At 71.0% G+C, this 57671-nt stretch carries 50 protein-coding genes and 3 pseudogenes (1 of these 53 running past the window's edge); 37 read left to right on the top strand and 16 right to left on the bottom strand.

The annotated features are described in order from the left end of the window. The 3 genes from recN to AC5P1C_RS35595 form a co-directional block, all read left to right on the top strand. Positions 1-1279 carry the 3' portion of a DNA repair protein RecN gene (gene recN / locus AC5P1C_RS35605; protein WP_493870142.1) on the top strand. Its footprint begins 449 nt before the window's first position, so the window shows 1279 of its 1728 coding nt (coding positions 450-1728); the start codon falls outside the window, past its left edge; its stop codon occupies positions 1277-1279. A 169-nt stretch (positions 1280-1448) separates the two neighbouring features. Then, positions 1449-2297: a hypothetical protein gene (locus AC5P1C_RS35600; protein ID WP_493870125.1), complete on the top strand. Its 849-nt coding sequence runs from the start codon at positions 1449-1451 to the stop codon at positions 2295-2297. Between the two features lie 267 nt (positions 2298-2564). Further along, entirely contained in the window at positions 2565-3704 is a 1140-nt protein-coding gene (locus AC5P1C_RS35595; RefSeq protein WP_493870124.1) for a glycosyltransferase family 4 protein, read from the top strand. Between the two features lie 21 nt (positions 3705-3725). On the opposite strand, the gene AC5P1C_RS35590 is transcribed toward AC5P1C_RS35595, so the two are convergent. Continuing rightward, positions 3726-5369, bottom strand: a complete 1644-nt coding sequence (locus tag AC5P1C_RS35590) for a PucR family transcriptional regulator (RefSeq protein ID WP_493870123.1) — start codon at positions 5367-5369, stop codon at positions 3726-3728. A 159-nt stretch (positions 5370-5528) separates the two neighbouring features. On the opposite strand from AC5P1C_RS35590, the gene AC5P1C_RS35585 reads away from it, so the two are divergent. Together AC5P1C_RS35585 and AC5P1C_RS35580 are read left to right on the top strand one after the other, a co-directional pair. Then, positions 5529-7049 (top strand): APC family permease, encoded by a 1521-nt coding sequence (locus tag AC5P1C_RS35585; protein WP_493870122.1) that lies wholly within the window; start codon positions 5529-5531, stop codon positions 7047-7049. Between the two features lie 11 nt (positions 7050-7060). Next, positions 7061-8701 (top strand): flavin monoamine oxidase family protein, encoded by a 1641-nt coding sequence (locus AC5P1C_RS35580; RefSeq protein ID WP_493870121.1) that lies wholly within the window; start codon positions 7061-7063, stop codon positions 8699-8701. On the opposite strand, the gene AC5P1C_RS35575 is transcribed toward AC5P1C_RS35580, so the two are convergent. After that, complete coding sequence (locus AC5P1C_RS35575) at positions 8698-10509, bottom strand: glycoside hydrolase family 15 protein (protein ID WP_493870120.1); 1812 nt, start codon at positions 10507-10509, stop codon at positions 8698-8700. The two genes, AC5P1C_RS35580 and AC5P1C_RS35575, sit on opposite strands and share 4 nt — an antisense overlap. 412 nt (positions 10510-10921) lie before the next feature. Between AC5P1C_RS35575 and pyrG the strand changes: the two genes are divergently transcribed. The 11 genes from pyrG (at position 10922) to AC5P1C_RS35520 (ending at position 23678) form a co-directional block, all read left to right on the top strand. After that, positions 10922-12571, top strand: coding sequence for a CTP synthase (pyrG, locus tag AC5P1C_RS35570; protein WP_493870119.1), 1650 nt, complete (start codon positions 10922-10924; stop codon positions 12569-12571). Between the two features lie 86 nt (positions 12572-12657). Further along, the gene (locus tag AC5P1C_RS35565) at positions 12658-13284 is read left to right on the top strand and encodes an NUDIX domain-containing protein (RefSeq protein ID WP_493870118.1); all 627 of its coding nucleotides are present in this window, start codon (positions 12658-12660) and stop codon (positions 13282-13284) included. 171 nt (positions 13285-13455) lie between these two features. Continuing rightward, positions 13456-15546 carry a tetratricopeptide repeat protein gene (locus AC5P1C_RS35560; RefSeq protein ID WP_493870117.1) on the top strand — a complete coding sequence of 697 codons (2091 nt, stop codon included), beginning with the start codon at positions 13456-13458 and terminating at the stop codon, positions 15544-15546. 144 nt (positions 15547-15690) lie between these two features. Beyond that, entirely contained in the window at positions 15691-16806 is a 1116-nt protein-coding gene (ald, locus tag AC5P1C_RS35555) for an alanine dehydrogenase (protein WP_493870141.1), read from the top strand. A gap of 324 nt (positions 16807-17130) precedes the next feature. Then, positions 17131-18306: a ParA family protein gene (locus tag AC5P1C_RS35550; RefSeq protein ID WP_493870116.1), complete on the top strand. Its 1176-nt coding sequence runs from the start codon at positions 17131-17133 to the stop codon at positions 18304-18306. Next, on the top strand, positions 18291-18890 hold the full coding sequence (locus AC5P1C_RS35545; protein WP_493870115.1) for a hypothetical protein: 600 nt from the start codon (positions 18291-18293) through the stop codon (positions 18888-18890). Before AC5P1C_RS35550 ends, AC5P1C_RS35545 begins: the two co-directional genes overlap by 16 nt. Before the next feature lie 18 nt (positions 18891-18908). Further along, complete coding sequence (locus AC5P1C_RS35540) at positions 18909-19910, top strand: segregation and condensation protein A (protein WP_493870114.1); 1002 nt, start codon at positions 18909-18911, stop codon at positions 19908-19910. Beyond that, positions 19907-20572 (top strand): SMC-Scp complex subunit ScpB, encoded by a 666-nt coding sequence (gene scpB / locus AC5P1C_RS35535; protein WP_493870113.1) that lies wholly within the window; start codon positions 19907-19909, stop codon positions 20570-20572. Before AC5P1C_RS35540 ends, scpB begins: the two co-directional genes overlap by 4 nt. Before the next feature lie 10 nt (positions 20573-20582). Beyond that, a complete protein-coding gene (locus tag AC5P1C_RS35530; protein WP_493870112.1) occupies positions 20583-21806 on the top strand; it encodes a pseudouridine synthase in 1224 nt (407 codons plus the stop codon). Between the two features lie 142 nt (positions 21807-21948). Further along, a complete protein-coding gene (locus tag AC5P1C_RS35525; RefSeq protein ID WP_493870111.1) occupies positions 21949-22677 on the top strand; it encodes an NUDIX hydrolase in 729 nt (242 codons plus the stop codon). After that, positions 22674-23678 carry an ADP-ribosylglycohydrolase family protein gene (locus AC5P1C_RS35520; RefSeq protein ID WP_493870110.1) on the top strand — a complete coding sequence of 335 codons (1005 nt, stop codon included), beginning with the start codon at positions 22674-22676 and terminating at the stop codon, positions 23676-23678. The genes AC5P1C_RS35525 and AC5P1C_RS35520 overlap by 4 nt, the downstream gene beginning before the upstream one ends. A 29-nt stretch (positions 23679-23707) precedes the next feature. On the opposite strand, the gene AC5P1C_RS35515 is transcribed toward AC5P1C_RS35520, so the two are convergent. From AC5P1C_RS35515 to AC5P1C_RS35500, 4 genes are read right to left on the bottom strand one after another with little or no spacing between them, the layout of a single operon-like run. After that, positions 23708-24502, bottom strand: coding sequence for a nucleotidyltransferase domain-containing protein (locus AC5P1C_RS35515; protein WP_493870109.1), 795 nt, complete (start codon positions 24500-24502; stop codon positions 23708-23710). Positions 24503-24524: 22 nt separating this feature from the next. Further along, complete coding sequence (locus tag AC5P1C_RS35510) at positions 24525-24992, bottom strand: Rieske (2Fe-2S) protein (protein WP_493870108.1); 468 nt, start codon at positions 24990-24992, stop codon at positions 24525-24527. Then, complete coding sequence (locus AC5P1C_RS35505) at positions 24989-25582, bottom strand: DUF6529 family protein (RefSeq protein WP_493870107.1); 594 nt, start codon at positions 25580-25582, stop codon at positions 24989-24991. The genes AC5P1C_RS35510 and AC5P1C_RS35505 overlap by 4 nt, the downstream gene beginning before the upstream one ends. A 28-nt stretch (positions 25583-25610) precedes the next feature. Then, the gene (locus AC5P1C_RS35500; protein WP_493870106.1) at positions 25611-26300 is read right to left on the bottom strand and encodes a hypothetical protein; all 690 of its coding nucleotides are present in this window, start codon (positions 26298-26300) and stop codon (positions 25611-25613) included. Positions 26301-26490: 190 nt separating this feature from the next. On the opposite strand from AC5P1C_RS35500, the gene AC5P1C_RS35495 reads away from it, so the two are divergent. The 6 genes from AC5P1C_RS35495 to der all read left to right on the top strand — a co-directional run bounded on the left by AC5P1C_RS35495 (position 26491) and on the right by der (position 31564). Beyond that, complete coding sequence (locus AC5P1C_RS35495) at positions 26491-26994, top strand: YidB family protein (RefSeq protein ID WP_493870105.1); 504 nt, start codon at positions 26491-26493, stop codon at positions 26992-26994. A gap of 133 nt (positions 26995-27127) precedes the next feature. Further along, positions 27128-27490: a chorismate mutase gene (aroH, locus tag AC5P1C_RS35490; protein WP_493870104.1), complete on the top strand. Its 363-nt coding sequence runs from the start codon at positions 27128-27130 to the stop codon at positions 27488-27490. Beyond that, positions 27487-28572, top strand: coding sequence for a prephenate dehydrogenase (locus AC5P1C_RS35485; protein WP_493870103.1), 1086 nt, complete (start codon positions 27487-27489; stop codon positions 28570-28572). The genes aroH and AC5P1C_RS35485 overlap by 4 nt, the downstream gene beginning before the upstream one ends. A 121-nt stretch (positions 28573-28693) precedes the next feature. Further along, positions 28694-29377 (top strand): (d)CMP kinase, encoded by a 684-nt coding sequence (cmk, locus tag AC5P1C_RS35480; RefSeq protein ID WP_493870140.1) that lies wholly within the window; start codon positions 28694-28696, stop codon positions 29375-29377. Further along, positions 29335-30021, top strand: a complete 687-nt coding sequence (locus AC5P1C_RS35475; protein ID WP_493870102.1) for a lysophospholipid acyltransferase family protein — start codon at positions 29335-29337, stop codon at positions 30019-30021. The genes cmk and AC5P1C_RS35475 overlap by 43 nt, the downstream gene beginning before the upstream one ends. A gap of 70 nt (positions 30022-30091) precedes the next feature. After that, a complete protein-coding gene (gene der, locus AC5P1C_RS35470; RefSeq protein ID WP_493870101.1) occupies positions 30092-31564 on the top strand; it encodes a ribosome biogenesis GTPase Der in 1473 nt (490 codons plus the stop codon). 72 nt (positions 31565-31636) lie between these two features. Here der and AC5P1C_RS35465 read toward each other — a convergent pair whose 3' ends face one another. Both AC5P1C_RS35465 and AC5P1C_RS35460 read right to left on the bottom strand, forming a co-directional pair. Further along, entirely contained in the window at positions 31637-31912 is a 276-nt protein-coding gene (locus tag AC5P1C_RS35465) for a hypothetical protein (protein ID WP_493870100.1), read from the bottom strand. 124 nt (positions 31913-32036) lie between these two features. Further along, a complete protein-coding gene (locus AC5P1C_RS35460) occupies positions 32037-32843 on the bottom strand; it encodes a DUF8842 C-terminal domain-containing protein (RefSeq protein WP_493870099.1) in 807 nt (268 codons plus the stop codon). 528 nt (positions 32844-33371) lie between these two features. Here AC5P1C_RS35460 and AC5P1C_RS35455 point away from each other — a divergent pair. After that, a complete protein-coding gene (locus AC5P1C_RS35455; protein WP_493870098.1) occupies positions 33372-33992 on the top strand; it encodes a transglycosylase family protein in 621 nt (206 codons plus the stop codon). Positions 33993-34131: 139 nt separating this feature from the next. Then, positions 34132-34773 carry a LysM peptidoglycan-binding domain-containing protein gene (locus AC5P1C_RS35450; RefSeq protein ID WP_493870097.1) on the top strand — a complete coding sequence of 214 codons (642 nt, stop codon included), beginning with the start codon at positions 34132-34134 and terminating at the stop codon, positions 34771-34773. On the opposite strand, the gene AC5P1C_RS35445 is transcribed toward AC5P1C_RS35450, so the two are convergent. From AC5P1C_RS35445 to AC5P1C_RS35435, 3 genes are read right to left on the bottom strand one after another with little or no spacing between them, the layout of a single operon-like run. After that, entirely contained in the window at positions 34706-35458 is a 753-nt protein-coding gene (locus tag AC5P1C_RS35445; protein ID WP_493870096.1) for an ABC transporter ATP-binding protein, read from the bottom strand. The genes AC5P1C_RS35450 and AC5P1C_RS35445 overlap by 68 nt on opposite strands. Then, the gene (locus AC5P1C_RS35440; protein WP_493870095.1) at positions 35455-38445 is read right to left on the bottom strand and encodes an ABC transporter permease subunit; all 2991 of its coding nucleotides are present in this window, start codon (positions 38443-38445) and stop codon (positions 35455-35457) included. The genes AC5P1C_RS35445 and AC5P1C_RS35440 overlap by 4 nt, the downstream gene beginning before the upstream one ends. Positions 38446-38449: 4 nt before the next feature. Continuing rightward, positions 38450-38959, bottom strand: a complete 510-nt coding sequence (locus AC5P1C_RS35435; protein ID WP_493870139.1) for a hypothetical protein — start codon at positions 38957-38959, stop codon at positions 38450-38452. Between the two features lie 135 nt (positions 38960-39094). Between AC5P1C_RS35435 and AC5P1C_RS35430 the strand changes: the two genes are divergently transcribed. The 5 genes from AC5P1C_RS35430 to AC5P1C_RS35410 all read left to right on the top strand — a co-directional run bounded on the left by AC5P1C_RS35430 (position 39095) and on the right by AC5P1C_RS35410 (position 44406). Next, on the top strand, positions 39095-39667 hold the full coding sequence (locus AC5P1C_RS35430) for an MTB12 C-terminal domain-containing protein (protein WP_493870094.1): 573 nt from the start codon (positions 39095-39097) through the stop codon (positions 39665-39667). After that, entirely contained in the window at positions 39642-40919 is a 1278-nt protein-coding gene (locus tag AC5P1C_RS35425) for an ABC transporter substrate-binding protein (RefSeq protein WP_493870093.1), read from the top strand. The genes AC5P1C_RS35430 and AC5P1C_RS35425 overlap by 26 nt, the downstream gene beginning before the upstream one ends. Positions 40920-41083: 164 nt before the next feature. Continuing rightward, a complete protein-coding gene (locus AC5P1C_RS35420) occupies positions 41084-42364 on the top strand; it encodes a glycosyltransferase family 4 protein (protein ID WP_493870092.1) in 1281 nt (426 codons plus the stop codon). Continuing rightward, entirely contained in the window at positions 42361-43236 is an 876-nt protein-coding gene (locus AC5P1C_RS35415) for a hypothetical protein (RefSeq protein WP_493870091.1), read from the top strand. The genes AC5P1C_RS35420 and AC5P1C_RS35415 overlap by 4 nt, the downstream gene beginning before the upstream one ends. Positions 43237-43335: 99 nt before the next feature. After that, complete coding sequence (locus AC5P1C_RS35410; RefSeq protein WP_493870090.1) at positions 43336-44406, top strand: helix-turn-helix transcriptional regulator; 1071 nt, start codon at positions 43336-43338, stop codon at positions 44404-44406. 1 nt (position 44407) lies between these two features. On the opposite strand, the pseudogene ctaD reads toward AC5P1C_RS35410, so the two are convergent. Next, positions 44408-45979 (bottom strand): annotated as a pseudogene (gene ctaD / locus AC5P1C_RS35405) (aa3-type cytochrome oxidase subunit I); the annotation flags it as partial. Positions 45980-46427: 448 nt separating this feature from the next. Here ctaD and AC5P1C_RS35400 point away from each other — a divergent pair. Beyond that, the gene (locus tag AC5P1C_RS35400; RefSeq protein ID WP_493870089.1) at positions 46428-46652 is read left to right on the top strand and encodes an I78 family peptidase inhibitor; all 225 of its coding nucleotides are present in this window, start codon (positions 46428-46430) and stop codon (positions 46650-46652) included. Positions 46653-46802: 150 nt separating this feature from the next. Here AC5P1C_RS35400 and AC5P1C_RS35395 read toward each other — a convergent pair whose 3' ends face one another. Together AC5P1C_RS35395 and AC5P1C_RS35390 are read right to left on the bottom strand one after the other, a co-directional pair. After that, positions 46803-47819, bottom strand: coding sequence for a phosphatase PAP2 family protein (locus tag AC5P1C_RS35395; protein ID WP_493870088.1), 1017 nt, complete (start codon positions 47817-47819; stop codon positions 46803-46805). Positions 47820-48055: 236 nt separating this feature from the next. Then, complete coding sequence (locus AC5P1C_RS35390; RefSeq protein ID WP_493870087.1) at positions 48056-49216, bottom strand: glycosyltransferase family 39 protein; 1161 nt, start codon at positions 49214-49216, stop codon at positions 48056-48058. Positions 49217-49457: 241 nt separating this feature from the next. Between AC5P1C_RS35390 and AC5P1C_RS35385 the strand changes: the two genes are divergently transcribed. After that, entirely contained in the window at positions 49458-51083 is a 1626-nt protein-coding gene (locus AC5P1C_RS35385; protein ID WP_493870086.1) for an MFS transporter, read from the top strand. A 131-nt stretch (positions 51084-51214) separates the two neighbouring features. Beyond that, positions 51215-52411, top strand: coding sequence for an acyl-CoA dehydrogenase family protein (locus AC5P1C_RS35380; RefSeq protein WP_493870085.1), 1197 nt, complete (start codon positions 51215-51217; stop codon positions 52409-52411). Between the two features lie 13 nt (positions 52412-52424). On the opposite strand, the gene AC5P1C_RS35375 is transcribed toward AC5P1C_RS35380, so the two are convergent. Next, the gene (locus tag AC5P1C_RS35375) at positions 52425-52871 is read right to left on the bottom strand and encodes a cell division protein SepF (protein ID WP_493870084.1); all 447 of its coding nucleotides are present in this window, start codon (positions 52869-52871) and stop codon (positions 52425-52427) included. Between the two features lie 290 nt (positions 52872-53161). Here AC5P1C_RS35375 and AC5P1C_RS35370 point away from each other — a divergent pair, with 290 nt between their 5' ends. Then, on the top strand, positions 53162-54433 hold the full coding sequence (locus tag AC5P1C_RS35370) for a DUF5685 family protein (protein ID WP_493870083.1): 1272 nt from the start codon (positions 53162-53164) through the stop codon (positions 54431-54433). Positions 54434-54514: 81 nt separating this feature from the next. Here the strand turns inward: AC5P1C_RS35370 and AC5P1C_RS35365 are convergent. Continuing rightward, positions 54515-54622: pseudogene (locus AC5P1C_RS35365) on the bottom strand (ABC transporter substrate-binding protein); the annotation flags it as partial. Between the two features lie 5 nt (positions 54623-54627). Between AC5P1C_RS35365 and AC5P1C_RS35360 the strand changes: the two are divergent. From AC5P1C_RS35360 to AC5P1C_RS35345, 4 genes and pseudogenes are all read left to right on the top strand, one after another. Further along, a pseudogene (locus AC5P1C_RS35360) lies at positions 54628-55059 on the top strand (type 2 periplasmic-binding domain-containing protein); the annotation flags it as partial. A gap of 48 nt (positions 55060-55107) precedes the next feature. Further along, complete coding sequence (locus tag AC5P1C_RS35355; RefSeq protein ID WP_493870082.1) at positions 55108-55926, top strand: DUF1684 domain-containing protein; 819 nt, start codon at positions 55108-55110, stop codon at positions 55924-55926. Positions 55927-56181: 255 nt separating this feature from the next. Further along, positions 56182-57081 carry a S1 family peptidase gene (locus AC5P1C_RS35350; protein ID WP_493870081.1) on the top strand — a complete coding sequence of 300 codons (900 nt, stop codon included), beginning with the start codon at positions 56182-56184 and terminating at the stop codon, positions 57079-57081. Positions 57082-57237: 156 nt separating this feature from the next. Then, positions 57238-57671: SPFH domain-containing protein (locus tag AC5P1C_RS35345; protein ID WP_493870080.1), on the top strand; the 434-nt coding region annotated here is incomplete at its 3' end.

Raw genomic sequence — 57671 nt, 5'->3', positions numbered from 1 at the left:
GGTCACGGTGCCGCTGGCCAAGTACACGGCGGCGTACCGCAGGCTGCGGGCCGTGACGACCGAGGTCGACGAGATCACCACGCGTGCGCGTGAGCGGGCCCAGGAGGCCGATCTGCTGCGCTTCGGCCTCGAGGAGGTCGCGGGCGTGGAGCCGCGTGAGGGCGAGGACACCGAACTGGCCGCCGAGGCCGAGCGGCTCGGCCACGCGGAGGCCCTCGCATCCGCCGCCACGGCCGCGCACGCCGCGCTCGCGGGCAACCCCGAGGACCCGGAGGGGGTCGACGCCACGACGCTGGTGGCGGGCGCCCACAGGGCTCTCGAAGCGGTGCGTTCGCACGACCCCGCCCTGGCCGCCCTCGCCGAGCGGATCGGCGAGATCGGCATCCTGCTGGGCGACGTGGCGGGGGAGCTCGCCGGATACGCCGACGACCTCGACGCCGATCCCCTGCGCCTCGCGGCGGTGGAGGAGCGGCGGGCCGCGCTCACCCAGCTGACCCGGAAGTACGGCTCCGACATCGACACCGTGCTCGCCTGGGCCGAGGAGGGGGCCGCGCGGCTCACCGAACTCGAGGGCGACGACGACCGTCTGGAGGAGCTGACCGCCGAGCGGGACGCGCTCCGGGGTGAACTGGCCGGGCTCGCGCAGGCGTTGACCGACGCACGCCAGGAGGCGGCTTCGCGGTTCGCGGCGGCCGTCACCGAGGAGCTGTCCTCGCTTGCCATGCCGCACGCGCGCGTGACGATCGACATCACCGCCACGGAGGTTCCGGACGACGCGGACGGTGTGCCGGTCGACGGACGCCTCGTCGCGTACGGCCCGGCGGGCGTCGACGAGGTGGAACTCCTCCTCGCCCCGCACCCGGGCGCACCGCCGCGGCCGATCGCCAAGGGCGCGTCTGGCGGTGAGCTGTCGCGCGTGATGCTTGCGGTCGAGGTCGTCTTCGCGGGCACGGACCCCGTTCCGACGTACCTCTTCGACGAGGTCGACGCGGGTGTCGGCGGCAAGGCCGCCGTCGAGATCGGCCGCAGGCTCGCCAAGCTCGCCAAGTCCGCGCAGGTCGTGGTCGTGACGCATCTGCCTCAGGTGGCGGCGTTCGCCGATCGGCAGCTGCTGGTCGAGAAGACCAATGACGGGTCCGTCACTCGGTCCGGGGTCCTCGTGCTCGAAGGGGAGGACCGCGTACGGGAGTTGTCGCGGATGCTGGCCGGGCAGGAGGACTCGGAGACGGCGCGGGCGCATGCGGAAGAGTTGTTGGCGACGGCTCGGGGGGACGGTTAGCGGGCGGGGTCGCCTTGATCGGGGGGCGCCTTCTGCGGGCGGGGGCGCCTTCTGCGGGTACGCCTTGTGTACCGCAGATCACCGGCTCCGCCGAGTTCGTCCTCAAACGCCGGACGGGCTGAGATGCCGGCCCCCGGCTGAAATCCCAGGCCCCCGTACCCTGATTCGCATGATCAAGTGCACGCCTGCCCGACGTATCCCTGCCCTTCTCACCGCAGCCTCCGTCACCCGCGCGGTCACCGCCGCGCTGCGCTCACGTGCCCCCGGCGGCACCGACCGCTGGCGGCGGAAGAACTACGCGGGGCGGACAGTGGAGTTGTACGCCGGGCCCGCCGCCGCCCTCGGTGCGGCGGCCGGAGCCGTGGCGCTGCCTGCGGGGTCCCGTGCCGCCGCCGGGCTCGCGGTGCTCGTGGCGGGGGCGTGCGGGGCGTACGACGACGTGGCGGGGGACGGCGATCCGCGCCGGGGTTTCCGCGCGCACCTGGGCGCCCTGCGGGACGGCGAAGTGACCAGCGGGGCGGTCAAGTTGTTCGGGATCTCCGCGGCGGGTCTCGCCGCCGGGGCGCTGCTCAAGGAGCGCCCGGTGGACAAGCTCCTTGCCGGCGTCGTGATCGCGGGTACGGCCCACTTCGTCAACCTCGTGGACGTACGCCCGGGGAGGGCCGCCGGGGCGGTGATCGCTTTGGGGGCACCGGGTCTGCTGCGCGGCGGCACCTCCGGGGTCCTCTCCGCGGCCGCTGTGGGAGCCGCGGCGGCGGTGCTCCCGGAGGACTTCGGAGAGCAGGCCATGATCGGCGACGCGGGAGCGCACGCCTTGGGCGCGGCAATGGGCGCGGCCATCGCCACGGGCAACGGCCGCGCGGGGCTTGCGGCCCACGCGGCGGCCCTCGTGGCTGCAGCGGCGTACGGCGAACGGGTCAGCGCGGCGGCAGGATCCGGCGAGCGGGTCAGTGTGACTGCGGAGACGGGATCCGGCGAGCGGGTCAGTGTGGCTGCGGAGACGGGATCCGAGGGCTAGTGGCTCCCCCCCCCGGGGGGTGCCCCCGGCCCTCGCCCCACACCTCCCCCCTGAAAGCCTTCCCTCCGGCATATCCCCGCTGCAAAGATGCGGGGGCCGCAGATCGCTCGCGGTGCTGTGATCCCGTTGTCCTCACCCGTGTGGGTGATCCGGGTCAGGGAGTTGCCCGTCGCGACACGGAAGGGACCTTTCGGCGGTGCCGGAACGTCCGTGCGGACTGGCATCCTTGGCGCAGCCCCCCGACGCCGATCCAGGAGCCCCGGCTACGTGAGCCACGTGAGCAGCCACTCACCGCACGGTCAGACCCCCCTGCACACGGTGCAAGTACTGGGCGGTGGCAGCGCGGGCAGCAGTGCCCACGTCAGGTCGCTCGCCGCGGGCCTCGCGGCGCGGGGCGTGCGGGTCACGGTGTGTGCCCCCTCCGCGGCGGCCACCGCCTACGACCTGACGGGCACCGGAGCCCGGCACGTCCACGTGCCGCGCAGCGGTGACCCCGCGTCCGTCGCCTCCCTCCGCCTGGCCTGCGCCGACGCCGACCTCGTGCACGCGCACGGACTGCATGCCGCGCTCCGCGCCGCCCTCGCGCTCACCGGACGCCGCATCCCCCTCGTCGTCACCTGGCACACCCGCGCGCACGCGGAAGGAGCGCGCGCCCGCGTCCTGCACCTCCTGGAGCGGCGCGTGGCCAAGGCCGCCGCCGTGGTCCTCGGCACCTCGTCCGACCTCGTCGACCGAGCTCGCAGCAGAGGGGCGCGGGACGCCCGCCTGGCACCCGTCACCTTCCCCCCGCCGCGTCCGGACGGTGCCGGGGCAGCCGAGGACGCCGAGGGGGTGCGCCACAAGGCCCTCGCCGAACTCGGAGCCATCGGGCGGCCGTTGATCGTCACGGTCGGCACGCTCGAACGGCAGCGGGGCTATGACGTCCTGCTCGACGCCGCGCGTGCGTGGCGTCATCTCGACCCGCTGCCGCTCCTCGTCATCGCCGGTGAAGGGCCCGAACGCGGCGCCCTGCAGCGCCGTATCGAGGGCGAAGGCCTTCCCGTACGGCTCGTGGGGCGGCGCGACGACGTATCCCAGATGCTCGCGGCGGCCGATCTCGTGGTGCTGCCCAGCAGTTGGGAGTCCCGCTCCGTGCTCGCCCAGGAAGCCCTGCACGCGCGCGTGCCGCTCGTCGCGACCGCTGTCGGAGGCATCCCCGAACTGGTCGGCGACGCGGCCACGCTCGTCCCGTACGGCGACGCGGAGGCCCTGGCCACCGCCGTCGCGCGCCTCCTGGCCGACCCCGCGCTCAGGGAGCGACTCAAGGACAAGGGCACGGCCCAGGCGGCGACATGGCCGACCGAGGACGAAACGGTCACCCAAGTCCTCAGCGTCTACGACGAGTTGACGCAGCCGCTCGCCATGTAGCTCCGAGACGCGGTACGGCGCCTACGCCACATGCCTGCGTGCCCGCAGCGCCAGGCTCAGCGCGAGGACCGTCTGCGGGTCGTCCAGGTCCGTGCCGAGGAGTTCACTGATCCTGGCCAGGCGGTTGTAGAGCGTCTGACGGTTCAGGTGCAGTTCGCGTGCCGTCTCCGCCTTGCGTCCCGCATGCGCCAGGTACGTCTGCAGGGTCGGAAGGAGCGGCGGCTTAGAGCGCTGGTCGTGGGTGCGCAGCGGGCCGATCGCGCGGTCCACGAACGCCGCGAGCGCCGAGTCGTCGTAGTTGTGCAGGCGCCACAGGAGCAGGTCGATGTCCAGGCGCCGCGCGTCGTACCAGGGGCGGTCGATGAGTCCCTGCGCGGCCGTCGCCGTCTCCGCCGCGTGCCGGAGCCCCGCCGAAGCCGCCGCCCAGCCGCCCGCGACCCCGACCACCACGACCGGCGGCAGCGCCCCCGCCCGCTGCATTCCCGCTCGCTCCACGCCTGCCCGCAGCGCCGCGGCGACCCGGTCGGCCACCGCGGTGCGTTCGGATTCCGTACGCAGGCCGAGGAGGAGGGGGACCCGCCCCTCGACCGGGCGTACGCCGAGCAGCACCGGCACCCCCACCGCGGCGAGCTCCTCCGCCACCGCCCGCGCGAGCACGGCCCAGCCGCCGCCTGGCGGCAGCCCGTCCGCGAGGCGCATCACGACCGGGAGCAGCGGGCTCTCGCCGGGCTTGAAGCCGAGCACCCGCGCCTGGGCGGGCGCGTCGTCGGCCAGGATCCGCCCCTCCGCCAGATCGGTCAGGAAGTCGCCACGTCCGCGCGCGGCGAGCTCCTCCTCCTGCCGGGCCTGCATCAGGACCACCGCGAGCGAGCTCGCGGCCCGCTCCGCCGCGATCCGGTGCACCGGAAGCAGCGCGGACTCCACGGCGAGCAGTACGAGGCGTGCGCGCACCGAGCCGGAGCCTGGACCACCGCCCGGCACGTCCACGAGCAGCGCGCCCGCGGGCGGACCGTCCCGGTCGACGGTCCGGCCTCGCAGCCCCACCCACACCTGGAGGGGGTCGGCGCACTCGGTGCCCGCCCCGGCGGCGTACAGGAGCTGCCCGTCCGCCGTCTCCAGGAACACCGGGTTGCCGCTGAAGTCCGCGAGGACGCCCAGGACTTGGGGTACGCCGCCCCCGCCGAGCAGCGCCTCCGTGCAGCGCCTGTGGACCTCCTCGGCCCGCTGGAGCAGCGCGTAGTGGCCGTTGACGATCTCGGTGTGTATTTCTTCGGTGACCGTCACGAAGGGCACCTCGCGGTGCAGCTGCACCAGCGTAAGACCCGCGGCGCGCGCCGTCTCCACGATCGCCGCCGGGAGCCGCGTGAAGCGCGGGCCCAGCTCCACGACGAGCGCGGCGATGCCGCGCTCGGCGAGTTTGCGCACGAAGACACGCTGCTCGGCGGGGCGCGTGCCCAGGCCGAGGCCCGTGGTCAGGAGCAGCTCGCCGCCCTTGAGGAGCGAGGCGATGTTCGGCACCTCGCCGGCGTGCACCCAGCGCACCGTGCGCTGCAGCCGCTCCGCGCCCGCGACCACCTCGGGGAGCCCGCCGCGAAGCCCCGGAAGTTCCAGGGCCCGCTGCACGGTGATGCCGCCCTGAGTGCCCTGCGTGCCCTGACTGTCCATGGGGCGGACGGTACCTGCGCATACGTTCCGGGGACATCTCCGGCCCGTTACGGGAATGATCTGATCCGCTCATACCCCGACAACTCGTCGCCCCAGGACGTCAATTGCGCGACCTGTTGTCGGTTGTGGCGTACGTCACGCCACGGAAGGGTGCCCGCCATGCCAGAGCACACGCCAGCACGACCCACCACGCCCGAGGTCCACCGTCTCAAGGCGAACTCCGTCGGCCTCGTCGGCGTCGTCTTCATGGCGGTCGCCACCGCCGCGCCGATCACGGCGATGACCGGCAACCTCCCCATCGCCGTCGGCGCGGGCAACGGCACCGGAGCGCCCGCGGGCTATCTCTTCGCGACGCTCGTCCTGACCGTCTTCTCGGTCGGGTACGTCGCCATGGCCAAGCGGATCACCGCGGCCGGCGCCTTCTACGGCTACATCTCGCACGGCCTCGGCCGCATCGCGGGCATGGCGTCCGGGATGCTCGCCGTCCTCGCGTACGTCGTCTTCGAGGCGTCGATCGTCGGAGTCTTCGCGTACTTCGCCAAGACCACCGTCCACGACCAGCTCGGCGCCGACCTGCCGTGGATCCTCTACGCGGCCGCGATGCTCGCCGTCACCGTCGTCCTGTCGTACTTCGACATCAACCTCACCGCGAAGGCGCTCGGCGTGATGCTGATCGCCGAGATCGCGGTCCTCTTCGCCGTCGCCACCGCCGTACTGATCCACGGCGGCGGCCCCGACGGCATCCCGGTCGAGCCCATCAACCCGAAGAACGCCTTCACCGGCACCTCGGCAGGGCTCGGCCTCTTCTTCGCCTTCTGGTCCTGGGTCGGCTTCGAGTCCACCGCCATGTACGGCGAGGAGTCCCGCAACCCCAAGAAGGTCATCCCGCGCGCGACACTCGTCTCGGTCGTCGGCGTCGGCCTCTTCTACATCTACGTCTCCTGGATGACGATCGCCGGCAACGGCCTGGCGGGTTCGGTGAAGGTCTCGCAGTCCACGAGCCCGCTCGACCTGTTCTTCGACCCGGCGCACGCCTTCATCGGCGCCTGGGCGGTCGACACCTTCCAATGGCTCCTGATCACCGGCTCGTTCGCCTGCGGCATGGCCTTCCACCAGTGCGCGTCCCGCTATCTGTACGCGATAGGGCGCGAGGGATTCCTGCACCGCGGCCTCGGCCGCACGCACCCCAGGCACGGCTCCCCGTACATCGCCTCCTGCGTCCAGTCCGCGATCGCCGTCGCGCTGGTCGCCGCCTTCTGGCTCACCGGTCAGGACCCGTACATCCACCTGTACACGCTGCTCGCGATCCTCGGCACGATGGCGATCCTCATCGTGCAGACCCTCTGTTCGTTCGCCGTCATCGGCTACTTCCGCAAGAACCACCCCGAGGACCGGCACTGGTTCACGACCCTGGTCGCCCCGCTTCTCGGCGGCATCGGCATGATCGCCGTCGTCGTCCTGCTCGTGATCAACATGGACACCGCGGCGGGCAGCGCCGCCGATTCCCTCTTCTTCAAGGCCATCCCCTGGATCGTGGGCCTCGTCTTCTTCGGGGGCCTGGGACTCGGCCTGTATCTGCGGGCGAAGCAGCCCGCCCGCTACGAGATCATCGGCCGGATCGTCCTGGAGGACGCGGCCGAGCGCACGACCGACACCGAGCCATCGTCCGCCACTGTCTGAGGAGATCTCCCGTGTCCCGTACGCATCCCATGCACGCCTTGAAGCAACTGGCCGCGGAGCACGGAGAGGCCCAGCGCCTCGGCATCCCCGTGGCCGAACTGCGGGGCGCCGCAGAGGCAGCACCGCCCAGCCGCAGAACGGTCCTCAAAGGGGCAGCCGCAGCGGGCCTTGCGGCCGGTGCGGGCCTCGCGGCAGCTCCCCGCGCGAGAGCCTCGGCCACGAGAGGCGCACCCCGCATAGCCGTCGTAGGAGCCGGAATATCGGGCCTGACCGCCGCTCTCACCCTCCATGACGCGGGCCTGAACTGCACGCTTTACGAAGCGAATCCCGACCGGGTCGGCGGCCGCATGTACTCCCAGCGCGCCCATTGGGCGTACGGCCAGAGTTCCGAGATCGGCGGCGAGCTGATCGACACAAGCCACAAGAAGATCCTGGAGCTGTGCCGCCGCTTCGACCTCCCCGTCGAGGACTTCCTCGGCGGCGGACCCCGCGGCGCGGAGGAGATCCTCTGGTTCAACGGCGCCTACTACCCGCGGGCCCAGGCCGACGAGGACTTCAAGGATGTCTACCAACTCCTGCGCCGCGACCTGTCGGAGGCGGGCGAGGTCTTCTGGAACCAGACCACGCCGACCGGAACGGCCCTCGACAGCATGTCGATTCATGAGTGGATCGACTCCCGCGTCCCCGGAGGGCACAACTCCCCGCTCGGCCGCTGGTTCGACGTCGCCTACAACGTCGAGTACGGCGCAGACACCACCGACCAGTCCGCGCTCGCCCTCGTCCTGCTGATGGGCTACCAGACCAATCCCGGGCACTTCAACATCTGGGGCCTGTCCAACGAGCGCTACCACATCACCGGCGGCAACGACCAACTCCCGCGCGCCATCGCCGACTTCCTGCCCGACGGCACCCTGCGCCCCGGCTGCTCCCTGACCGCCGTACGCGCCAACGCCGACGGCACCCAGACCCTCACCTACACGGAGGCGGGCGCCACCCGCACCGCCACCGCCGACCAGACGATCCTGTGCGTACCGCTGCCGGTGCTCAAGCAACTCGACCTCACCAAGGCCGGGTTGGACACCCGCATGACGAACCTGCTGCGTGACGCCCGCATGGGCCACTGCACCAAACTCAACATGCAGTTCTCAAGCCGCCCCTGGCGCGGCACCGGCGCCTGGCCCGGAGTGAGCGCGGGCGACTGTTTCACCGACGTCGACTTCCAGCAGACCTGGGACACCACCAAGATCCAGCCGGGCACCGGCGGCATCCTCATCCAGTACGGCGGCGGCACCCTCGCCGAGTCGCTGTCACCGGCGGGCCCGTTCAGCACCGAGACGGACCCCTACGTACGCGACCTGTCCACCCGCTACCTCGGCCAGATCGACCGGGTCTTCCCGGGCGCCAAGGCGGCCTGGACCGGCAAGGCCCAGCTCTCCGCCTGGCACAAGAACCCCTACGCCCTCGGCGCCTACTCGTACTGGCCCGTGGGCTATCTGCACCGCTATGCGGGCTACGAAGGCACCCCGCAGGGCCCGCGGGGCGCGCTCCACATCGGCGGCGAGCACTGCTCCTACGACTTCCAGGGCTTCATGGAGGGCGGCGCGACCGAGGGAGAGCGCGCCGCCCGGGAGGTCATCGGGAAACTGGCCTAGCCGCCGTACGCCCCGGAAGCGGTCAGCCGCAGTGCCGTGTCGATCAGCGGCACGTGGCTGAACGCCTGCGGGAAGTTGCCGACCTGGCGCTGCAGCCGCGGGTCCCACTCCTCCGCGAGCAGACCCAGGTCGTTGCGGAGCGCGAGCAGCTTCTCGAAGAGCTTGCGGGCCTCGTCGACGCGGCCGATCATCGCCAGGTCGTCCGCCATCCAGAACGAACAGGCCAGGAAGGCGCCTTCGTCACCCTCGAGCCCGTCCACTCCCGCGTCGTCGCCCGTGGTGGGGTAGCGCAGGATGAAGCCGTCCGACGTCGAGAGCTCCCGCTGGATCGCCTCGATCGTGCCGATCACGCGTTTGTCGTCGGGCGGCAGGAAGCCCATCTGCGGGATGAGCAGCAGCGAGGCGTCCAGCTCCTTGGAGCCGTACGACTGCGTGAACGTGTTCCGCTCCTTGTCGTACCCCTTGTCGCAGACGTCCCGGTGGATGTCGTCGCGCAGCTCGCGCCACTTCTCCAGGGGGCCGTCGGCGTCGCCGGACTCGATGAGCTTGATCGTGCGGTCGACCGCGACCCAGCACATCACCTTGGAGTGCACGAAGTGCCGGCGCGGACCGCGGACCTCCCAGATGCCCTCGTCCGGCTGGTCCCAGTTCGACTCCAGGTAGCGGATCAGCTTGAGCTGGAGCACCGAGGCGTAGTCATTGCGGGTCAGACCCGTCATGTGCGCCAGGTGCAGGGCCTCGGTGACCTCTCCGTACACATCCAGCTGGAGCTGGTGCGCCGCGCCGTTGCCCGCACGGACCGGGGTCGAGTCCTCGTAACCCGGAAGCCAGTCGAGCTCGGCCTCGCCCAGCTCGCGCTCGCCCGCGATGCCGTACATGATCTGCAGGTTCTCGGGGTCGCCCGCCACCGCGCGCAGGAGCCACTCGCGCCAGGCGCGGGCCTCCTCGCGGTATCCGGTGCGCAGCAGCGAGGAGAGCGTGATGGCGGCGTCACGCAGCCACGTGTAGCGGTAGTCCCAGTTGCGGGAGCCCCCGATGTCCTCGGGCAGCGACGTCGTGGGCGCCGCGACGATTCCGCCGGTCGGGGCGTACGTCAGGGCCTTCAGGGTGATCAGCGAGCGGACCACGGCCTCGCGGTACGGACCGTGGTACGTGCAGTGGTCGACCCACTCCCGCCAGAAGTCCTGCGTGGCCACGAGGGCGTTCTCGGGCTCGGCCGGAGCGGGCGGCTCCTTGTGCGAGGGCTGCCACGAGATGGTGAACGCGATCCGGTCACCGGGGGCGACCGTGAAGTCCGAGTACGTCGTGAGGTCCTTGCCGAAGGTCTGGGCCGAGGTGTCGAGCCAGACCGAGTCCGGCCCGGCGACGGCCACCGTGCGCCCGTCGACCTTGTGCACCCAGGGCACCACACGGCCGTAACTGAAGCGCATCCGCAGGGCGGAACGCATCGGCACCCGGCCGCTGACGCCCTCGACGATCCGCACCAGCTGCGGGGCGTCCGTGTCGCGCGGCGGCATGAAATCGGTCACGCGGACCGTGCCGCGCGGGGTGTCCCACTCGGATTCCAGGATCAGCGAGTCACCGCGGTACGACCGCCGCGCGGCGGTCGGCGGTTGCGCGTCGGGGCTGTGAGCGGGCCCGAGGCGCCAGAATCCGTGCTCCTCCGTGCCGAGCAATCCGGCGAAGATGGCGTGCGAGTCGAAGCGGGGCAGGCACAGCCAGTCGACTGTGCCGTCCCGGCAGACCAGGGCAGCGGTCTGCATGTCTCCGATGAGTGCGTAATCCTCGATGCGCCCGGCCACGTGCATCTCCAGTCAAACGGCCACGTCGCCCTCTCGGGGGCGCTCGCTCTACGGTCAAGGGTTCGCTGTAAAACGAACTGCACGAGCCTCTTGTTCCGGTGGAACGGACGGGGGGTGGTTGCCGTTGGTCGGTCCGGCTCTGCAGCGAGTGTCCGAGCAGGATACGACGCACCCGGCTGATCTGCGCGCCGCTCCCGACAACCAGGCTGCGCCGAACGGGTGAGCGCCAGGTGAGGGACGTGTGACGTGAGTACCCGAGCGTGGCCGGAAGCAGCCTCGTCCCGTCGCTGATACCCTGGTAGCCCGTGAGCCGGTGGTCATTGAACCCCCGAACCGCAGCGACGGCACCTCCTCCAAAACCTGGGACGAGGCCGGTACGCACCCTTCAGACCGCGACCACGGGAGCCCCCCTTTGGCTATGCAGCCTAAATCCACGACGACCAAGCACATCTTCGTCACCGGGGGTGTCGCCTCTTCCCTCGGCAAGGGTCTGACTGCCTCCAGCCTGGGTGCGCTCCTCAAGGCGCGCGGCCTGCGCGTCACCATGCAGAAGCTCGACCCGTACCTGAACGTCGACCCGGGCACGATGAACCCCTTCCAGCACGGCGAGGTGTTCGTCACGAACGACGGCGCCGAGACCGACCTGGACATCGGCCACTACGAGCGCTTCCTGGACGTCGACCTCGACGGCACGGCCAACGTCACCACCGGCCAGGTCTACTCGCAGGTCATCGCCAAGGAGCGGCGCGGCGAGTACCTCGGCGACACGGTCCAGGTCATCCCGCACATCACGAACGAGATCAAGCACCGCATCCGCCGCATGGCCACCGACGACGTCGACGTGGTCATCACGGAGGTCGGCGGCACGGTCGGCGACATCGAGTCCCTGCCGTTCCTGGAGACCGTCCGTCAGGTCCGCCACGAGGTCGGCCGCGACAACGTCTTCGTCGTGCACATCTCGCTGCTGCCCTACATCGGCCCGTCCGGCGAGCTGAAGACCAAGCCGACCCAGCACTCGGTCGCGGCCCTGCGCAACATCGGTATCCAGCCCGACGCCATCGTGCTGCGCGCCGACCGCGACGTGCCGACCGCCATCAAGCGCAAGATCTCGCTGATGTGCGACGTCGACGAGGACGCGGTCGTCGCCTGTGTCGACGCCAAGTCGATCTACGACATCCCGAAGGTCCTGCACACCGAGGGCCTCGACGCGTACGTGGTCCGCAAGCTGGACCTCCCGTTCCGCGACGTGAACTGGACCCAGTGGGAGGACCTCCTGGACCGGGTGCACAACCCGAACCACGAGGTCACCGTCGCGCTGGTCGGCAAGTACATCGACCTGCCCGACGCCTACCTCTCGGTGACCGAGGCGCTGCGCGCGGGCGGCTTCGCCAACCGCGCCCGCGTCAAGGTCAAGTGGGTCACATCGGACGACTGCAAGACCGCGGCGGGCGCCGCCAAGCAGCTCGAGGACGTCGACGCGATCTGCATCCCCGGCGGATTCGGCGACCGCGGCGTGACCGGCAAGGTCGGCGCCATCACGTTCGCCCGCGAGAACAAGATCCCGCTGCTCGGCCTCTGCCTCGGCCTGCAGTGCATCGTGATCGAGGCCGCCCGCAACCTCGCGGACATCCCCGACGCCAACTCCACGGAGTTCGACTCCGCCACCGGCCACCCGGTCATCTCGACCATGGCCGAGCAGCTGGACATCGTCGCCGGTGAGGGCGACATGGGCGGCACGATGCGGCTGGGCATGTACCCGGCGAAGCTCGCCGAGGGCTCCATCGTGCGCGAGGTGTACGACGGCAAGGAGTACGTCGAGGAGCGCCACCGTCACCGCTACGAGGTGAACAACACCTACCGCGCGGAGCTGGAGAAGAACGCGGGCATCGTCTTCTCCGGCACCTCCCCGGACGGCAAGCTCGTCGAGTACGTCGAGTACCCGCGCGAGGTGCACCCCTACCTGGTCGCCACCCAGGCGCACCCGGAGCTGCGCTCGCGCCCGACCCGCCCGCACCCGCTCTTCGCGGGCCTGGTGAAGGCCGCGGTGGAGCGCCAGACGGGTAAGTAACACAAGAGCGATACGGTTGCCGGGGTACGAGCCTTATGAGGCTGGTGCCCCGGTTTCTGTTTGCACGTGTGGGAGGGCAGGGCGACATGACGATCAAGGACACCGCCGAGGAGTGGCAGGTCACGGCCACGGAGACACCCTTCGTGGGGAACAAGACCTCCGTGCGCACCGACGACGTCGTCATGCCCGACGGGACGGTCGTCCGCCGCGATTACCAGGTGCACCCCGGCTCCGTCGCCGTGCTCGCCCTGGACGACGCCGGCCGGGTCCTGGTCCTGCGCCAGTACCGCCACCCCGTCCACCACAAGCTCTGGGAGATCCCGGCCGGGCTGCTCGACATCCCCGGCGAGAACCCCCTGCACGCCGCCCAGCGCGAGCTCTACGAAGAGGCGCACGTCAAGGCCGAGGACTGGCGCGTCCTGACCGACGTCTACACCACGCCCGGCGGCTGCGACGAGGCCGTGCGCATCTTCCTCGCCCGCGATCTCTCCGAGGCCGAGGGCGAGCGCTTCGAAGTCTCCGAGGAGGAGGCCGACATGGAGCTGGCGCGCGTACCGCTCGAAGAGCTCGTACGCGGAGTGCTCGCCGGTGAGCTGCACAACAACTGCCTCGTCGTGGGCGCCCTTTCGCTGACCGCCGCGCTGAGCGGGGACGGCGTCGACGCGCTGCGCCCGGCCGACGCGCCCTGGCCCGCGCGCCCCTTCGAGGCCTGAGAGGTACCGCTCTGAGCCATGGGAGCTCTCCGGTGTGACGATCTACTGATCCGATCGGGGGACTTGTGCGCGCCGCTCGTCGGGGGAGGCGGCAGGGCCTGAACTAGGCTCTGGAAGCGTCCCGACCGGAGTCCCGGTCGGGTTCGCGCGCAGGCGGACGGAGCATGGCCCGTGACGGATCAGGCAGTCGACACGGACGGATCGGCAACGGGCGGCGCGGTGCCGCGGCCCGCTCCGGCCCAGACCTCCGGCGGCGGTCAATTCGTCGGCCGCCGCAGGGAGTTGAAAGAGCTCCGCGCCGACATCGACCGCGCGGGGCTCGACACCATCTCGGGCCGCAAGGCGCCACGCGCACGCGTGCTCCTCATCGCGGGCCGCCCCGGCTCGGGCCGCACCGCGCTCGCCGAGGAACTCGTGCGGCGGATCGCCGACGACTACCCCGACGGGGTGCTCCGCGCCCACCTCACCGAACCGGACGGCACCCGCGTGCCCACGGAACGCACCGCCCGTGAACTCCTTGACACCCTCGATGTCCCGGCACCCCCGGGAGCCGACGAGGACGAGCTCGCCGAAGTGCTCCGGGATGCCCTCTCGGGGCGCAGGGCCCTGCTGCTCCTCGACAATGCCGCGGACGCCGAGCAGGTCGACCCACTGCTGCCCGACGCGCCCGAATGCCTGGCCGTGGTCGTGTCGGAGGGCCCGCTCACCGGGATCCCGGACGTGCGGCCCTGCACGCTGGGCGGCCTGGACTCCGCGGCCGCGGTCGAGATGCTCTCCCGCGCGGTGGGCCCGGTGCGCGTCACCGTGGACCCGCGCTCGGCGGAGAGTCTCGTCGAGGCGTGCGCCGCGCATCCCGCCGCGCTCGTCCTGGCCGGCGGCTGGCTCTCCGTGCGGCCCAAGGCCGCCGTCGCCGACCTGGCCAAGCAGGTGCACGACCGGCCCGAGGAAGGGTCCGCGCTCACGCGTGTCTTCCGGCACACGTACGCCTCGCTGCCCTCGGCGGCGGCGCGGATACTGCGCTTCCTCTCCCTCGCTCCCGCCGGGCACGTCGACCCGCACACCGCGTCCGCGCTCGTGGGCTGCTCGGTCTCCGCCGCTCGCACCACTCTGGACGACTTCGTGAAGCTCGGCCTGGTCAGGGCCGTGGAGTCGCCGCTGCCGCAGTACGAGCTGCCGAGCTGCCTGATGCCGCTGCTCCGCACGCTCACCGACACCCAGGACCGGCCCGCCGAGGTGCAGCTCGCGCGGGCCCGGATGCTGGAGCGGACCGTGCGCCTCCTCCAGTCCTGCCGGGCGATCACGGAGCCGGACGGCTCGGCGGCCCGCAAGAAGCTCGCCGGCCTGCCGCGCGCCCTGCGCTTCCCCAGCCCCGCCGCCGCCTCCGAGTGGCTGCGCATCCGGCAGCCCGCCCTGCTCGCCGCCGCCAGGCTGGCGGTCGCCGACGGTGAGCTCGACACCCTCGCGCGACGCCTGATGGCGGCCCTGACGCGGGCCCTGGTCGCCCACCGGGGCACGGAGGACGCGGCCCCCGAGCTGTACGGCATCCACCGGCTCGTCCTCGATGTCGCCGAGCGCAGGCACCTGCCGCGCGAGCAGGCGGCGGCCCTTTTGAACCTCGCGGACCTGGACGCCAGGACGGGACGCACGCAAGAGGCGCTCGCGCGCTACCGGCTGGCTCTGGACGCCGGACGCGACGCGAATGATCCGTACGCGACGGGCCGCGCGATGGAATCCGTAGGCGGCGCCTACCAGGAACTGGGGGACTGGTCGCGGGCCTCGGACTGGTTCGGTCGCGCCCTCGCCCACCGGCTCGCGCGCGGCGAGCGCGCCGACGCCGCCCGCCTCTACGGCCGCATCGGAACGGCGCACACCTATGCGGGGCGCTATGGCGAGGCGCTGCGCAACTGGAGCTCGGCCGTCACCGGACACCGCAAGACCGGCGATGTGGCGGGCCAGGCAAGGGCGTTGAGCGAGCTGGCGCGGGTGCAGGAGTACGCCGGGCGGCCCGAGGAGTCGCTGCGCACCTGCCAGGAGGCCGTCGAGTGGGCGCGGCAGGCAGGCGACGTACGACTTCAGGCGGCGCTGCAGCTCAGGCTTGCCGACACCCTGGACCGGCTGGGGGACCCGGCGGCGGCCCGGCTGCACCGCAGTGCCGCCGAGCGCATGCTGGGAAGGGAGCTCGAGGAGGTCACAGGGCTTGCATCGAAAGAAGGAGCGAGGACTTCCGCCTACGAAATCCGTAGCGCTTCCGTAGAAGATTGATGCATTGAAAGGCTAGACAGCGAGAAGTCCTTCATTAGACTGGCTCCGCCGCGTACTTCCGTGGTGTCTCCGATGCGCCCTCTTGTGTGTCGGTATGTAGCGCATTGCCCGAAAAACCCCTGAGCCAAGAGGACCGTGATCGACGTGAAGGTCGGCATCCCCCGCGAGGTCAAGAACAACGAGTTCCGGGTGGCCATCACCCCCGCCGGCGTGCATGAGCTGGTGCGCCACGGCCACCAGGTCGTCATCGAGCGGAACGCCGGTGTCGGCTCCTCGATCACGGACGCGGAGTACGTCTCCGCGGGCGCCGTCATCCTGGACACCGCCGACGAGGTCTGGGCCACCGCCGACCTTCTCCTGAAGGTCAAGGAGCCCATCGCGGAGGAGTACCACCGCCTCCGCAAGGACCAGACCCTCTTCACCTACCTGCACCTGGCCGCGTCCAAGGAGTGCACGGACGCGCTCCTGGAGTCCGGCACCACCGCCATCGCGTACGAGACGGTCGAGACCGCGAACCGCGCGCTCCCGCTGCTCGCCCCCATGTCCGAGGTCGCGGGCCGCTTGGCCCCGCAGGTCGGCGCCTACCACCTGATGGCCGCCCAGGGCGGTCGCGGTGTCCTGCCCGGCGGCGTCCCCGGTGTCGCGGCCGGCAAGGCCGTCGTCATCGGCGGCGGCGTCTCCGGCTGGAACGCCATGCAGATCGCCATCGGCATGGGCTTCCACGTGACCCTGCTCGACAAGGACATCAACAAGCTCAAGGAGGCGGACAAGATCTTCGGCACGAAGATCCAGACCGTCGTCTCCAACGCCTTCGAGCTCGAGAAGGCCTGCCTCGACGCCGACCTCGTCATCGGCGCCGTCCTCATCCCCGGCGCCAAGGCGCCCAAGCTCGTCACCAACGAGCTCGTGTCGCGCATGAAGCCGGGAAGTGTCCTTGTCGACATCGCGATCGACCAGGGCGGCTGCTTCGAGGACTCGCACCCGACGACGCACGCCGAGCCGACCTTCCCGGTCCACAACTCGGTGTTCTACTGCGTCGCGAACATGCCCGGCGCGGTGCCCAACACCTCGACGTACGCGCTGACCAACGCGACGATGCCGTACATCGTCGAGCTCGCGAACCGCGGCTGGGTCGAGGCGCTGCGCCGCGACAAGGCCCTTGGCCTGGGCCTCAACACCCATGACGGCAAGGTTGTTTACAAGGAGGTCGCGGAGTCGCACGGCCTCGAGCACGTCGAGCTCGAGATGCTCCTCGCCTGAACCTGACCTCTTTCGTCAACGAAAGTCGTCAATCTCACGCCCACGGCCGGACCTTGAGAGGGGTCCGGCCGTATGCGTATGTCCATGGACATGGTCAACTCGCCTTGAACGTAACCCTTTAACCGATTCGCACACCCCGGAAATGTGCCAATGGCACCCCGCGCGCCCTTGACATGGGGGCGTTCGATTGCCGACACATCGGGCCGGGTCCGGCGGATTGTGTTGCTGCGGACCGGTGACACGCCATAGAGTCGCCAACCGTCGGCATGGTGCCACGCTGACCTATCGAGAAATTTCCTGGTCACCAAGGAGGTAAGACGACTTGTGAATGAGTCGACATTTGCTCCCGGGGGTGGTCAACCAGGAACCTCTGAGCGGGGCCAAGGACCCGTGGGGCTCGAGGCTGTCGGCTCCGTCGCTGTCCGCACCTTCGAATCCCGCCAGAAACCGCAGCCGACATTGTCTGCACCCCAGAGCATGGATGGCCATCACGTGAACGCCATGGCCGGCGACCGGAGTGGCGAGAACACCACCCACACCCAACTCGCCGACTACGAGGAACTGCCCCAGGGGCACTTCTACGACCCTGACGCCGAGTACGAGCCCGATCCCGAGTACGCGGCCACGCTGGCCCCGGACGCGGCCCGTCAGCGCCGTGAGCGCATCGGTCCCACCGGACGCCCGCTGCCCTACTTCCCGATTCCGGGCCCCCTGACCGATCACGGCCCCGCGAAGATCATCGCGATGTGCAACCAGAAGGGCGGCGTGGGCAAGACGACGTCGACCATCAACCTGGGCGCCGCGCTCGCGGAGTACGGACGCCGGGTCCTGCTCGTCGACTTCGACCCGCAGGGCGCCCTTTCCGTGGGCCTCGGGGTCAACCCGATGGAGCTGGACCTGACGGTCTACAACCTGCTCATGGAGCGGGGCATGTCGGCGGACGAGGTGCTGCTGAAGACGGCGGTCCCGAACATGGACCTGCTGCCCAGCAACATCGACCTGTCGGCCGCCGAAGTGCAGTTGGTCAGCGAGGTCGCCCGAGAGTCCACGCTGCAGCGGGCGTTGAAGCCGCTGATGCAGGACTACGACTACATCGTGATCGACTGTCAGCCCTCGCTCGGCCTGCTCACCGTGAACGCCCTGACGGCGGCCCACAAGGTGATCGTGCCGCTGGAGTGCGAGTTCTTCGCGCTGCGCGGTGTGGCCCTGCTGACGGAGACCATCGAGAAGGTCCAGGAGCGGCTCAACCCCGACCTGGAGCTCGACGGCATCCTGGCCACCATGTACGACTCCCGCACGGTGCACAGCCGTGAGGTGCTCGCGCGGGTGGTCGAGGCCTTCGACGATCACGTGTACCACACGGTGATCGGACGCACGGTCCGCTTCCCGGAGACCACGGTCGCCGGTGAGCCGATCACGACGTACGCATCGAACTCGGTCGGCGCGGCCGCTTATCGCCAGCTCGCCAGGGAGGTGCTCGCCCGGTGTCACGCCGAGTGAGTCTGCCGGGGGCCGACGAACTGTTCCGCACGACCGGGGGGATGGCGCTGACGTCGTCGTCCCCGCGGCGCCAGGCGAACGGCGAGGCACGGGTGCCGGGCCCCGCGGGGGAGAGCGACGAGACCGCCGCGGGGGATTCCCGCGGCGGCGCGACGGCCACGGATGGCGGTGACCCCGCCGAACACGGCGCCGCTGACGCGGAGTCGGGTGAATCCCGCAGCCGGTCGGCCGCCGCCGATGCCGAGAAGGACGGGCCCCGTCCGGCCCAGGACCAGGAAGGCGCCGCCGCACAGAGCGGCGGCGGCCGGTCCGCGAACTCCTCCTCGACGGCACAGGCACGGCGGCGCGCGCGGGCGGCCAACCGGCGGCCCAGCGGGCGTGAGCGGCACGACGAGAAGATCACCGTGTACGTGTCCGCCGAGGAGCTGATGGACCTCGAGCACGCGCGTCTCGTGCTGCGGGGCGAACACGGGCTCGCGGTCGACCGCGGGCGCATCGTCCGCGAGGCGGTGGCCGTCGTTCTCGCGGATCTCGAGTCCCGCGGGGACGCGAGCATTCTCGTACGACGGTTGCGTGGGCGGTAGCGGTAGCGTTCCCGCCTGATGGCCACGACTGACGACTCCGCACCGCCTGCCCCTCGCCGCGCCCTGGGGCGGGGTCCAGGGGCGGCTCCGGCGGAGCCCGAACCGGAGCCACAGTCGGCCCCCGAGCCCGAACCTGACGCGCCCGCCGAACCTGACGCGCCCGCCGAACCTGACGCGCCCCCCGAGCCCGACGCGCCCGCCGAGCCCGACGACGGCAGGTTCAAGGTCCGTCTCGCGAACTTCGAGGGCCCCTTCGATCTGCTGCTTCAGCTCATCTCGAAGCACAAGATGGACGTCACCGAAGTCGCGCTGTCCACGGTGACCGACGAGTTCATGGCGCACATCCGCGCCATGGGGCCCGACTGGGATCTCGATCAGACCACCGAGTTCCTCGTGGTCGCCGCCACCCTGCTCGACCTCAAGGCGGCCCGGCTGCTGCCCTCCGCCGAGGTCGAGGACGAGGCGGATCTCGCGCTGCTCGAAGCGCGGGACCTGCTCTTCGCGCGGCTGCTGCAGTACCGCGCGTACCGGCAGATCGCCGACATCTTCAGCGGGCGGCTCGAGGAGGAGGCGCGGCGCTATCCGCGGACCGTGGGGCTCGAGGCCCACCACGCGGAGCTGCTGCCCGAGGTCGTCATCAGCATCGGCGCCGAGGGGTTCGCCGCGCTCGCCGTGAAGGCGATGCAGCCCCGGGCCAAGCCCCAGGTGTACGTCGACCACATCCATGCCCCGCTGGTTTCCGTGCAGGAGCAGGCCGGTCTGGTCGTGGCCCGGCTGCGGGAGCGGGGCGAGGTCAGCTTCCAGGTGCTCGTCGAGGACGCGGGGGACACCCTGACCGTCGTCGCCCGCTTCCTGGCGCTCCTGGAGCTGTACCGGGAGAAGGCCGTCGAGCTGGACCAGGAGACCGCCCTGGGCGAGCTGATGGTCCGGTGGACCGGCGGCGACGGCGCGGAGGAGCCGACGGTGACCGACGAATTCGACCGCGCCCCCGAGACGACGAGTGAGGAGACGGTCACATGAGCCCAGTGAGCGACGTGAGCCCCGCGGGAGACCTGGTCGGCGCCGTCGCCGATCTGGAGCTGCGGCCCGCCCTGGAGGCCGTGCTCATGGTCGTCGACGAACCGGCCACCGAGGAGCACCTCGCCAAGATCCTCGACCGGCCCCGTCGGCAGATCGCCGACGCCCTGCGGGAGCTCGCCGACGAGTACACCGTGCAGCGCAGGGGCTTCGAGCTGCGGCTCGTGGCGGGCGGCTGGCGGTTCTACACGCGCCCGGAGTACTCCGCCGCCGTCGAGCGCTTCGTGCTGGACGGGCAGCAGGCACGGCTCACCCAGGCGGCCCTGGAGACCCTCGCGGTCGTCGCGTACCGCCAGCCGGTCAGCCGTTCCAGGGTCTCCGCGGTGCGCGGAGTGAACTGTGACGGAGTGATGCGGACGCTCCTCCAGAGGGGTCTGGTGGAGGAGGCGGGCGCGGAACCCGAAACAGGTGCGATCCTGTACAGGACGACGAACTACTTTCTGGAGCGGATGGGCCTGCGTGGCCTGGACGAGCTCCCGGAACTCGCGCCCTTCCTCCCCGAGGCGGAGGCGATCGAGGCCGAGACGCTGGAAGGCGTTCCGTCGTTCGACCCGGACGCACCCGATGCACCGGGTGACGAGTACACCCAGGACACAGCCGACTAACGGAAATTTGATGCGAAGCAGCAACGGCAGGAACAGCAGCGGAAACAACGGCGGGAGCCGTGGTGGCAACAGCGGCAGCCGTGGCAGCAGCGGTGGACGCCCCAGCGGCGGCGGTCGCGGGAGCGGCGGTGGCCGCCCGACCGGCGGTGGCCGTGGCAGCGGTGGCGGCCGTGATTACCGGGGCTCCGGAAACAGCCCCGACCGGCAGGGTCGCGGCGCCGGTGGCGCGCGCGACGACCAGGCCGCCCCGAAGCGGGAGAGCAGGCCCCGTCCCGAGGAGCGCCGCTACGACGTAGGCGGCGACGCCTCGAAGAAGGGCCGTGGCGCGGCGGCGCGCGGCGGCGCCAAGGGCGGCCCCAGGGCGCCCCAGGGCTCGGACCGGGGTACGCGGCGCGGCGCGGGAGCCCCCGCGACGTCCCGTGAGTACGACGCGCGGCAGGAAGAGCGCAACCGCGAGCGTTACGCGGGCAAGCCGAAGGCCGGCCCGCCCAAGACCTTCCCGGGCGCCGAGCAGGAGGGCGAGCGGCTGCAGAAGGTCCTCGCCCGCGCGGGCTACGGCTCGCGCCGTGCCTGCGAAGAGCTCGTCGAGCAGGCCCGTGTCGAGGTCAACGGCGAGATCGTGATGGAGCAGGGCCTGCGGGTCCAGCCGGAGCGGGACGAGATCAAGGTCGACGGCCTGACGGTCGCCACCCAGTCGTACCAGTTCTTCGCGCTGAACAAGCCCGCCGGCGTCGTCTCCACCATGGAGGACACCGAGGGCCGCCAGTGCCTGGGCGACTACGTGACCAACCGCGAGACGCGGCTGTTCCACGTGGGGCGTCTGGACACGGAGACCGAGGGCGTCATCCTGCTCACCAACCACGGTGAGCTGGCCCACCGCCTCACGCACCCGAAGTACGGCGTGAAGAAGGTCTACCTCGCGCACATCGTCGGCCCGATCCCGCGTGACCTGGGCAAGCAGCTCAAGGACGGCATCCAGCTCGAGGACGGGTACGCCCGCGCGGACCACTTCCGCGTCGTCGAGCAGACCGGCAAGAACTACCTGGTCGAGGTGACGCTGCACGAGGGCCGCAAGCACATCGTGCGCCGCATGCTCGCGGAGGCCGGTTTCCCGGTCGACAAGCTGGTGCGGACGTCCTTCGGGCCGATCGCGCTGGGCGACCAGAAGTCGGGATGGCTGCGCAGGATGTCCAACACCGAGGTCGGCATGCTGATGCAGGAGGTCGACCTCTAGGTCGTACGGAGCTCCTGAGGCCCTGGGCCATTGAAGGCGGCCGGTCCCTGCGCACGCAGGGGCCGGCCGCCTTCTGCCTGTTGCGGGCCGCACGTGACCCCCTTTATAGTCTCAGTGACCATAAAGAGAGGGGGGTCGGGCCATGCAGGGCTACGACAAGTACGCCTTCGAGCCGTTCGCCGTCACCGTGGACCTCGCCGTCTTCACCGTCCGCGCGGGCCGTCTGCACGTACTGCTCGTCGAGCGCGGCCAGGAGCCGTTCGCGGGCCGCTGGGCACTGCCCGGTGGATTCGTGCTGCCGGACGAGTCGGCCGAGACCGCCGCCGGGCGCGAGCTCGCCGAGGAGACCGGCCTCGCGGACGCCGCCGGGCTCCACCTGGAGCAGCTGCGCACCTACAGCGAACCGGACCGCGACCCGCGGATGCGCGTCGTCTCGGTCGCCTTCACGGCCCTGGTCCCCGACCCTCCCGCAGTGCGCGCGGGCAGCGACGCGGCCCGCGCGGAGTGGCTGCCGTACGCCACCCAGGGGCCGCTCGCCTTCGACCACGACCGGATCCTCGCCGACGCCCACGACCGCGTCTGCGCCAAGTTCGAGTACACCGGCCTGGCCACGGCCTTCTGCCCGCCCCAGTTCACGCTCGGCGAGCTGCGGCAGGTCTACGAGACGGTGTGGGGCGCCGAACTCGACCCGGCCAACTTCCGCCGCAAGGCGCTCGGCACGTCCGGCTTCGTCGAGGCGATCCCCGGCGCCGCGCGCCTGACGGGCGGCCGGGGCAAACCGGCGGCTCTGTACCGCGCCGGTCCCGCCACCTCCCTGCACCCGCCCCTGCTGCGCCCCTCGACCGTTTCCTCGGAAGGAAGGCCCTCATGAAGCGTGCCGCCACCGGATCCCTCATGGGCCTCGCCCTCGGGGACGCGCTCGGCTTCCCGACCGAGTTCAACGACGTACCGTCGATCCTCGCCAAGTGCGGGCCCTGGCGGGAGATGGAGCTGCCGAGGCCCGCGATCGTCACGGACGACACGCAGATGACGCTGGCGCTCGGCCGTGCGCTCAAGGCCGCGTCGGCGCGGGGGCTCTGCGGGCCCGAGCGGTTCGCGTTCCTGACGCGCAGGGAGTACGTCGCCTGGTACCACGACCCGGAGAACAACCGGGCCCCCGGCAACACCTGCCTCCGGGCCTGTGAACTCCTGGACGACCCGGACCGCGCCTGGCGCGACGCCAGCCAGCTGCACTCCAAGGGGTGCGGGGCAAACATGCGGGTCGCGCCGCTCGGGCTCATGCCGTGGCTGACCGACGAGATGCGGGCCGGCGCAGCACAGACGCAGTCCGCGCTCACCCACGGCCACCCCACGGCGCTCGCCGCCAGCGACCTCACGGCGTACGCGGTCAAGTTGCTCGCCGAGGGCACGGAGCCGATGGGCCTGGTCGGCCTGCTCCGCTCGTACGCGATCGAGAACCGCACCAACTACCGCCACGACTGGCTCGGCGACCTGTGGACCCGCTCCCAGGACCCGACCCCGGAGCACTTCATCACGCGCGGCTGGGACGACTGCCTCGCCGTCCTGGAACGCCTGGGGGCAGCGCTCCGCGACGCCAACCCGGAGACGGACCCCTGCCTGGCCACCGGCGCGGGCTGGATAGCCGAAGAGGCGCTCGCCACCGGCCTGCTGTGCTTCCTGATGTTCCCCGACGAGCCCCTCACCGCGCTGCGCCGAGCCGCCTGCACCTCCGGCGACTCCGACTCGATCGCCTGCCTGGCCGGGGCGTTCGCGGGTGCCCACCTGGGCGCGGACGCCTGGCCCGCCGAGTGGGCCGAGCGGATCGAGTACCGCGGGGAGCTGCTCGAGCTCGGGGCGCTCTGGGATTCTTGAGCCTTGCCCGTCGATCTGGGCCCCGGCCCCTACGCCGAACTCGCCTCCGTCTCTGCGGGTGTCGCTGCGGGCTCCCGGGTGTCCACTCCGCGTTCGACGCCCTGCACGATCTCGTCGTCCGCGTACGGCTCCAGGGCTGACGCCCGCCGCGCGCGGAACAGGAAGTCCGCCACCCGCTTCCGGTCCGGCTCGGCGGGCAGCGGGCTGCGGGTGGCCGCCGCGTCCGTCTCCTCCGCGAGGCGCGCCATCCAGGACTCGACCTCCGGCCACGGCACCTCGCCGCGCTTGACCGCGAGCAGCGGCTCGCGCCGGTCGCCTACGTCGATCGTCAGCTCGCCGGTGCGCAGGAGGTCGCGGCAGCTCGCCAGGAGGCGCAGGAGGTGCATCGCGTGCTTCCAGCGGGGGGCGCCGTGCACGCGTACGTCCGCTTCGAGCTTCTTGCGCTGGCCGAGCGCGTACCGGGCGAACGTGTCGTGGGCCTGGCGGGAGAGGAAGGCGCCGCGCAGGGCGAGGAGTTCGCGGCCGGTGTCCGTCACGTGTTCCACGAGGGGGGAGTGGAGGCACTCCAGGACGTTCGGGTTGGCCCGCAGGGCCAGTTCGCAGAAGCGTTCCAACTCCCAGCTGAACTGTTCCTCCGCCGGTCCTTCCACGTGCGTGGGCGGCTTCTCGAAGTGCCAGAACAGCGGGGTGGGGGCCAGGAAGACACCTCTGCGGTCGGTGTCGCTGCCGTCCGTGGCCAGGCCGAAGGCGCGCGAGCCCATCACGCAGGCGTAGACGGTGTGGTCGCGTACGAGGTGCAGGTCCTGATCCGTGGGGCGGTGCATGCGGGGAGCGTACGGCCCTGGGCTAGCCGAGGGTGATCGAATTTCCGGTGACCGTGATGTTCTGCGGGGGGAGCGGGCGTGGCGCGGGGCCGTCCGCCACCGAGGCGTCGGCCACGCGGTACTTGCTGCCGTGGCAGGCGCAGTTGATCGTGCTGTCCGACACCTCGCTGACGATGCAGCCAGAGTGCGTGCACACCGCGGAGAAGGCCTTGAAGTCACCCTCCTCGGGCTGGGTCACGACGATCTTCTTGTCCTTGAGCACCTTGCCGCCGCCGACCGGGATGTCGGAGGTCTTGGCCAACTCCTCGGCCTTGGGCGGCGGTTGATCCTCCCCGACGGACTTCGACGCCGAGGGGGATGCCGGTGCCGCCTCCGACTTCGGCGGCTCCGGTTCCGCGCCCTCGTCGCCGTACTTGCTGCACCCGGCGGTCAGCGTGACGACCCCGCCCGCGGCCAGGACGGTGCGCCGTGAGAGGGCTGCCTCGCTCATGTCGTCACTCCGAACGTACGGAAGAACCACAGCGCCGACGTCCACCAGACCACCGTGAGGACCACGAAGACCAGACCGCCCATCACCGGCAGCAGCCGGCCGGGCAGCTTCTCCGAGCGCAGCAGCAGCATCTTGGCGCTGAACGCCCCGAAGAAGAAGCAGCCGAGCAGCGAGTGCCACATCACCCGGGTCGAGTACGTCTGATAGCCGAGCGCGTAGAGGCAGTGGACCGCCACGGGGACCGCAGCCAGGAACGCGATCCGGCCCGACCAGCGGTGCAGCGCCGCCGACCAGGACGGCCCCGGAAGCCGCCCGTACACCATGAGCGCGGAGACGATCTGGACCAGGGCGAAGGCGAACGCCGTCGTGCCGAGCCAGGCCTTGACCGCGCTCGTGCTGCTGAACCCGGCGAGGTTGAACGCCGTGCCCTCGGGGTCGTGCGTCTTGCCGTACACCCCGAGGCCGACCGCGACCGCCGCGGCGACCAGGGCGGGGACGAGATAGCGCGCGGCGCTCGGACGGCGGTGGTCGCCCGCCGCGGGGGGCGGGGTGAAACCGCCCTGTGTGGCGGCGTTCGGGTCGACGCTCATGGCGGCTCCCTGGTCGGGGCGGAGCGGGTCAGGGAACGACGGGACGGGCGGTGAGGTCCCCGCCGTCGAACGGGACGCTGCCGGTCTCCGGGTCGAGGCGCGGGGCCTTTCGCGGCTTGCCGTTCTCCTTGAGGATCCCGACCTGTCGGCCGTCGGGCAGGACGATCCAGCCGCCGTCGATCTCGGCGCCGCGCACCTCGGTCGTCGCGCGGTACAGGCCGGAGGGCGGCTTGGCCCTGGCGGCGGTGAAGTCCCGTGGCCGCTCGCCGATCTCGACCGTGCCGCGGACCGCGTTGTCGGCGAGGGTGCCGTCCAGCTTCGCGCCCTGCTTGCCGGTGAGGCGCATGGAGCCGTCGTCCTCGACGTCGCCCTTCAGCCAGGACTCGGCGTCACGGCCGTTGCAGTAGTACGCGATGGCCTTGTCGTCACGGATCGAGATGGAGACCGCGGCGGCGTCGTCGGCAGTGCGGCCCGCGTACTCGGACTTCCCGGTCGGCAACTTCGAGGGGCTCTTCGACGGACTCTTGGACGGGCTCGTCGTGGGCGCGGGCGTGCTCTCGGTGGGCTTCGCGGACGTGGGCGACGGCGACGCGGCATCGCCGGCCGAGTCCCCGCCGTACGACGAATTGCCCGTCCCCGTGGTCGCGTTGAGCGACAGCATGAACAGGGCGACCAGCAGTCCCCCGAGAAGCGTGTAGAGCGGTCCGGAGCGCTTCATGCGGGCCTCCCCCGAGGCGTTGCCTTCCCGGCCCCTCCATGCAAGCGGACCCGCGCCACCGGCGTCCATAGCTGAACGCCCACCAATCGGGCCAGGTGGCGACAGGGGGCGATTCGGGCGACATTGGCATGGTCTGAGGTCCGCGCCCCTCCGAGGCGCCGACCCGGCCACTCACTCGAAAGGCGCGACCATGGCGGGTAACGATCTGGGAAGCCTTCTCGGCGGTCTCCTCGGCGGCGGCCAAGGCGGCGGTCAAGGCGGTCACGGCGGCGCGGCCGGCGGCTCCGGAGGCGGCAACGTCCTCGGCTCGCTGCTCGGCGGCCTCCTTGGCGGCACCGGAGGCACAGGCGGCACAGGCGGCACAGGCGGCGCGGGCGGCGCCCAGGGCGGCTCCGGCGGCGGGAATCCGCTGGGCGGCCTGATGGACATGATCACGAAGTCGGGCCTGGTCAGCCAGGACCAGCTGGACTCCTGGGTCGGCAAGGGCGACAACCAGCCGCTGAGCCCGGACCAGGTCAAGCAGGCCGTCCCGGACGAGACCCTGGACAAGGTGGCCACCGACGCGGGCGTCAGCCGTGACGAGGCCGCCGACCAGATCGCGCAGCAGCTGCCCCAGGCCGTCGACAAGCTGACCCCGGAGGGGCAGGTCCCCACGGGCTCGCTGGAGGACATCATCAAGGAGCAGAAGCTCTGAACCGGGCCCCGGCCCCACCCCGGTGAGCACGCGGCGTCCGTCTCGGCAGGCGGGCGCCGCGCACCCGTTCCCGGGGCCCTGACTACCCTTGTCGGTACATCAGTCGTACGTAACGCGAGCGAGGAGCAGCACTGTGGCGGTACGAGCGGTCCGGGGCGCCGTCCAACTGGAGCGGGACGCCGCCGACCACATGGACGAGCAGGTCAGCGAGCTGCTCACCGCCATCATCGAGCGGAACGGGCTCAGCCAGGAGGACCTGATCAGCATCTGGTTCACCGCGACGCCCGATCTGCACAGCGACTTCCCCGCCGCGGCGGCCCGCAGGCTCGGCATCGTGGACGTCCCGCTGATCTGCGCGCAGGAACTGCAGATCGAGGGCGCCATGCCGCGCGTCGTCCGCGTCCTCGCGCACATAGAGTCCCCCAAGCCCCGCGCCGAGATCACGCACGTCTACCTCGGCGCCGCGGCCACCCTGCGCAAGGACATCGCCCAGTGAGAACCGCCCTCGTCATCGGCACCGGCCTGATCGGCACCTCCGCCGCCCTGGCCCTCGCATCGCGCGGCGTGACCGTGCACCTCGCCGACCACGACCCCGGGCAGGCCCGCACGGCGGCCGCACTCGGCGCGGGCACCGACGAAGCGCCCGAGGGCCGTGTCGACCTGTGCGTCGTCGCCGTACCGCCCGCGCACGTCGCCCAGACGCTGGCCGACGTCATGCGGCGCGACGTGGCCCGCGGCTACCTCGACGTGGCGAGCGTCAAGGGCGGCCCGCGCCGTGAGCTGGAGGCGCTCGGCATCGACCTCACCCCGTACATCGGCACGCACCCCATGTCGGGGCGCGAGCGCAGCGGCCCGCTCGCCGCCACCGCCGACCTCTTCGAGGGGCGGCCCTGGGTCCTCACGCCCACCCGCGACACCGACACCGAGGTCCTCAACCTGGCCCTTGAGCTCGTCGCCCTCTGTCGTGCCGTGCCGGTCGTCATGGACGTGGACGCGCACGACCGCGCGGTCGCCCTCGTCTCGCACATGCCGCACCTGGTCTCCAGCATGGTCGCGGCGCGGCTCGAGAACGCCGAGGAGACGGCGGTGCGCCTGTGCGGGCAGGGCATCCGTGACGTCACGCGCATCGCCGCGTCGGACCCGCGGATGTGGATCGACATCCTGTCGGCCAACCCCGGCCCCGTCGCCGACCTGCTCGCCGCCGTCGCCACCGATCTCGACGAGACGGTGACGGCGCTGCGCGCCCTGCAGTCGGCGGACGACGACAAGCGGCGCGAGGGCGCCGCGGGGGTGGAGAGCGTGCTGCGGCGAGGGAACGCGGGACAGGTCCGGGTGCCCGGCAAGCACGGGGCCGCGCCGACGACGTACGAGGTCGTCGCGGTGCTCATCAACGACCAGCCTGGCCAGCTGGCCAGGATCTTCGGCGACGCGGACCGGGCCGGGGTGAACATCGAGGACGTACGCATCGAGCACGCGACGGGCCAGCAGGCGGGCCTCGTGCAGCTCCTGGTGGAGCCGAAGGCGGTCCCGATACTGACGGGGGCGCTGCGGGAGCGCGGCTGGTCGATCCGCCAGTAAAGGCCCGGGGCATCCGGCAGTAAGAGGTGCGCGCGGGAGCCAGTAACCTTGTGCGGGGCGTGTCTGCGCCCCGCTACCTCGCCCCCGCGTCCTGAGAGAGGTTCCGCACCCCGTGGAAACCGTGGAAACCGCCCCGGCAGCCGTGATCGTCGCCATCGACGGGCCCTCCGGCACGGGCAAGTCGAGCACCTCCAAGGCCGTCGCCGCCCAGCTCGGCCTCAGCTACCTGGACACCGGCGCCCAGTACCGCGCGATCACGTGGTGGATGGTGCACAACGGCATCGAGCTGACGGACCCGACCGCCATCGCCGCGGTCGCGGGCAAGCCCGAGATCGTCTCCGGCAACGACCCGCTCGCCCCGACCATCACGGTCGACGGCACGGACGTCGCCGGGCCGATCCGCACCACCGAGGTCACCTCCAAGGTCAGCGCCGTCAGCGCCGTCCCCGAGGTGCGCACCCGCATCACGGAGCTGCAGCGCACCATCGCCGCCTCCGCCGAGAAGGGCATCGTCGTCGAGGGGCGCGACATCGGTACGACCGTCCTGCCCGACGCCGACCTGAAGATCTTCCTCACCGCCTCGCCCGAGGCCCGCGCCGCCCGCCGCAGCGGCGAGCTCAAGGGCGCGGACGTCGCCGCCACGCGTGAGGCGCTCATCAAGCGGGACGCGGCCGACTCCAGCCGCAAGACGTCCCCGCTGGCCAAGGCCGACGACGCCGTCGAGGTGGACACCACCGAGCTCACGCTGCAGCAGGTCATCGAGTGCGTCGTCACCCTCGTCGAGGAGAAGCGGGCCGCGAAGTGACCGCGGCGCCGTCGGAACGGGGTGCGGAGGTCGGCCGCCGCATCGGCGTCGGCCTCATGTACGGCCTGTGGAAGCCCCGCGTCCTCGGCGCCTGGAAGGTCCCCGCGACAGGACCGGTGATCCTGGCCGTGAACCACTCCCACAACGTCGACGGCCCGATGGTGATGGGGACGGCCCCCAGGCCGACGCACTTCCTCATCAAGAAGGAAGCCTTCATCGGCCCCCTCGACCGTTTCCTGCGCGGCATCGGGCAGGTGAAGGTGGACCGTGAGATCGCCGACCGCACGGCGATCACCCGGGCCCTCGGCGTGCTCGACGGCGGCGGCGTCCTCGGGATCTTTCCCGAGGGCACCCGGGGCGAGGGCAATTTCGCCTCGCTGCGTGCCGGCCTCGCGTACTTCGCCGTACGGAGCGGGGCGCCGATCGTTCCGGTCGCCGTTCTGGGAAGCACGGAGAAGCGCGGACGGTTGTTGAAGGGGCTGCCTCCACTGCGCAGCAGGGTCGACGTCGTCTTCGGCGACCCCTTCGAGGCGGGCGACGACAGCGGACGGCGTACGCGCAAGGCGCTCGACGAGGCGACCGTGCGCATCCAGGAGCGGCTCACCGCCCACCTGGCCGACGCCAGGCGCCTGACCGGGCGCTGAGCGAGACTTTCAGTAGTGGATCGTCGCGAGGCGGTCCACCGATCACGAATACGACAGAGGTACGGACTTCATGAACGACCAGATCCAGCCCGAAGGCTCGGCTGAACACGAGCACGGGGCGCTTGGCGATGCCGAGTACGCGGAGTTCATGGAGCTCGCCGCGGAAGAGGGCTTCGACGCCGAGGAAGTCGAAGGCGCGATCGGCGAGGCGGGCCACGGCCCGCTGCCCGTCCTCGCGGTGATCGGCCGCCCGAACGTCGGCAAGTCGACCCTCGTCAACCGCATCATCGGCCGCCGCGAAGCCGTCGTCGAGGACCGCCCCGGCGTGACCCGCGACCGTGTGACGTACGAGGCCGAGTGGGCGGGCCGCCGCTTCAAGCTCGTCGACACCGGCGGCTGGGAGCAGGACGTCCTCGGCATCGACGCGTCCGTCGCCGCCCAGGCCGAGTACGCGATCGAGGCGGCCGACGCGGTCGTCTTCGTCGTGGACGCGACGGTCGGCGCCACCGACACGGACGAGGCGGTCGTACGACTGCTCCGCAAGTCCGGCAAGCCCGTCGTCCTGTGCGCCAACAAGGTCGACGGCCAGTCCGGCGAGGCCGACGCCACCGCCCTGTGGGCCCTCGGCCTCGGCGAGCCGCACCCCGTCTCCGCGCTGCACGGCCGCGGCACCGGCGACATGCTGGACGCCGTCCTGGACGCGCTGCCCGAGGCGCCCGCCACGACCTTCGGCCTCACCGTCGGCGGCCCGCGCCGCATCGCGCTCATCGGCCGCCCGAACGTCGGCAAGTCGTCCCTGCTCAACAAGGTGGCGAACGAAGACCGCGTGGTCGTCAACGAGGTCGCGGGCACCACCCGTGACCCGGTCGACGAGCTGATCGAACTCGGCGGCGTCGTCTGGAAGTTCGTGGACACCGCGGGCATCCGCAAGCGCGTCCACCTGCAGCAGGGCGCCGACTACTACGCGTCGCTGCGTACGGCGGCCGCCGTCGAGAAGGCGGAGGTCGCGGTCATCCTGATCGACGCCAGCGAGTCGATCAGCGTCCAGGACCAGCGCATCGTCACGATGGCGGTCGAGGCGGGCCGCGCCATCGTCGTCGCCTTCAACAAGTGGGACGTCCTCGACGAGGAGCGCCGCTACTACCTGGAGCGGGAGATCGAGACCGAGCTCCTCCAGGTCGCGTGGGCTCCGCGGGTCAACGTCTCCGCCGAGACCGGCCGCCACATGGAGAAGCTCGTCCCGGCGATCGAGACGGCCCTCGCGGGCTGGGAGACGCGCGTCCCGACCGGGCGGCTCAACGCCTTCCTCGGCGAGCTCGTGGCCTCCCACCCGCACCCGATCCGCGGCGGCAAGCAGCCCCGCATCCTCTTCGGCACGCAGGCGGGCACGAAGCCGCCGCGGTTCGTGCTCTTCTCCTCCGGCTTCATCGAGCACGGCTACCGCCGCTTCGTGGAGCGCAGGCTCCGTGAGGAGTTCGGCTTCGAGGGCACGCCGATCCACATCTCGGTGCGGGTGCGCGAGAAGCGCGGCCGCAAGAAGTAGGCAGGGATGGACAGAGGGGCCGGGCCCCGCCTTCGAGTCGAAGGCGGGGCCCGGCCCCTCGTCGGTGGTGCCTCAGAGCCCTCTGCGCGGCCCCGGCGGCAGCGCCGCCGGGTCGTGTCCGCCGTAGCGCGTCACGTGCAGCTGGCTGAAGGTGTTGTGCCGCGGTTCGTGCCGGTCACCGACACGGTGCATGCCGTACGGCGCGCTGCCGAACGACGTGAACCCCAGATCCTCCTCACCGCTCCGGTCCCCCGGAAGGGCCTTGAACGACCTGCGGTACTCCGAGTAGAGCGCGTCGTAGATCGGAGTGGCCGAGTGGTCGCCCCCCGCTTCCTGCGCCGAGCGCATGGAAGGGATGGGGGTCTGGTACGCCGGCCGGGGGCGGGAGGGGTCGTATGTGTGCACGTATGTGCCAACGACCCCACCCGCGTACGGATGCGGGGGCCGCGCCGCTTTCACGGCCCGCGCGGGCTCAGGTGCCCGCGAGCGGCATCGCTGCCGCGACCAGGCGTCCGTGTTCCGCCGCCCTGTCCAGGGCGCCGCGCAGCACGTCCTCGCGGGGCTGGCGGCCGATGGAGCCGACCGGCGCCGCGAACAGGAGCACCGACTGCAGCTTGTTGGCGGCCGCCCGCCAGTCCTCGGTGACCTGGAGGGGGTGGTGGGCCTGCCACCAGGCGACGGGGGAGCCGCCGCCGGCCCCGGGCTGGAGCACGGCGTGCAGCTGGCCCATGGCGAGCAGCACCGACCAGCCCGGCAGCACCGGTGGTACGCCGTCCAGCGAGGCCACCGGGGTGAAGCCCTGCTCGACCAGGAGCTGCAGGAAGTCGTCGCCGCCGCCGGGCGCCGAGCCGGGGCGTGCGATGGCGCCGGTCGGCTCGACGACGAGCGCGGGCCGCAGCTCGCCCTCGATGAGGATGAGGCCGCTGGTCACGCCGAGGACCGCCTGGTCGGGCACTCCTTCGCTGGGAGCGGGGGCCGGGACCCCGGCGAGGCCGTTGCCGTCCTCGCCGGTGATCGAGCGCACGGCACCCTGCAACTGCTCCTCGGAGACCTGGACGATCTGGGAGGGCAGGCAGGTGGCGTGGGCGAAGGCGAGTACGGCGGTTTCGTCGCCGATGAACAGGACCGTGCTGGTGCGTTCCTGCTCCGTGTCGCCCGGGGTCCGGCAGGACGTGCAGTCGTAACTGCCCGGGGCGTTTTCTCCGGCGAGCAGCCGGTCGGCTTCTTCGTCGCCGATCTCGGCGCGTACGTCGTCGCCGACGTCGAGCATGCGCGGCACGGGTGGCTCCTCGGAATCGTTGCGTGCGGGCCGGGGGTGTCCTCGGCTCATAAGAAGACAACGGGCGATCAGTGGCGCAGGTCACGCGCGAAGGCGAACGGAATCGAACCATCCGCAGCGGAGGGTGAGTTGTCCGGAGGAATCCGTCACTCCGCGCCAACGCCTTCTGTGTACAGGGAAGTTGGCGCGGTGAACTGGGTCACAGATCGCCGGGGTGGTTGGTAGACAAATACTGAAATCAGTGAATTAAGTGGCTGGCTTGAATTCGCCGATACTCCGGGTAACGGCCAACTGGCCTGGAATGACAAGGAGTTGGTTGTTATCGGGGCGAGTGGGCGCCTAGATTCCACCGCCGTGTGCAGCGAGCACCGCTCGGGTACGTCCGCCGGCCGCACCAGGCAGCCAGCTGGGGCATCACGGCACGAACGTGCCGAACTCCGGCGGACGGGGTGAGCGGGCCTCCGGCGTCAGATGCGCGGAGAGGTCCGGGACACCTGGGGGATCCCGGGTCCTTCGAGAGGGATATTCATGTCCGCACGTCCCAAGTGCGTTCGCAGGACAGCAGTGATCGGCGGAGCGGCGTTGCTCGCCCCGCTGGGACTGCTCACCGCCACCGGCCAGTCATCGGCGGCGGACGGCGGAGTGTGGGATCGCATCGCTCAGTGCGAGAGCGGCGGAAATTGGAGCATCAACACCGGGAACGGGTACTACGGAGGGCTGCAGTTCTCCCCGTCCACCTGGAGTGCGTACGGCGGTGGAGCCTATGCGGCAACCGCCGACAAGGCGTCCAAGGCGCAGCAGATCGCTGTCGCCACGAAGGTCCAGCGCGCTCAGGGGTGGGGCGCTTGGCCCACATGCTCGGCGCGGGCGGGTGCGTCCGGCAGCGCGCCGGGGGCGGCGGCAGCTGCTCCGTCGGCACCCAAGGCACCCAAGGCTGTGAAGCAGCAGCCTGCCGAGCCGCAGCAGCGTACGCCGAGCCATGCCGACCGGGGCTCCGGGCGCGGTGACTACACCGTGCGGCAGGGGGACACCCTGAGCCGGATCGCGGCGGCGCACGGTGTCGGCTGGCAGAAGGTGTACTCCGCCAACAAGGGGGTCATCGGCGGGGATCCGAACGTGATCATTCCCGGGCAGCGGCTCGATCTCTGAGCTTCGCTACTTGAGGGGCTCGATCCCTGAGTTCCTCTTCTGTGGGCGCGGTCCCGCTCGGTCGTCCGACCGGGTGGGGCCGCGCTCGTGGCGGCGCGGCACGGCTCCGTGCCGTGGTGGCGCTGCCTAGCGTGGCCGGATGTATCCGATGCCGATCAAGAGTCTTCGGTCGCTGTGGCCCGCTGGTCTGGTCGTCGCCGCGGTCTCCGCACTGCTGCTGCCCGCCCCCGCGGTCGCGGCCCCGCCCCCACCACCGCCCCTGCCGGGGCCGGGTCCCGCCGCCGCGGCGTACGACTGCTCGCGCACGGAGGGGCCCTGGAACTGCCTCGCGCAGTGCGAGAGCAGTGGCCGGTGGCACGTGAACACCGGGAACGGCTACTACGGAGGGCTGCAGTTCTGGCAGCCCACATGGGAGGAGCACGGCGGTCTCAAGTACGCGCCGCGTGCCGACCTCGCCACCAAGGAGGAGCAGATCAAGGTCGCCGAGGAGGTGCTGCGTACCCAGGGGTGGAAGGCCTGGCCCGTCTGTTCGAAGAAGATCCCCAAGGAGATCCGGGAGGGCCGGGTCGTCGTGCACGTCGTGAAGGCGGGGGAGACGTTGAGTTCCGTCGCCCGGCGGTACAAGGTGCAGGGCGGATGGCAAGCGCTGTATCAAGCCAACCGGAAGGCTGTCGGGAGCAAGCCCGACAAGCTGAGTGTCGGCACCAAGCTCGTCATTCAGAAGAAGGCCGTCCGGGCGCCCGGGGCCGCGGACTCGGTCGCGTCCGCTCCCGCTCGCTGAGTTCGCTCGCCTCACCACTGAACACGACCGCGCCTCGGCGCAGTTCGTGCACCACCACTGCCGTCCGGCCCGCGTGCTCGCGCAGGCCGGGCGGCAGTCGTTGTTCCGCGATGAGGACGCAGGCGTGGGCGCTGAGGGCGACGAGGAGGTCGTACGTCCGGGACGCGACGGCGGGGGACATGCCTTGGGTGGGCTCGTCGACGAGGATCACGCGGGTGTGGGGTGTCAGGAGGGTGCGGGGTGTCAGGAGGGCGCGGGAGAGGGCGAGCATGCGTTGTTCTCCGCCGGAGAGGGTGCCTGCTCGGCGGGGGAGGAGGGGGCGTAGTTCGGGGTAGGTGTCGAAGGTGGGGGTGGGGGTGTGGGTTCGTGTGGGGGTGGACAGGGCCAGGTTCTCTGCGACCGTGAGGTGGGCGAACACCGCTTGTCCGTCCGGTACGAAGCACAGGCCCCGTCTCGCGCGTTCGTGTGCGGTGAGGCGGGTGACGTCTGTTCCGTCCCAGGTGACGGTGCCTGTGGTGAGGGGGGCCGTGCCGGCCAGGGCGCGCAGGGTCGTGGTGCGGCCCGAGCCGTTGCGGCCCAGGAGGACGGTGAGGCCGGGGGCGGGAGCGGCGAGGGTCACTCCGTGCAGGGCTTCCAGTGGGCCGTAGCGGACGCGGGCCCGGTGGAGTTCGATACCGGTTCTCATGGGGTCGCCTCGCGGAGGACTTCGGCCGGGGGACCTGATGTGACGATGCGTCCTGCCGCCATGACGTGCACGGTGTCGGCGAGGTCCGCCACCAGGTCCATGTCGTGCTCGACCACGAGGAGCGCCATGCCGTCGGCGGCGAGGGCCCGCAGGACGCGGGCCAGTGCGGCCACTTCGGCGGTGTCCAGGCCGGCTGCCGGTTCGTCCAGGAGGAGGGTGCGGGGGTGGCCTGCGAGGGCTCGGGCCAGTTCCACGCGTCTGAGGGTGCCGGTGGGGAGGTCCGCGGCGGGGTGGTGGCGGGTGTTGGGGTCGTCGAGGGAGAGGAGGCGGAGGGCCTGGGTGCCGGCTTGGGCGTTCCTGGGGTTGGTCTGGTCCGCGCCTACCTGGACGTTCTCTGTGATGGTGAGTGAGGGGAAGACGGCCAGCTGTTGGAACGTGCGGGCCAGGCCCAGGCGGGTGCGGGCGTGGGCCGGGGTGCGGGTGATGTCCTTGCCGTCGAAGGTGATGCTGCCCGTGTCGGGGCGGAGGGTGCCGGCGAGGCAGTGGAAGAGAGTGCTCTTGCCTGCGCCGTTGGGGCCTACTACGGCGGTGATGTGGCCCGGGGGTACGGAGAGGGTGACGTCGTCGAGGGCGGTGAAGCCGTCGTAGGTGGCGGTGATGTGGTGGGCCGTCAGGGGGTGCGGGGGTTCGGGGCGGGGTGGCTCTGGGGGTTGCTGTGGATGCGGGTTCTTGCTTGGGGGTTGCAGTGGGTGCGGGTCCTCTCCTGGAGGTTGCTGTGGGTGCCGGTCCTCGCCTCGGGGCCGCTCTGGGGGCGGGGCCGCCTCGGTATGTCCGTCCTCGCTGTCGTCCGGTGGCCGCGTAACTACTTCGGCACCGGAGCGCCGCGAACCGTGCTCCGGGCGGACGTACCGAACCGTCCCCTCGGGCCGGATCGGCGTCTGCGGCCCGGTGCCACTGCCCGACCCTTCGGCGCGGGGCATTCGGGCAGGGCTGCCGCCCTCCAGCCAGCGGCGCAAGCGGGCGAGCCCTGCGCGCCGGCCACGGTTCGATTGGGTGAGCCCCGCCCGCCCGCTGCCGGGCCATCGGATCGGGCCCACCCGCCAGTCGCGCGATCGAGCGAAGCCCACCCGCTCGCTGCGGGGCGGTGATCCGGTGGGTGGGTGGGGAGCCAGGGTGAGGACGCTGCGGGCTCGCTGGCCCAGGGGGGTAAGGGAAAGGCGCCGCTGAAGCCCGGCGCATGCCGGCACGCGGCCCACCAGGACCGCGAGGACGCCGATCAAGGCCGCCGCCACACCGCCTCGCGTCCCCGCGTCCAGGCCCACCAACAGCGCCGCCGCAACGACCGCGCCCAGGAGGCTGTCCGCCCCGAGGACCACCACCGCCGCGAACCAGAGCAGCCCTCGCACGGGGTCGTACGCCGCAGGGTCGAAGGCCCGTAGGCCCATGCCCAGCATCCCGCCCCCCAGGGCGGCCAGCGCCGCGCCGGCCACGAAGGCCGTGAGCTTCAGGGTGCGGACGGGTACGCCCGCCGCGCTCGCCCCCGCCTCGTGGTCCCGCATCGCGGCCAGCGCGCGCCCGATGCGGCCCCGGCGCATGCTGATCGCGAAGAGCAACGCCGCGGCCAGCAGGGCCAGTTCGAGGACGTAGTAGGCGCGGTCGCTGTCGAAGCCAGCCGGGCGGCCCAGGGTGAGGCCCGACGTCGCGTACGGCTGGGCGAAGACGAAGCGGCTGACGCCGACACCGACCGCGAACGTCGCGAGCGCCAGCGCGAGCCCCCGGCGGCTGATCGCGGGCCAGCCGGTGAGCAGGCCGAGAGGGGCCACCAGGAGGACGGCCACGGCCAGGGCGGGGAGGTGGGGGAGCTCGGGCAGGCCGGGGAAGCGGCCCGCGGTCAGGAGCGCCGTGAAGAGCGCGCCCAGGCCCGCGTACGCCGCCTGGCCCAGGGAGATCTGGCCCCCTCGCCCGGTGACGATCACCAGGGAGAGGAGGATCACCGCCAGGGCCGGTACCTGGACGGACGTCGTCAGGTCCGAGCCCGCGAAGCCCAGCGGGATGAGGAAGAGGACCGCCGCCACTATCCACGCCCCCGGAGGCGTCGGGACCCGTGCCGCCGCCGTGCGCGGGAGCGTGTTCTGCGAGCCGATGCCCGGGAGTACGAGGGCCGCGATGAGGAGGGCCACGACGAAGAGGTTTGCTCCCAGGGCCTGGAGCAGGGGTTCCGCCCAGCCGGACGGGTGCAGGCGGGTCAGTTGGCTCTGGGCCACGCCGATGCCCAGGGCCACCACGACCGCGATGGACAGGCTGCGCATGCGGGCCGCCACCGCTACCGCCACCACCTCCATGACCAGGAGCGGCATGCCGTACGGGTCGAGGCGTACGAAGGGGGCCAGCAGAGCCCCGGTGAGGCCCGCCGTGAACGCGCCGAACGCCCAGCCCGCCGACGCCACCCGGTCCGCGTCGATACCGCTGAGGACGGCGAGGGGGCGGTTGTCGACCACCGCCCGCAGTTCGCTGCCGAAGCGGGTCCAGCGGGTGACCGCCCAGACGGTCGTGGCGAGGGCGATCGTCACGGCCAAGGGGGCCCAGGGGTCCGTCGAGATGAGGGTGGGTACGTCCGCCTTGGCTCCTGGGCCCCAGATCAGTGCGGCTCCTCCGACCAGGAGGATGAAGACGCCGATCGATGCCACCAGGGTCTGGGCCGGGTCGCTGCCGAGGACCGACAGGGGGCGGAAGACCGCCTTCTCCAGGAGCAGGCCGATCGCCGGGGCGATGAGGAGGAGCGTGACCGCCGTGGCCAGGGGAAGCGGCCAGTTCCACTCCACTGTCAGCTGGCGCAGGACATACGCGCAGACCATGGCGATCGCGCCGTGCGCGAAGTTGAGGACACCGGTCGCGCGGTACGTGACGATCAGGCCGATGCCGGTGAGTGCCGCCGCGCTGCCGACCGCGAGCCCGGCCAGCGTCAGGTCGTAGCTCAGGGAGTCCACCGGGTCATCGCTCCGGGGGCTGCGTGGTGGCGGGTTCCGGTTCGCAGATGGGGCAGGGGCTCAGGTCGCCCGTGGTGAGGATGTGGGCGTCCGCTGGGACCGCCTCCGGTTTCCCCGCCACCAGGGGGCAGTCCGACCGGTGCCAGAGGGTGCCGCCGGGGATCATCAGGGATTCGCCGCTGGTCGCCACCGGGGCCGGCCGCTCCGCCGTGGCCGGAGTCGAGCCCGCCGTCACCAGGAGCTCGTACAGCTCCTCCACGCGGGCCGTGGCCAGGGTGCTCCTGCCGTGGGTGAAGAGCACCGCTCCGGCGATGATCAGCGCCGCACCCGGCACCGTGCACGACGCCAGATAGGGGAGCTGCCGCTCGGCGAAGCGCTCGCCCGAGATGCCGTACCAGCCGACCACGCAGAGCACCGCACCGGCGGCGAGGGCGGCGAAGGCCACCCAGAGGACGGGGCGCACGGCACGGAGCCGGGCCGTACGAGCTGTCTGATCCGGTTGAGCCGCCCGCATCTGCGCCCCCTGGGACACGTTCGTAGCGTCGGTGGGCTGTCCATGTCAGCCGATGGCTTGCACTATGCCTTCTGCAAGCTGACCCTGAAAGCACCGGGCCCTCATGGCCCGGACCGACACCCGGTGGTGAGCCAGATGGTTCTCTGGACCAGCCCCAGGCGGGGGAGCGATCTCAAGCGGGGAAGGGTGCGGAGCGCGGCGATGGCGGCTGCCGCGGTCCTGCTCGTCGCTCCGGCCGCCGTGGCATGCGGTGACGACAGTGGCGGGGGCGGCGACAGCGATCCGCCCAAGCCGTCCGCCGAGAAGCCGACCCGACAGGCCCCTCCTTCGGATGACGCGAGCGCGCCCGCGGATCCCGCGGCGGCCGAGAAAGAGGTCAAGGAGAACTTCGAGAAGTTCTTCGATCCCGCCGTCTCCCTGAAGGACAAGGAGGCCCTCCTGGAGAACGGGTCGAAGATGCGCGCCGTCCTGGAGGGCTTCAGCGGTGACGAGCGCGGCAAGCAGGTGAGCGCCGACGTCAACAAGGTGGAGTTCACTTCGGCGACCGAGGCGGACGTGACGTACGCACTGAGCCTGAAGGGCGCCACCGCGCTGCCCGACGCCTCGGGCACCTCCGTCAACCAGGACGACACCTGGAAGGTCTCCGTCAAGACTCTCTGCGCACTGGTGAAGCTGAGCGGCAATGAGTCGCCCGGTCCGGGCTGCTGAGGTCCTAGGGGGTGCCGCGCTGCTCGTGGCCGTGGCCGGGTGCGGCAGCCGGCTCCCCGAGAGCGACTTCGAGGCCAGGAGCACGGCGCCCGCCCCCGCGGGGGCGCCGATCCGGGTCGGCATCATCACCAGCGCGACGAGCCCGGTCGGCGGCTCCGCGTTCACCGGGCCGCGGGACGGGGCCAAGGCGTACTTCGAGCGGCTGAACGCCCGGGGCGGGATCGACGGGCGCAAGGTCGAGGTGCGGACGTGTGACGACGGCGGCAGCGGCGTCGGCAACAACGACTGCGTGCACAAGCTGGTCGACGAGGACCGCGTCGTCGCGCTCGTCGCGACCAGTTCGCTGGACTACGCCGGGGCCTCCCGCGTCTCCCGGGCGCGGGTGCCCGACGTCGGGGGACAGCCGATCGGCTCCGCGTACGACACCTATCCGCATCTCTACGGGATCTACGGAAGCCTCGCCCCGCGGGACGGGAAGCCGGGCTGGGGCGGCCAGCTGATCGGCGGGACCGAGGTCTACCGCTACTTCAAGCGGGAGCAGGGAGCACGCACGGCCGCCGTCGTCTCGTACAACCAGGCCGCGTCCGCCGCGTACGCCCGTCTCGTCACCCGAGGCCTGAAGGCCGAGGGCTACAAGGTGGTCACCGAGCAGGTCGACTTCGCGCTGCCCAACTTCCGCGCGGCGGCGGCCGACCTGAAGGAGCAGGGCGCCGACCTCGTCTTCGACGCCATGGACACCCACGGCAACGCCCAGTTGTGCGAGGCGATGGACGACGTGGGCGTGCGGGTCACCGCCAAGGTCACCAACGTCCAGAACTGGACCTCCTCCGTGGCCGACGACTACAAGGACGCACCGAACTGCCGCAACACGCTGTGGGCCACCGGCGCGAGCCGCAACTACGAGGACACGGACCAGCCGGCCGTGCGCGCGTTCCGCGACGCGATGAAGGGGAAGGAGCTCTCCCAGTGGCAGCTGGAGGGCTGGGCGGCCGCCATGTGGTTCACGGACGCGGCGACGTCGTGCCGGGGGGACGTCACACGCGCGTGTGTCGACCGCTTCATGGACCGGGACGAGCCGTACACCGCGCGGGGGCTGCTGCTGCCGGTGACGTACGAGGAGCGGGCCGATCCGCCCGAGCACCGCAGGACCTGTGTGTCGGTGGCCCGCTGGAAGGACAGTGAGGGCTGGGTCACACAGGGAGACATGAACGACAACTGCTTCGACGTGCCGCAGCTCTCCTACCAGCCATGATGCGTGTACCTAGCAGGAGAGTTCCCGGATCCGGGTCCCAATGGCACAACTGTTCAAAAACAAAATGATGATGAACCCCAACCTTCTGCCCGCAACCCCCGTCTAACCCTGCGGTAGGCGGACGAGAAGGACTGTCCGCGGGGAAGCGTGGGATACGGGGACGCATGCACATCTCTTTCCTGATTCACAACGCGTACGGAATCGGCGGGACGATCCGGACGACGTACAACTTGGCGAACACACTCGCCGAGCAACACGACGTCGAGATCGTCTCCGTCTTCCGGCACCGCGACCACCCCGTGTTCTCGCCCGGCTCCCGCGTCAGGGTCAGTCACCTCGTCGACATGCGCAAGGAAAGCCCCGGCTACGAGGGGGAGAACCCCGACGCCCTGCGGCCCGCCCGCACGTTCCCCAGCGCGGAGGGCCGCTACGACCAGTACAGCGCCCTCACCGACCAGCGCATCGCCCGGCATCTCTCCTCGGTCGACGCCGATGTCGTCGTCGGTACGCGGCCGGGTCTGAACGTGCACCTGGCCCGCGAGACCGCGCGTGGCCCGCTGCGGGTCGGCCAGGAACACCTCACGCTGGACAGCCACTCCAAGGAACTGCGCCGTCAGCTGCGCAGCGTCTACCCGCGCCTCGACGTCCTGACCACGACGACCGAGGCCGACGCCCGCGCCTACCGCCGCACGATGCGACTGCCCGGAGTCCACGTCCAGGCCGTGCCCAACCCCGTGCCCGCGCCCGGCATCGAGCCCGCCGACGGCTCCCAGAAGTGGGTCGTCGCCGCGGGACGGCTCGCCCCCGTCAAGCGGTACGACCTGCTGATACGGGCCTTCGACCAGGTGCGCGCCGAGCGTCCCGACTGGCGCCTTCGGATCTACGGCGGCGGCAAGCAGAAGGACAAGCTGCGTGCCCTGATCGATGAACTCGGCCTCTACAACCACGTCTTCCTGATGGGGCCCGCGCACCCCATCGAGCCCGAGTGGGCCAAGGGTTCCATCGCGGCCGTCACCTCCAGCCTGGAGTCCTTCGGCATGACGATCGTCGAGGCGATGCGCTGCGGCCTGCCCGTCGTCGCCACCGACTGCCCGCACGGACCCGGCGAGATCATCGAGAACGGCGTGGACGGGCGCCTCGTCGAGGTCGGCAACCCCGACGCGATAGCGGGCGGACTGCTCGAACTCATCAACAACGACACACTGCGCCGGCGGATGGCGGGCGCCGCCCTCCAGGATTCCGAACGCTTCGACCCGGTCCGCATCGCCGAGCGCTACGACGCGATGTTCACCGGGATGCTCACCCGCGGCAGCTCCTTCGGCGGCCGGGTGCGCGGCTCACTTCACCGTACGCGCGGTGCCCTGCTCGGCGGCGTGTACGCGGTACGGGACATGGGACACGGGGTACCGACCAGCGGCATACAGACGAAGGGATCCACCGCATGACGGCCTTGGCCACCTCGGACGCCTCATCCCCCGGCGACACCGGTGTCGATCAGGACGTCGCCGCGGCCCCTCGCGCCGACTGCATAGCCGACTCCGCCGGCGGTCTCACCTTCGACGTCACCGACCCCGGCGGCAAGGGCGCGGCCTACCTTCTGCTGCGCCGCCGCGATGCCGCGTCCGCCGACGAGGACGTACGCCTGCCGCTGTCCCCGGCATCCGACGGCAGGCTGCGGGCGGCGCTGCCCAGCAGCGTCGAGCTGGCCGAGGGGCGCTGGAACGCCTACGCGGAGGTCGGCGGCGGCACCCCGCGCCGCCTCGCACCCGGCGTCAACGACCTGCGCTCGCTGGTCGACCGCGCCCCCAGCGGCGCCCGCGGCCACATCGCCGTCCGCATTCCGTACGCGACCAAGCAGGGCAACCTCTCCGTACGCAGCTGGCTGCGCGCCCCGCACGCGGAGATCGGCGAGCTGCGGATCGCAGGCACCGCGGTGACCGCGCAGGGCCGCGTGTTCGGCACCGCGCTGACCGGCGCCGCCTACGCCGAGGCGTCCCGCCGTGCGGACCCGGACCGGATCGAGCGCTCCGAACTGACCGTGGACGGCGCGGAGTTCAGCTTCGACCTGCACTGCGACGCGCTCGCCGACAGCGGCCCGGGACCCTGGGACCTGTGGCTGCGCCCCGCGGGCAAGGATGGCCCGCGCATCCGCCTCGCCCGGATCCTGGACGACGTGCCGGACAAGAAGCCGATCTTCACCTACCCGGCGGTGCGGATCGAGACCGCCGCGCACGGGCCGCTCGACGCGGGGCCCTACTACACGTACGACAACGACCTCTCGGTGCGGATCCGCGCGGCGGACGAGGCCGAGGACTGACGGCACCGCGGACCGGATCCCGGCGCGGGCCGGATTCCACCGAGGACCGGATGCCGTCGAGGACCGTGGCTGTCCGCGACGCCGGGCACAATCGGCCCCATGTTGGAGACCTCGGCACGACTGCTCCGCCTGCTCTCGCTCCTGCAGGCCCACCGCGACTGGTCGGGCGCGGACCTGGCCGACCGGCTCGGCGTCACCCCGCGCACCGTGCGGCGTGACGTGGACCGGCTGCGCGAACTCGGCTACCCCGTCAACGCGAGCCCCGGCACGGGCGGCGGCTACCAGCTGGGCGCGGGCGCCGAGTTGCCACCGCTTCTCCTGGACGACGACGAGGCGGTCGCCGTGGCCGTCGGCCTTCGCACCGCCGCCGGGCAGGGCATCGAGGGCATCGGCGAGACCTCCGTACGCGCCCTGGGCAAGCTGGAGCAGGTCCTGCCGAGCAGACTGCGGCGCAGGGTCGGCGCCCTGACGGCGTTCACCGTGCCGATGCTCCGGAGCCCCCAGCCGCAGACCGTCGACCCCTCGGTCCTGACCGAACTCGCCCACGCCTGCCGGGACTCCGAGCGCCTGCGCTTCGACTACCTCGACCACGGCGGCAGTTCGACCCGCCGCACCGTCGAACCGCACCGCATCGTCTGCACCGAGCGCCGCTGGTACCTGGTCGCCTGGGATGTCGACCGCGATGCCTGGCGCACGTTCCGCGCGGACCGCATCACCCCGAGGCCGCCACACGGACCGCGCTTCGCCCCGCGCACCCCGCCCGCCGATGACCTCGCCGCGTACGTCTCCAGGGGCGTCTCCACCCGTGCGTACGCCGCCCAGGCGGTGTTCCGGCTTCTGGTGCCCCTGGAGGAGGCGGCCCAGCGGATCACCCCGTCGGACGGCACGCTGGAGGCCGAGTCCGAGCGCAGCTGTCTGCTGCGCACGGGCGCCATGAGCCTGGACGTCATGGTGATCCATGTGCTGCTGATGGGCTTCGAGTTCGAGGTCGTCGAGCCGGCGGACTTCACCGAACGGCTCAGCTCGGCGCGGGACCTCCTGAGCCGGGCCCTGGACCGGGGTGTTCGGTCTGCGGATCCGGGTACTGCGCCTGGGGCGGATGGAACGCCGCGAACTCCGGATGGTGCAGGTCGAACGCCGGGGACTCGGAGCGGATCCGGGGCAGCGTGACGAAGTTGTGGCGCGGAGCGGGGCAGGCGGTGGCCCACTCCAGGGAGCGGCCGAAGCCCCAGGGGTCGTCGACGTCGACCTTCTCGCCGTACTTGGCGGTCTTCCAGATGTTGTAGAGGAACGGCAGCGTGGAGAGGCCGAGCAGGAACGCCCCGATGGACGAGATGGTGTTGAGCGCCGTGAAGCCGTCCGCCGCCAGATAGTCGGCGTAACGCCGCGGCATGCCCTCCGCGCCGAGCCAGTGCTGGACCAGGAACGTCACGTGGAAGCCCACGAAGAGCGTCCAGAAGTGGATCTTTCCGAGCCGCTCGTCGAGCAGTTTGCCCGTGAGCTTCGGCCACCAGAAGTAGAAACCGCCGAAGGTCGCGAAGACGACGGTGCCGAACACGACGTAGTGGAAGTGCGCGACGACGAAGTACGAGTCGGTGACGTGGAAGTCCAGTGGTGGCGAGGCCAGGATGACGCCGGTGAGCCCGCCGAAGAGGAAGCTCACCAGGAAGCCGATCGCCCACAGCATCGGTGTCTCGAACGACAGCGACCCCTTGAGCATCGTCCCCGTCCAGTTGAAGAACTTCACTCCCGTGGGGACCGCGATGAGGAAGGACATCAAGGAGAAGAAGGGCAGGAGCACCGCGCCCGTCGCGAACATGTGGTGCGCCCACACGACGACCGAGAGTCCGGTGATGGCCATCGTCGCGCCGATCAGGGGCAGATAGCCGAAGATCGGCTTCCTGCTGAACACCGGGATGATCTCGGAGATGATCCCGAAGAACGGCAGCGCGATGATGTAGACCTCCGGATGCCCGAAGAACCAGAAGAGGTGCTGCCACAGCAGCGCGCCTCCGTTCTCCGGGGCGAACACCATGGAGCCGAAGCGCCGGTCCGCCTCCAGGACGAGCAGCGCGGCGGCGAGCACGGGGAACGCCATCAGGACCAGGATCGAAGTGAACAGGACGTTCCAGGTGAAGACGGGCATCCGGAACATCGTCATGCCCGGGGCCCGCATCCCGATGATGGTGGTCAGGAAGTTCACCGAGCCGAGGATCGTGCCGAACCCGGAGAGCGCGAGCCCCATGATCCACAGGTCGGCGCCGATGCCGGGCGAGCGTTCCAGGCTGTTGAGCGGCGCATAGGCGAACCAGCCGAAGTTGGCCGGGCCGCCGGGGACCAGGAACGAGCCGAGCACCATCAGGCCGCCGAAGAGGAACAACCAGTACGACAGCATGTTGAGCCGCGGGAAGGCGACGTCGGGCGCGCCGATCTGCAGCGGCATGATCTCGTTGGCGAAGCCCGCGAAGGTCGGCGTCGCGAAGAGCAGCAGCATGATCGTGCCGTGCATGGTGAACAGCTGGTTGAACTCGTTGTTCGACATCAGCTGCAGCCCGGGTCGGGCGAGTTCGGCCCGCATCATCAGGGCCATCAGGCCCGCGACGAGGAAGAACGCGAAGGACGTGATCAGGTAGAGGTGGCCGATCTTCTTGTGGTCGGTGGTGGTCAGCCAGTCCACGAGGACCCGGCCCGGAGTCTTCTGCCGGATCGGTGGTGCCGCCTCGGTTGCGGTCTCGGTCCCCATCGCTCGCCCCTTCGCCGTCGCGCCCTGGGCCTGCCTGCCGTGGTGCCCGGGGAGTTGCTCCCGGACTCTCAGCCGGGGACATGATGCTCGCGTGGGACCCGACTCCGACAGGGGGCGAAGCCGCCGACTGTGCCGGAACCGCGAATTCCCTATGCCTCGTCACATCCCGTCGAGTGACCAGGATTCGAAAAAGCGGAGGGTATGTAAAGGCAACTCGCCGGACTTTTTGCCCCGACTATTCCGGTCGTTTCCGGGCGCCACGGGGAAGCCCGCGGGAAATCCGGGAATCACTTCGGAACAACTGCGGAACCGCCCGTACGTGTGACGGAGTTAAGGCGAAACGCACGTCGTGATGCTGTGACGAAAGCGTGACCGGAGAGGGACCGGTGACGCATGGTGTCCGGCTACGGCCTTCCCCGGTCGGGCCGCGCCGCCTAACGTGGCGGCCATGGCACCTATTCCGACCCCTCCCGCAGAACCCCAGGAACCCCAGTCCAGCATCGACGCCTACGTGGGCCTCACGGCCGACGGCGCCGAGCAGCAGGCCCGCGAGCGCGGCTGGTCCACTGTCAGGTCGCTGCCGCCGGGCGCGATCATCACCATGGAGTACCTCGCGGGGCGGCTCAACTTCGAGGTCAAGGAAGGCGTCGTCATCCGCTGCTGGAAGGGCTGACGGCGCCTCGGCGACGTACGACGAGGCGGCGCGGCGCACGACGGCGCGGCGCACGGCCGGGCAAGGCGAAAGGCCCCGGTTCCTGGACGGAACCGGGGCCTTCGCGATGCGGGGGATGGGTTGTGCGTACCGACCCCCGCTGCTGTGGGGTCAGCCGCCCGCCACCGGGCGGGGCGACGTGGCGGCGCGTGAGGCCCGCTCGGAGTGCGGCGGGCGGCGGCTGCCCGCCGGGGTGACCGGGCTGCGCTCGGAGCGCGGTGTGTGCGGGCCCGGCGCGAGGTGGGCCGCGGGGCGGGCGGAGCGCGGGGCGCCGACCGGCTCGCGGACCGGGGCTTCGTCGACCGGGGCGGCGGTGGGTCGCGGAACCATCGCGGGGACCGGAGCCGGGGCCGGGAGGCCTGCGCCCGCGCGGCGGTCGCGCCAGAGGTCCCGCACGCTGAAGATCCAGCCCTCGACCCGCGTGAGCAGCGGCTCCACCCAGGGCAGCGCGAGCAGGACGAGCAGACCCGCGGCCCAGCCGAGGAAGACGTCGCTCAGCCAGTGCGTGCCGAGGTACACGGTGGTCAGGCCGACGCTGAGGGACACCACGGCGGAGAGCGCCGAGAGGTAGCGGCGGGTGCGCGGGGTGGAGGCCATGTAGGCCAGGATTCCCCAGGTCACCACGGCATTGGCGGTGTGGCCCGAGGGGAATATATCGCCGCCGAGCCACATCTCGTTGGCGCCGATGGTGGTGGCGTAGTGCGGGCCGAGGCGGCCCATGCCGATCTTGGCGGCGCCGACCGTGACGTTCAGGAGCAGCAGGGCGGCGCCGAACGTCAGGAGCGGGCGGATGGTGTGCTGACGCCAGGAGCGCCAGCCCAGCCAGGCCGCGACCATCACCGCGGTCGGGCCGCGCTGGCCGAGGACCACCCAGTAGTCGAGGAAGGCGTGGATCTCGGGCCACTGCTGGTAGGGCCGGAAGAACATGACCTGCCAGTCGAACCGCACCAGCCACGAAGTGGCGAGCACGGCGACCACGATGGCGAGGTAGAAGGCGAGGGTCGCGCTGAAGAGCACGATCCGGTGCCTGCTCATCCTCGGCACATCGAGGCCGGCCGGTCGTTCCGGCTCACGGTCTAGCCGGGCGAAGACCCGGTCCAGACGGGTGAGGTTTCGTTCGGTACGCACACAATCGACGTTACAGCGAGTGAGTGCGTGACTAGGCCGAATCAGTGGCTTTGTGATGACGATGTGATGTGGCATTGATCTCAGACGAGGGTTTATTCCTGCGGCCTCCCTTTTCCGCGACAAGACCCTTACTTAATTCGTTGATCATTAGTGAGACCGTTTTATGGCGCTTATGAATTCGTTCACCGGAGCCTGGTGCGGAATTTCCCCGGCGCTCACCGGAGGGCCAGAAATGATCATGGCGGACCCGAGCCGTTCAGCCAGAACGCCCCGTACACCGCGCTCGCCGTCGCCACACCCCCGAGCACCAGCGCCGACCTGGGCGTACGCAGCCTGGCGAGCGCCGTGGCGATGGGCAGGAGCAGCGGGAAGGCGGGCAGCAGGAGGCGCGGCTTCGAGCCGAAATAGCCCGCGGCGCACAGGGCGAGCGCCACGACGATCCCGCTGTAGACGAGCAGCGGCAGCGGCTGCTTCTTCCGTACACCGATGACGTACAGCCAGACCACCAGTGCGACCCCGACGATCAGGCCGATGCCCGCGAGAGCCGCGGGGAGGGCGGTGAACTTGTCGCCGATGAAGCGGGCGAAGGCGTAGCCGAAGTCGAAGCCGTTGCCCCAGCCCGCCTGGACGTCGAGATAGCCGAGGATGCCGTCCCCCGTGCGGTGGCCGACCCACAGGACGTAACCGGCGGCGCCGAGCGGGGCGAGGACCACCCCGAGGATCACGCGCAAGTCGGCCTTGCGCTCCCGGCGGATGTGGACGGCCGCCGCTACCCAGAGTGCCGCGACGACCGCGGCGCCCACGGGGCGGGTCAGGCCCGCGCAGGAGGCGAGTGCGCCGGCCCACACCCAGCGGCCGGTGAGCACCGCGTACAGCGACCAGGCCGCGAGGGCCGTGAAGAGGGACTCGCTGTACGCCATCGACTGCACGATCCCCACGGGCAGGACCGCCCACAGGGCGACCGCGCACACCCCCGCCCGACGCCCGTAGAGGTGATCGGCGATCGCGAAGATCCCCGCGGCGGCGCAGAGCGAGGCGAGCCAGCTCACCACCAGACCGGCATCAGCGTACGACAAGGGGCTGATCGCCGAGACGAGCCGCTCCAGCCAGGGCAGCAGCGGGAAGAACGCGAGGTTCGAGTGGACGCCGCCGTCCGGGAGGCGCACCTCCCAGCCATAGCCGAACTCGGCGACGCGGGTGTACCAGAGCGAGTCCCAGCGGGCGGTGAGCAGCGTGTGCGGGCTCTTGCCCGCCGCCGCGCTCCACACCGCGAGCACCGCCACCCCCAGGGCGCGCACCCCCGCGTAGGCGAGGAGCGCGGGTGCGGCGCGGCGCAGCGCGGCGCTCGCACGGTTGCCGTACGACGGCGTGGGCAGGCGTTGGTCCAGGTCGGTCACGGGCTCGATTATCGGCGCAGCCGGGAACCGGCCGTCCGGCCGGGGGCGTGGTCCATGTGTGGTCCGGGCGCGGGCGGCGTGGCGTACGCCACACCGTCTCCGCGCAACCATGAGAGGTCCGCCACGCGCCACAGCCGTGAACTCGCGTACTCTGACGGCTCACCCGCCTTTCGCCGCCGCCAGCTGGGAGATCACGTCCCGCGGGGCCGCTGATGCGAGGGACCACTGGGAGGTATCGCACATGTCGGGTTCAACCACGGCCACCGCTCCTTCCGGCCGTCGGGTACCCGGGTCGCAGGGTGGCGCCAACCGCTGGCTGGTGCTCGTCGTTCTCTGCGTAAGCCTGTTGCTCGTCGCCGTCGACGCCACCGTCCTGCACGTGGCGGTGCCCGCTGTCACGGAGGACCTCAGGCCCGGCGGCATCGAGCTGCTGTGGATCGTGGACGTCTATCCATTGGTCTGCGCCTCGCTGCTCATCCTCTTCGGCACCCTTGGTGACCGGGTGGGCCGCAGACGGGTGCTGCTGCTCGGCTACGCCCTCTTCGGCGTGGCATCGGCCGTGGCCGCCATGGCCGACAACGCCCAGGTCCTGATCGCGGCCCGCGCCCTGCTCGGCGTCGGCGGCGCGATGATCATGCCCGCCACCCTCTCGATCCTCCGCCAGGTCTTCCCCGACCGGCGTGAGCGCGCCGTCGCGATCGGTGTGTGGAGCGCGGTGGCCGGAATCGGCGCCGCGGGCGGGCCGCTGCTCGGCGGTTTCCTCCTCGAGCACTTCTGGTGGGGCTCGGTCTTCCTGATAAACATCCCGTTGATGCTGGTCAGCCTGCCCATCGGCCGCTGGCTGCTGCCCGAGTCGACGGGCGAACGCGACGGGCCGTGGGACGTGGTCGGCGCGCTGATGGCCGCGGGCGGTCTCTTCGGGCTCGTGTTCGCGGTGAAACGGGCAGGTGGCGGAGAGTCACCGTTCGGCATGACGACCCTCCTCTCGTTCTTCGTCGGCGCGGCCCTCCTCGTCGGCTTCGTCCGCAGGCAGCGGCGGCGCAAGCATCCGCTCATAGACCTCTCGATGTTCACGCGGCCCGCGTTCAGCACCTCCCTGGGCTGCATCGTGCTCGCGATGCTCGCCCTGGTCGGCCTCGAACTGGTCGCCGCGCAGTATCTGCAGCTGGTGCTCGGCCTCTCCCCGCTGGAGACGGGCCTGCGGCTCGTGCCGCTCACCGTCGCCGCGATGGCGGCGGGCCTCGCCGGATCGAAGCTCCTGCACCGCTTCGGACCGCGCACGATGGTCGCCTCCGGCTTCACCCTGACCGCGGTCGCCGTGCTGGTGCTCACCGGGATGGGCGACCAGGCCAACGACCCGCTCCTGCTCACCAGCTTCGTGCTGCTTGGCCTCGGTCTGCAGACCACGCTCTTCGGGTCGTACGAGTCGATGCTCAGCGAGGCGCCCCAGTCGCAGGCGGGCGGCGCCGCCGCGATCGGCGAGACCTCGTACCAGCTGGGCGCAGGCATCGGCATCGCGCTGCTCGGCAGCGTCATGAACGCGGCGTACGCGCCGGGCCTCTCGTCCGTCCAGGGCGTTCCCGCCAAGGAGACCGCCGCCGCGAGTCACTCGCTGGGCGAGGCGTACGAAGTCGCTTCGGGGCTCGGTGGCGGGGCGGGCGAGGCGTTGCGCAGCGCGGCGCGGGAGTCCTTCGTGCACGGCCTGCATGTGACCTTGCTGGTCAGCGCGGGGCTGCTGCTGCTCGGCGCGCTGATGGCGCTGAAGCTGCCGCGGACCATGGAGTGCGGGGCGCCTGCGGCGCGGCCTGAGCAGGGGGTGCCGGCCCCCCGGGGGGAGGCGGGGGTCCCTGTGGAGTCCGTCCGCTGAGGTGATCCCGGCCTTCGGCCGGGGATTTCCCCCACCCACCGCCCTTATGGACGTGCGGCACGCCGCGTCGTAACGTCAACGCGAGCCGTAGCTAACTACCACTGCTAGTTTTCGTGTCGCCGGAGGCCCGCATGTCCGCAAGCGCCCGCACTCCCCTGCCGCCCTTCGACCCCGCCGACCCCCTCGGCATCGACGACCTCCTGGAGCCGGAGGACCTCGCGATCCGCGGGACCGTCCGCGCCTGGGCCGCCGACCGCGTCCTGCCGCACATCGCCGACTGGTACGAGAAGGGCGAGCTGCCCGGCATCCGCGAGCTGGCCCGCGAACTCGGCTCGATCGGCGCGCTCGGCATGTCCCTGAAGGGCTACGGCTGCGCGGGCGCGAGCTCCGTCCAGTACGGCCTCGCCTGCCTGGAGCTTGAGGCCGCCGACTCCGGCATCCGCTCGCTCGTCTCCGTGCAGGGCTCCCTGGCCATGTACGCCATCCACCGCTTCGGCTCCGATGAGCAGAAGCAGCGCTGGCTGCCCGGCATGGCCGCGGGCGAGATCATCGGCTGCTTCGGCCTGACCGAGCCCGACCACGGCTCGGACCCGGCGTCCATGCGCACGTTCGCGAAGAAGGACGGCACCGACTGGGTGCTCACCGGGCGCAAGATGTGGATCACCAATGGGTCCGTGGCCGGGGTCGCCGTGGTCTGGGCGCACACCGACGACGGGATCAGAGGCTTCGTCGTCCCCACCGGGACCCCCGGCTTCTCGGCGCCCGAGATCAAGCACAAGTGGTCGCTGCGCGCGAGCGTCACCAGCGAACTGGTGATGGACGAGGTGCGGCTGCCCGCCGATGCCGTGCTTCCCGAGGTCACCGGGCTCAAGGGCCCCCTGAGCTGTCTCTCCCACGCGCGCTACGGCATCGTCTGGGGAGCCATGGGCGCCGCCCGCTCCTCCTTCGAGGCAGCCGTCGAGTACTCCAAGACCCGTGAGCAGTTCGGCAGGCCCATCGGCGGCTTCCAGCTCACCCAGGCCAAGCTCGCCGACATGGCGGTCGAGCTGCACAAGGGCATCCTGCTCGCGCACCACCTCGGCCGACGCCTGGACGCGGGCAGGCTCCGCCCCGAACAGGTCAGCTTCGGCAAGCTCAACAACGTACGAGAAGCGATCGAGATCTGCCGCACCTCCCGGACGATCCTGGGCGCGAACGGGATCTCGCTCGAGTACCCCGTCATGCGGCATGCGACGAACCTCGAATCGGTGCTCACCTATGAGGGCACCGTCGAGATGCACCAACTCGTACTGGGCAAGGCGCTCACCGGCCTCGACGCCTTCCGGTGAGCGGCCTCGCCCGCTAGCTCTGGTTGAAGAAACCGTCCGACGGACGGCTCGTGGCTTCGCCGTTCACGATGTGCGTGTTGGCGGGGGTGAGCAGGAAGACCCTCGTCGCCACGCGCTCGATGGAACCACGCAGGCCGAAGGTGAGGCCCGCCGCGAAGTCCACGACGCGCTTGGCGTCGCCGGGCTCCATCGACGTGAGGTTGATGATGACCGGGACGCCGTCCCGGAACAGTTCGCCGATGCCGCGCGCGTCCCGGAAGCTGTCCGGGGTCACGGTCCCGATCCGGCGCCCTTCCTCCTCGGCGGCCTCGGCCACCACCCGCACGCGCGGGTCGGTCACCCAGGCGTCGCCGGGCCCCTCGGCCCCGTCGTCGTCGTAGCCGTCGTAGTAACGCTCGTCATTGTTGTTGTTGTCGTCGACGAGGCCAAGCCAGGCACTCGCCTTGCGCACCGATCCCATGGACGCCTCCTCTCGCAGCGGGCTTTCTGCAGTCCCTATCCCCATGTTCGTCCATGATGCGGATGGTGCGCCAAGTGGATAGTCGCCGCGCGGGGTTTTCGTGACGGTACTGGTGCAGAGTCAACACGGTGTTTCACGTGATTCCCCAAGGGTCGTGCTGTGTACGGCTGCTGACAGTGAGTGAAATATGATTCTTCACGGCGTATGGGTGACGACCGGTGCGTCTGGGTGAACGGGCCCCTCGTTACGATGCCTGAGTTGATCGTCACCAGACTCACGGGGGAGTCGTCGTGTTCGGAATCGTCAGGCCTTGCACCCATCGTCTGGGCGAGGGGCTGAAGATGCAATGGATGGCGCACTTGTGCGGGCTGTGTCTTGCGCTGCGTGGGGACCATGGGCAGTTCGCCCGCGTCGTGACCAACTACGACGGCCTGATCATCTCGGTTCTGACGGAGGCTCAGACGGCCAAGTCGAGCGACCGGCGGCGCACCGCGGGGCCCTGTCCACTGCGCGGAATGCGCACCGCGTCCGTCGCGCGGGGCGAGGGGGCACGGCTCGCCGCCGCCGTCTCGCTGGTCCTTGCCTCGGCGAAGGTGCGCGATCACGTCGTCGACGGGGACGGCATCCTGGCGCGCAGGCCGGTGGCCGCCGCCGCCCGGAAGGTGGCGCGGAGCTGGGACCTGGCGGGCGCGCGCACCGGCGCCGACGTGGGCTTCGACACGGCGGTCCTGCTCGACGCCGTCGAACGGCAGGTCGGCATCGAGGGCTTGGCGGGCCCCGGCACCTCCCTGCTCACGGTCACCGAGCCGACCGAGACCGCGACCGCCGCGGCCTTCGCGCACACCGCCGTCATCGCGGGCAGGCCGGGCAACGCCGAGCCGCTCGCCGAGGCCGGGCGGCTCTTCGGCAGGCTCGCGCATCTCCTGGATGCCGTGGAGGACAGGGAAGCTGACGCCGCGTCGGGTGCGTGGAACCCACTGACCGCCACGGGTACGGGCCTCGCCGAGGCACGGCGGCTCGCCGATGACGCCGTGCACGGCGTCCGGCTCGCACTGCGCGACGCCGAGTTCACCGACGGCAAGCTGGTGCATGTGCTGCTCGCGCACGAGCTGAGCCGGTCGGTGGACCGGGCCTTCGGGACGGAGTCGTGCGGGCACAGTCATGAAGTGACGGCCCATCAGGGAGGTTCCTTCGGGCCTCCGCAGGGTGGGGACCATGGCCGGCAGGGAGGGCCGTACGGTCCACAGCCCCCGTATGGGGGTGGCAATCCGTACGGAGGAGGAGCGCCCGGAGGTCCTGGTGGCTTCGGTGGCCCCGGTGGCCCCGGTGGCTTCGGGGGCGGGCCAGGATTCGAGCCCCAGCCCCCGAAGCCGGGGAAGCGGGGGTTCTGGGCGGGGTGCGCGGTCGCCATCGGGCTCTGCTGCACCTGCAAGGTGTGCTGTGCCGATTCGTACGAGGGGCCCTGGTCCCGGAAGAAGCGCGAGGGGTGCTGCAACAACTGTGGGGACAGTGGGTGCTGCTCCTGCTGTGAGTGCTGCTCGTGTTGCGACTGCGGGTTGTAGATACTCCGGGGCACTGCTGTTCGTCCGTGGGTTCGATGTGGTTGCTCGCGCACTTCCCCGCGCCCCTTCGGGGCGCTGGTCCTTGATCTCCGGCGGGGAGATCTGCGACCTCTCCATCGCTGAGCCCTGCGTGTCCCACTTCTTCAGGATGCGGTCGTACGTTCCGTCCTCGATCAGACGGTTCACCGTGGATCGCGGGCAGGACGATCGCGGTCTCCTCCGGCACCAACCAGGAGAAGATCCTCGTCGACTGGAGCGAGCAGAACGAGAAGGCCGGGCGCGAGCCGGTGGCCATCAAGTACTTCCAGAAGGACTCCGACTACTACCTGGCCCTCCAGTCGGGGCGCATCGACGCCTACCTCGGCCCGAACCCGTCGGCCGCCTACCACGTCGCGTCGTCGGGGCAGACGAAGATCATCGGGACGATGTCGGGCGGCGGGCCGAGCATCCAGGGCGAGATCGCCGCCACCACGAAGAAGGACAGCGGGCTCGTCGGCGCGTACGCCGCCGCACTCAACCACGTGATCAAGGATGGCCGTTACGTCAAGGTCCTCAAGCGCTGGGGGCTGACGAGCGAAGCCGTGAAGGAGTCGCAGATCAATCCCAAAGGCCCGCCGAAGCCGTAAGTAGCGGCCCGTATGGAAGGGTTGATCACATATGGAAGGGTTGATCGCATGACGACGGACGCATCGAAGGACGCTTCCCGCGACTGGAAGCACTGGCACGAGCAGCGGACGGAGACGGTGGCGGCGCCCTACGGCCCGCTCTCGCTCACCGGCACCCATTGGCTCGCGGACTACCCGGATGGTTCGCTTCCGGACATCCCCGGGCGCTGGACCGAGGCGGGCGACGAGGTCGTCCTGACCACAGAGGCCGGCGAGGGGCTCACCCTCGACGGGCAACCGTTCAGCGGCGAGGCCCGTCTGACGGCCGACCCCGGTCCGGTCGTCGCGGCCCGCGTCGGCCACGGCGACCGCCGCTTCGTCGTGCTGCGGCGCGAAGGGCTCTGGGCGGTACGCGACTTCGATCCGGGGTCCGTGACGCGCCGCGCCTTCCAGGGCATCGAAGCCACCGAGTACGACGCGCGCTGGGCGACGGAGGGGCGCTTCACGCCGTACGCCGCCGAGAGCACCACGGACGGGGTGCGCACCGTGCGGGTCGGCAACGCGGACGGGGTGGAGCGAGGGCTCAGCCTCGGCGGTGAGCTGGCCTTCAACCTGGCCGGAAAGGAGCACACGCTCCAGGTCTCGGTGGAGGGCGACGGGTCACTGTGGGCGGTCTTCGCCGACGCGTCCAGTGGCGTGTCCAGCTACCGCTTCCGTTTCCTGCGGCCCGCCGCGCCGGACGCCGAGGGGCGCACGACAGTGGACTTCAACCGCGCACTGCTTCCGCCGTGCGCCTTCGCCGACCACTTCATCTGCCCTTTCCCACCGCCGGGCAACACCCTTGACGCCGAGATCGCCGCGGGGGAGCGGAACCTTCTCCGCCGCTGACGCGTCAGAGTGGAGCCGATGACCAGAGCCCCGGCGGCGTACGACAGGTACGACAGCCGCCGGGGCCCGTTGCCGTGTATACGACTGACGGCCGAAAGGCGCCCTTGTGCGCGGTGTCCCCGGCCCGAATACTCCCGAGCAGCGCTTGTCAGGAGCACGGCGTATCCGGAATCCGGCTTGCCTCTTGCTCATTGGCTGCGCCTCACGGGCCCCAACCCACAGGGCCCACTGACTTCCCCTCGGGAGGAACAACAAGTGAGGAACAAGCGCACCACCCCCCGCAGCGGCATAGCGAGACGTACTCGTCTGCTCGCCGTGGCCACCGGACTTGTGGCCGTCGGCGCGCTCGCCGTCCCCGCTGCGAACGCCAATGACGCCACCACCTTCAGCTCGGCGCAGCTCACCAAGGCGAGCGACGCGGTGCTCGACGCGGATGTCGCAGGCACCGCATGGAGCGTCGACAAGGCGACGAATCGTCTGGTCGTCACCGCCGACAGCACCGTCTCCAAGGCCGAGATCGCCAAGATCAAGGAGGCGGCGGGCAGCACCGCGGGCGCCCTCAAGGTCGAACGCACTCCCGGCAAGTTCACCAAGCTGATCTCCGGCGGCGACGCCACGTACGCGTCCAGCTGGCGCTGCTCGCTCGGCTTCAACGTCCGCAGCGGCAGCACCTACTACTTCCTCACCGCCGGTCACTGCACCGACGGTGCGGGCACCTGGTGGGCCAACTCCGCGAAGACCACCACGCTGGGCACCACGCACGGCTCCAGCTTCCCGACCAACGACTACGGCATCGTCAGGTACACCAACTCGTCGATCACCAAGTCGGGCACAGTCGGCAGCCAGGACATCACCAGCTCGGGCAACGCTACCGTGGGCCAGAACGTCACCCGGCGCGGCTCGACCACCGGTACCCACAGCGGCAGGGTCACCGGACTGAACGCGACCGTCAACTACGGCGGCGGCGACGTCGTCTACGGCATGATCAAGACCACGGTCTGCGCCGAACCCGGCGACAGCGGCGGCCCGCTCTACGCGGGGTCGAAGGCGCTCGGCCTCACCTCGGGCGGCAGCGGCAACTGCTCCTCGGGCGGCACGACCTTCTTCCAGCCGGTCACCGAGGCGCTGAGCCGGTACGGCGTGAGCGTGTACTGATCCACGTACGGCCAGTCTGCAGCCAGCAGCTGGAGAGCCCCCGCCCGGACTCCGGGCGGGGGCTCTCTCCTGTCTCCCGTCTCCCTTTGTGCGCCGTGCGGCGCTACCTTCGAAGAGAACGCCCAACACGCCCAATTCGGACCCTGGGGGGCCGGCATGGTCGAGGAGCTGGTGGCGGCGGGAGTGACCGTCGGATCTGTCGGAGCGGTCTATGTGATGGCAGCGGCGCGTGTGGTCAAACAGTACGAACGGGGCGTGGTGCTCCGGCTCGGGCGGCTCCAGCGATCGGTGCGCGGGCCAGGGTTCACGATGATCGTGCCGTTCGTGGACCGGCTCCGTAAGGTGAACATGCAGATCGTGACGATGCCGGTCCCCGCGCAGGACGGCATCACCCGGGACAACGTCACGGTGCGCGTGGACGCCGTCATCTACTTCAAGGTGATCGACGCGGCCGAGGCCGTCATCCAGGTGGAGGACTACCGCTTCGCGGTCTCGCAGATGGCGCAGACGTCGCTGCGCTCGATCATCGGCAAGAGCGACCTGGACGATCTGCTCTCCAACCGCGAGAAGCTCAACCAGGGCCTGGAGTT

Source organism: Streptomyces sp. A18, from assembly GCF_059026065.1.
This window is presented reverse-complemented; position numbering and strand designations above follow the sequence as displayed.

What these genes read in the sequence shown, in the direction of transcription:
- AC5P1C_RS35600 (WP_493870125.1), top strand. Translation starts at nt 1,449, where the DNA reads ATGATCAAGTGCACGCCTGCCCGACGTATCCCTGCCCTTCTCACCGCA.
- AC5P1C_RS35590 (WP_493870123.1), bottom strand. Translation starts at nt 5,369, where the DNA reads ATGGACAGTCAGGGCACGCAGGGCACTCAGGGCGGCATCACCGTGCAG.
- AC5P1C_RS35585 (WP_493870122.1), top strand. Translation starts at nt 5,529, where the DNA reads ATGCCAGAGCACACGCCAGCACGACCCACCACGCCCGAGGTCCACCGT.
- AC5P1C_RS35575 (WP_493870120.1), bottom strand. Translation starts at nt 10,509, where the DNA reads ATGCACGTGGCCGGGCGCATCGAGGATTACGCACTCATCGGAGACATG.
- pyrG (WP_493870119.1), top strand. Translation starts at nt 10,922, where the DNA reads ATGCAGCCTAAATCCACGACGACCAAGCACATCTTCGTCACCGGGGGT.
- AC5P1C_RS35565 (WP_493870118.1), top strand. Translation starts at nt 12,658, where the DNA reads ATGACGATCAAGGACACCGCCGAGGAGTGGCAGGTCACGGCCACGGAG.
- AC5P1C_RS35540 (WP_493870114.1), top strand. Translation starts at nt 18,909, where the DNA reads ATGGCCACGACTGACGACTCCGCACCGCCTGCCCCTCGCCGCGCCCTG.
- scpB (WP_493870113.1), top strand. Translation starts at nt 19,907, where the DNA reads ATGAGCCCAGTGAGCGACGTGAGCCCCGCGGGAGACCTGGTCGGCGCC.
- AC5P1C_RS35530 (WP_493870112.1), top strand. Translation starts at nt 20,583, where the DNA reads ATGCGAAGCAGCAACGGCAGGAACAGCAGCGGAAACAACGGCGGGAGC.
- AC5P1C_RS35525 (WP_493870111.1), top strand. Translation starts at nt 21,949, where the DNA reads ATGCAGGGCTACGACAAGTACGCCTTCGAGCCGTTCGCCGTCACCGTG.
- AC5P1C_RS35520 (WP_493870110.1), top strand. Translation starts at nt 22,674, where the DNA reads ATGAAGCGTGCCGCCACCGGATCCCTCATGGGCCTCGCCCTCGGGGAC.
- AC5P1C_RS35515 (WP_493870109.1), bottom strand. Translation starts at nt 24,502, where the DNA reads ATGCACCGCCCCACGGATCAGGACCTGCACCTCGTACGCGACCACACC.
- AC5P1C_RS35510 (WP_493870108.1), bottom strand. Translation starts at nt 24,992, where the DNA reads ATGAGCGAGGCAGCCCTCTCACGGCGCACCGTCCTGGCCGCGGGCGGG.
- AC5P1C_RS35505 (WP_493870107.1), bottom strand. Translation starts at nt 25,582, where the DNA reads ATGAGCGTCGACCCGAACGCCGCCACACAGGGCGGTTTCACCCCGCCC.
- AC5P1C_RS35500 (WP_493870106.1), bottom strand. Translation starts at nt 26,300, where the DNA reads ATGAAGCGCTCCGGACCGCTCTACACGCTTCTCGGGGGACTGCTGGTC.
- AC5P1C_RS35495 (WP_493870105.1), top strand. Translation starts at nt 26,491, where the DNA reads ATGGCGGGTAACGATCTGGGAAGCCTTCTCGGCGGTCTCCTCGGCGGC.
- der (WP_493870101.1), top strand. Translation starts at nt 30,092, where the DNA reads ATGAACGACCAGATCCAGCCCGAAGGCTCGGCTGAACACGAGCACGGG.
- AC5P1C_RS35465 (WP_493870100.1), bottom strand. Translation starts at nt 31,912, where the DNA reads ATGCGCTCGGCGCAGGAAGCGGGGGGCGACCACTCGGCCACTCCGATC.
- AC5P1C_RS35455 (WP_493870098.1), top strand. Translation starts at nt 33,372, where the DNA reads ATGTCCGCACGTCCCAAGTGCGTTCGCAGGACAGCAGTGATCGGCGGA.
- AC5P1C_RS35450 (WP_493870097.1), top strand. Translation starts at nt 34,132, where the DNA reads ATGTATCCGATGCCGATCAAGAGTCTTCGGTCGCTGTGGCCCGCTGGT.
- AC5P1C_RS35445 (WP_493870096.1), bottom strand. Translation starts at nt 35,458, where the DNA reads ATGAGAACCGGTATCGAACTCCACCGGGCCCGCGTCCGCTACGGCCCA.
- AC5P1C_RS35435 (WP_493870139.1), bottom strand. Translation starts at nt 38,959, where the DNA reads ATGCGGGCGGCTCAACCGGATCAGACAGCTCGTACGGCCCGGCTCCGT.
- AC5P1C_RS35430 (WP_493870094.1), top strand. Translation starts at nt 39,095, where the DNA reads ATGGTTCTCTGGACCAGCCCCAGGCGGGGGAGCGATCTCAAGCGGGGA.
- AC5P1C_RS35425 (WP_493870093.1), top strand. Translation starts at nt 39,642, where the DNA reads ATGAGTCGCCCGGTCCGGGCTGCTGAGGTCCTAGGGGGTGCCGCGCTG.
- AC5P1C_RS35420 (WP_493870092.1), top strand. Translation starts at nt 41,084, where the DNA reads ATGCACATCTCTTTCCTGATTCACAACGCGTACGGAATCGGCGGGACG.
- AC5P1C_RS35415 (WP_493870091.1), top strand. Translation starts at nt 42,361, where the DNA reads ATGACGGCCTTGGCCACCTCGGACGCCTCATCCCCCGGCGACACCGGT.
- AC5P1C_RS35410 (WP_493870090.1), top strand. Translation starts at nt 43,336, where the DNA reads ATGTTGGAGACCTCGGCACGACTGCTCCGCCTGCTCTCGCTCCTGCAG.
- AC5P1C_RS35400 (WP_493870089.1), top strand. Translation starts at nt 46,428, where the DNA reads ATGGCACCTATTCCGACCCCTCCCGCAGAACCCCAGGAACCCCAGTCC.
- AC5P1C_RS35385 (WP_493870086.1), top strand. Translation starts at nt 49,458, where the DNA reads ATGTCGGGTTCAACCACGGCCACCGCTCCTTCCGGCCGTCGGGTACCC.
- AC5P1C_RS35380 (WP_493870085.1), top strand. Translation starts at nt 51,215, where the DNA reads ATGTCCGCAAGCGCCCGCACTCCCCTGCCGCCCTTCGACCCCGCCGAC.
- AC5P1C_RS35375 (WP_493870084.1), bottom strand. Translation starts at nt 52,871, where the DNA reads ATGGGATCGGTGCGCAAGGCGAGTGCCTGGCTTGGCCTCGTCGACGAC.
- AC5P1C_RS35355 (WP_493870082.1), top strand. Translation starts at nt 55,108, where the DNA reads ATGACGACGGACGCATCGAAGGACGCTTCCCGCGACTGGAAGCACTGG.